Genomic DNA, 57,671 nt, shown 5'->3' on the forward strand with positions numbered 1-57,671 from the left:
GGCGGCGCGAACTGGAACTCGGCGGCGTCGCCGTGCCCGTCGGCATGTTCTCGCGCGCCGAGGCCCTGTCACTGCTGGGCCGGATCCTCGGGGAGCGGCGGGTCGACGACGAGGCCGACGCCGCCGGCGAACTCGTCGGCCACTGCGGACGGCTCCCGCTCGCCGTGGCCGTCGCCGCCCACCGCCTCCGCACCCGCCGGACATGGCGGATGGCCGACCTCGTCGAAAGGCTCGGCGGCCGGGGACTCGGCGAACTCGCCGTCGGCGACCGCTCGGTGGAGCGGGTCCTCGCCCTGTCCTACGAGGCCCTGCCGGAGCGGGAGAGGCGGGTGCTGCGCCTGGTGGGCGCGCAGCCCGTGGAGGACGCCACGGCCGCCTCGGCGGCCGCGCTGTGCGGTCTGGACGTCGCGACGGCCGGCGCGATCCTGCGCTCGCTGGCCGGTGAGCACCTGCTCGGCGAGTTCACGCCCGGCCGCTACCGTCCGCACGACCTCGTCCGGGCTCACATGGCCGCGCTGTCGGCAGCGCACGACCCGCCCGGCGAGCGCGCCGAGGCCGCCGGCCGGCTGCTCGACTGGTACTCGCGCGCCGCCTACGAGATCGCCGGGCGGATGGCGCTCTACCCCGTGCGGCTCGTCGGCCCGCTTCCCGAGACGCCCGTGCCGATCCCGGACACGCCGACCTTCGCCGAGGGCGCGGCCTGGTTCGACGCCGAGTACGCCGACCTCTTCGGCCTCATCCGCTTCGCGGCGGCCACCGGGCGCACCCGCCACGCCGTCCAGCTGCCCTTCCTGATGCGCGTGCACTTCTCCAACCGCGCCCTCGCCGACGACTGGACGGCCGCGATGATGGTCGCCGTCGAGGCGGCGCGCGAGCTGGGCGACCTCGTCGCCGAAGGGCACGCCCACACGCTCCTCGGGCTCGTCAACTCCTCCGCCGGACGGTTGCGCGCCTCCCGCGAGCACGTCACGACGGCCCTGGCGCTGCACCGGCGGGCCGGAGAGGTCGAGGGCGAGGCGGGGGCGACGATGGCGCTCGGCCACCTCGACCGCGCCGAGGGCCGCTACCGCGAGGCCATCGCGCATTACGAGCGCTCGCGGGAGCTGTTCGCCGGTCTCGGCGACCGGCAGTGGGAGATCGCGTCGAGCGGGGCCGCCGGCGAGGCCCTGCACCAGATGGGCCGCACCGACGAGGCGATCGAGGTGCTCAGGACCGCCGCTACCTTGCAGGGTGAGCTGGGGCAGGGCGGTGAGGCCTCGACGCTGACGAACCTCGGTGCCGCCCTGCGCAGCGCGGGTCGCGGCGCCGAGGCCGTGCCCTACCTGGAGCGGGCGCTCGGCGTCTTCCGCGAGCGCGGGGTGCGCAGGGGAGAGGCGGAGGCGCTGACGCAGCTGGCGAAGTGCCGCGCCGACCTCGGCGACCCGCGGGAGGCGGCCGCGCACGCCCGCCGGGCGCTGGAAATCGCCCGGGGCCTGAGCGACCGGGCCCGCGAGGCCGAGGCCGCTCAGATCCTGGAGCGTCTCGGTCAGCCCACCACCCCGGCCTGAGCCGCGCGGTACCTCTCGCGCACCGACGGCACCGGCTCCGTGGGGACGTCGACGGCGTCGACCGGCCAGTCCGGCGGCTCGGCCGCCCCGCTGAGCGCCCACGCCGCCTGCCGGGCCGCGCCCAGCGCCACGTACTCCGCCGCGGTCGGCTTCGTCACCGGCGCGTCGAAGACCGTGCCCGCGATGTGCTGCACGGCGGGGGAGGCCGCCGCACCGCCGATCAGCCGGATCCGCCGCACCGGGACGCCGAGGCCGCGCAGGGCGTCGAGGCCGTCGGCGAGACCGCAGAGCATGCCCTCGACCGCGGCGCGCGCGACGTTGCGCGGCGCCATGTTCGCCCGCGTCAGCCCCGTCAGCGTCCCGGTCGCGTCGGGCAGGTTCGGCGTCCGCTCCCCGTCGAGGTACGGCAGGAAGACGAGTCCGTCGGAGCCGGGCGGCGCGGTGAGCGCGAGCAGGGCGAGGTCGTCGAGGCGCTGGTCGAGCATGGCGGCGGTCGCGGTCAGCACCCGGGCGGCGTTGAGGGTCGCGACCAGCGGCAGGTAGCGGCCGGTGGCGTCGGCGAAACCGGCGACCGTGCCGGTGGCGTCGGCGGTCGGCAACTCCGAGACGGCGTAGACCGTGCCGGAGGTCCCGATGGAGATGACCGCGTCGCCGGGCAGCAGCCCGAGCCCCAGCGCGGCCGAGGCGTTGTCGCCGGTCCCCGCGGCGACCTTGATCCCCTCGGAGGTCTCGCCGACGACCTCGGCCGGCCCGGCGACGCGCGGCACGGTCAGTTCGCGTCCGACGGCGAGTTCGAGCAGGTCGGGGCGCCAGTCCTGAGTGGACGGCGACCAGTAGCCGGTGCCCGAGGCGTCGCCCCGGTCGGTGGTGAACGCGCCGGTCAGCCGCCAGGTGAGCCAGTCGTGGGGCAGCAGGACCGTGCGGGTCCGCTCGGCGTGCCCGGGTTCGCTGCGGGACAGCCAGCGCAGCTTGGTGACGGTGAAGCTGGCGACCGGCACCGAACCGGTCGCCTCGGCCCACCGGTCCGGGCCGCCGAGCTCGTCGATGAGCGCTGCGGCGTCGGGCGCCGAACGGTTGTCGTTCCACAGCAGCGCCGGGCGCACCACGCGCCCGGCGCCGTCGAGGCAGACCATGCCGTGCTGCTGGGCGCCGACGGCCATGGCCTCGACGCCGTCGAGCAGCCCCCGCGACGCCGAGTGGAAGGCGCTCCACCAGACCTCCGGGTCGACCTCCGTGGCGTCGGGATGCGGCGCCGAACCCGAGCGCACCACGGCGCCGGTGGCGGCGTCACAGACGACGACCTTGGTCGACTGCGTGCCGCAGTCGATGCCCGCGACGAGCGTCATCGCACGCCCAGGAGGTGCTCCATGGCGAGCTGGTCGAGGTGCTCGAAGGCCATGCCGCGCCGCGCCTCGGCCTCGACGTCGAGCGTCTCGGCGCGCAGCTCGGCGAGCGACTCGCCCGCGCCGAGGGTCGGCTCGGCCAGCTCCGGAACCCGGGCGGCGGCCAGTGCCTCCACGACCTCCGGGTCGGCGCGGAACGCGGCGGCCTTCTCGGCGAGGATCAGGTAGTTGCGCATGCAGGCCGCGGCGGTGACCCACACGCCGTCCATGTCCTCGGTGCGCGGCGGCTTGTAGTCGAAGTGGCGCGGGCCGGTGTAGCCGCCGCTCTCCAGCGCGTCGACGGTCCAGAAGGCACCGCGCAGGTTGCCGGCGCCGAAGCGCAGGTCCTGGTCGAAGCGCGGGCCGTGCTGGCCGTTGAGGTCGATGTGGAACAGCTTGCCGTGCCACAGGGCCTGGCTGATGCCGTGGGCGAAGTTGAGCCCGGCCATTTCCTCGTGGCCGACCTCGGGGTTCACGCCGACCAGCTCGGAGTCGTCGAGGGACTCGATGAAGGCCAGTGCGTGCCCGATCGTCGGCAGCAGGATGTCGCCGCGCGGCTCGTTCGGCTTGGGTTCGAGCGCGAAGCGCAGGTCGTAGCCCTTGTCGCGGACGTAGCCGGTGAGGACGTTGAGGGCCTCGGCGTAGCGGTCCAGCGCGGCCCGGACGTCCTTGGACGCCCCCGACTCGGCGCCCTCCCGGCCGCCCCACAGCACGTAGGTGGGCGCGCCCAGCTCGGCGGCGAGGTCGATGTTGCGCAGCGTCTTGCGCAGGGCGTGGCGGCGGACCGCGCGGTCGTTGGCGGTGAAGCCGCCGTCCTTGAAGACCGGGTGGGCGAACAGGTTCGTGGTGGCCGTCGAGACGTACATGCCGGTCTCGTCGAGCGCCTTGCGGAAGGCCGCGAGGGTCTTGTCGCGCGACGCATCGTCGGGGACGAGGTCGTCGTCGTGGAAGGAGACGGCGGCCGCGCCGAGTTCGGCGAGCCGGTGGACGGCCTCGATGGGGTCGAGGGGCGGCCGGGAGGCTTCACCGAACATGTCCCGGGCGGGCCAGCCGACCGTCCACAGGCCGAAGGAGAAACGATCGCCGGGAATGGGCTGGCGGGTCATGGACGACTCCTTAGTTTGTGGTCTGAACAAAATAGCCCAAGGGGAGCCGCCGACGGTAGGGGTGGACGGGATAGGGCGACGGTCAGACCTATGACGTGGGCGGTGAAGGGGAGGGCGGGCGGGTGAGCCGGTGGTAACCGACCGCGGCGACCGCCAGACCGGCGCCCCACACGACATAGGAGGTGTCGGCGAGCCAGGTCCCGGCGAGGATGTCGGCCGCCCCGGCGCGGTCCCCGGGTATGAGCCCGAGCGCCGTCGCCGACAGGCTCAGCGTGCCGCTGACGAAGTAGGCGAGGATGAGCACCGCCGCCGCGATCGCCGGGCCCAGCACCAGCCACCGGGGCACCCGCCGGCCGGCGAGCGGCGGGAGCACTCGCGGCCACACGCGGCCCCAGGAATGGACGAGAGCCAAGGGCAGCAGCAGCCCCGCCGCCGCGAAGGGCAGCATCGTCAGGGTTCCCGTCACGGGATCCTCGGCGAAGGTGACCGACGAGGGCCCGGCGTCGAAGCCGACCTGCCAGCAGACCCGCACGACGAACGCGGCCACGACCAGATAGGCGCCCGCCCAGGCCCAGCGCGGCGGGCGTACGAGCGGGGCGTTCCCCGGACGATCCGGCGACACCCGCCGCAGCGCGGCCGCCGTTGAGGACGCGAGGAGGACCGCCCCGGCGAGACAGGCGGCGCGCGCGGCGAAACCCGGCCAGGAGAAGGACATCCCGGCACCGGGAAAGGCCAGGCCGAAGAGGTCGAGCACGACACGGTAGGGCGCGACGGCGAGCAGCACGGCCACGAGCCCGCCGGCAAGCGCGGCCGCGCGCGACGGCCGGCGGTACTGCCACAGACCGGCGGCCGCGCTCACCACGCAGAGTGCGACGGCCGGCCGGCCGGAGAAGGCGCCGAGATCGGCCGCCCCGCCCGGACCGGGTTCACCGCGGAGGGCGAAGAAGGCACGGATCACGCCGTAGACCAGCGCCCACATCAGCAGGAGGGCCGGGATGCGCTTGTTTCTCGTCATGTCCCCACGGTCGCGTGAAAAGGCGCGCGACGCGTCTGCCGGAGGTCTCACGCCCCCGCGACCTTCGGCGTATTTCAGCGGGGTCGGATGAGCCGGTGGTCGTAGGCCCAGATGACCGCCTGGACCCGGTCGCGCAGCCCCAGCTTGGCCAGCACCCGGCCGACGTGCGTCTTGACGGTCCCCTCGGACAGGAACAGGCGGGCGGCGATCTCGGCGTTCGAGGCGCCCGAGGCGAGTTCCAGGAGGACGCCTTGCTCGCGGTCGGTGAGGGGCCCGAGCGGGTCGGCGCCGCCGGGCAGGGCCGGCAGATCCGCCGCGACGTGTTCGAGGAGGCGGCGGGTGGCCGAGGGCGCGATCACCGCGTCTCCGTCGTGGACGTTCCGGACGGCCGTGAGGAGGTCCTCGGGTTCGGCGTCCTTCAGGAGGAAGCCGGACGCGCCCGCGCGCAGTGCCGCGAAGGCGTACTCGTCGAGGTCGTAGGTGGTCAGGACGATCACCCTGGGGGCGTCGGGCCGTGCGAGCACGCCGGCGGTGGCCTCGACACCGTTGACGCGCGGCATGCGCACGTCCATCAGGACCACGTCGCAGGGCGTCCGCTCGATGAGCCGGACGGCCTCGTCGCCGTCGGATGCCTGCCCGCAGACGGTCATGTCCGGTTGTGAACGGATGACCATGGCGATGCCCTCGCGGACGAGAGCCTGATCGTCGACGAGGAAGACGCGGATCACGGGGAGTCACCGTACGGCAGGCGGCCGTGTACGTCGAAGCCCCCGTGAACGTGCGCCGCCTCGACGCTCCCGCCGAGCGCCTGGAAGCGCGAGCGCATGCCCCGGATGCCGCGTCCGGCGGCGGCCGCCCGCGGCCGCGTTCGGTGTGCGGGAACCTGATCGGCGCAGCGGTCCTCGACCAGCACGCTGAGCGCGTCGGCGTCCCATTCGAGGCGGAGGTCCGCCCGTGTTCCGGGAGCGGCGTGCCGCAGTGTGTTCGTCAACGCCTCCTGGGCGAGGCGATAGACGGCGAGCTCGGCGGCCGGGGACAACTCCCTCGGGTCGCCCCGCTCGCCGCTGGTGACAGGCAGACCCGCCGAGCGGGCGCGGTCGACGAGCCCCGCGAGACCGGCGAGCGTGGGCTGCGGCGGTGTCGCCGGGCCGGATCCCGCTCCGGGAGCGTCGAGGACACCGAGAAGGCCGCGGGTGTCGGCGAGCGCGGCCTTGGCCGTACGGGCGATCGTGCCGAGCACCTCGGCGGCGGTCTCCGGCTCGGTCCGTGCGGCGTAGCGGCCGCCGTTGGCCTGGCTGACGATGACCGCCAGGGAATGGGCGACGACGTCGTGCATCTCCCGTGCGATGCGGGCGCGTTCGGACATGGCGGCCGAGTGCGCCCGCTGCTCGGCGTAGGCCAGCTGCGCCCGGCGCCACAGCCCCAGGATCGCCGCCACGGCGAGCAGTCCGGCGAAGGCGGCGAAGACGACGCCGAGCATCGGCAGCGCACCCGACCGGGCCGTCGCCGGGTCAGTCCCAAGCCGCAGGGCCCCGCCCGCCGCGCCCGTGAGCACGACCACGGGAACCGCCAGGGCCAGTGCCCGGGAACCATGGGCGCACGCCGAGTACAGCGCGAAAGGGAACACCAGGGCCGAGGGCAGCGTCACGAACATCCCCGTGGCCCAGACGAGGCAGGCGAAGGCCGCGGCGACCGCGACGAAGGCCGGCCAGGGCCGCGCCCGGCGCCACAGCGCACCGGCGTGCGCGACGGCGAGCGCCGCCACCGAGGCCCCGACCTGCCACGGTCCCGAAGCGCCGATCACGAGCATCACGACCGACGGCACGCCCAGTATCACGGCGAGCAGGGCGGCGACCAGTAGATCGCGATGGTGCGGACGGTCAGGGGAGGCGGACACGGCCCCACTCTAGGAACCCCTCACCCCACCCCCAGCATCGCCGCCGCCGCGCGGCAGCGCTCCGGCGAGCTGAGCACGTCGACGCTGTCGGCCGCCTGGTCGATCGTTCCCGGCAGGCGCCCCACGGCGTCGGCCCGGCTCCCGAGCCGCTCCAACAGCCCCGTGATCTCCGGATCGGTGATCGCCGCGACCAGGGCGCCGGTGAAGCGCTCGCCGCCGACGACCCGGATGTCGCGGGTGTAGTACTGCCGCGCGTTCTCCTCGACCGGCGCGGCCAGCCCCAGCGCGTTCGTCGCCGCGGCCAGGATCTCCCCGGCCTCGCAGAGCGCGGCCTCGCGGGCACGCCAGTCTCCGGCGGCGAGGGCCTCGCCCAGGTGCGGCGTGAGCCGCCCGGCGATCGGCAGCCGCGCGAACGCAGTCCCCAGCCACTTGCTGTACGGCGCCCACCTGCGCTCCACCAGGAACGCCAGCCGCATCAGGTCGCGGGCCAGCCGGGCCGTGACGACCGCGCTGCCGAGGTCGTCGCCGACCGCTCCCGTGCGCCCGACGAACGCCTCCTCCTGCCCGATCCGCAGCCACGCCGAGGCCAGCGCGTATCGCCACACGTCGTCGGGGTACCAGCGCAGGGTCAGACGCCGGGACTCCAGCTCGCCTTCGGGGTCGGCGAAGACCTCGCCGTCGACGAGGCTCACCAGGCGCTGCGTCGGCGAGGTCAGCCAGTCGGTGAGAGTCAGCCCGTCGGCGGGATCGACGCCGAGTTGGGCGCGGAAGTAGCCGGCGACCGTCCCGACCTCGACCTGGTGCCGCGCCGGCCCGCCCCAGTGGGGGTGCCGGACGGGGAGGCCCTCGAACTCGTCGGGGAGGTCTTCGAGCGCCTTCTTCGCCGCCTCGACGGCGTCGTCGGCGACGAAGACCTGGCAGCGCGGCCCGAAGTCGTGGTCGGGAGACACGTCGTCGTCGAAGCCGAGCACCTCCGATCCGGCGCCGAGGAGCGCGGCGGCGTGCGGGATCCCGCTCAGCAGGGGACGGACGGCGGTGGCGTGGAAACGCCGGCAGAGATCACGACCTGGCATGAGATCAGGTTAGGTTCGGCCGCAAGTGGTTTCAGGCGCCGGCGGTGGGCAGCCACACGTCGGCGCGCACACCCGGGCGCTCCGTCCCGGGAGCGGCCTCGCGCAGCGTCACCGTGCCCTTGTGCCTGCCGACCAGCTCCCGCACGATCGGCAGGCCGAGGCCGGTGCCGCCCTTGTCGCGGCTGCGCGCGTCGTCGAGGCGCGCGAAGCGCTCGAACACCCGCTCCCGCTGGTCCTCGGGGATGCCCTCGCCGTCGTCGGCGACGCTGATCCGCACGCCGCGTCCCTCCTTGTGCAGGGAGACCCGCACCTGTGAGGAGGCGTGCCGCACGCCGTTGTCGATGAGGTTCCCGATCGCCCGCCGCAGCCCGTCGACGTCCCCGTCCACCCACAGTGGACTTTCGGCGTCGGCGAAGACCACCGGCACCCGGTAGCCGCTGTACCGCTGCGTGATCGCGGTGAGCATGTCGCCGACGTCGATGCGCTCGGCCTTGCGAAGCAGCCGGTCGGGGTCGTCGGACTTGGCCAGCAGCAGCAGGTCGTCGGTGAGCCGGCCGAGCCGGTCCACATCGGACAGCAGATCGTCGAGCAGGTCCTCGGTCGGCCCGATCCGGGCGGCGACCTCCAGCTCGGTGCGCATGTTCGCCAGCGGACTGCGCAGCTCGTGCGCGGCGTCGGCGACGAACGCGCGCTGCCTCGCCCTGGCGTGTTCGAGCCGGTCGAGCATGCTGTTGAGGGTCACCGCGAGCCGGTGGATCTCGTCGCTGCCCTCCGGGATCGGCAGCCGCTCGGCCCCGCGCACCTCCTCGGCCCCCCGCCGCAGCGACTCCACCGGCCGCAGCGCCATGCCCACCACGTACCAGATCGACATGCCGAGCAGCACCGTCAGCGTGGCGACCAGCACCAGCAGTCCGATCTTGAAGAACTGCACGCTGTGCTGCATCTCGTACAGCGGTACCGCCACCAGCACGGTGTACCCGCTCGTGCTCGCCACGTGGACCCGCAGGTTCCCCGCGTAGGTCGACTGGTCGGCGCGCACCGTCAGCGCCTCCCTGTGCTCAAGCGCGTGCTCGATCTGCTCGGGCCGCAGCACCGGCACCAGCCGGTCGGCGCCGGGCGACACCCGCATGATGCCGCCGTCGGGGCCGAGGACCTGCACGATCGCGGAGTTGCCGACCGGGATCGGGTCCGGCAGGTCCTTGCCTGTCTCGATCAACGCGACGACGTCCTCGGCGGTGTTGTCCGCGCCGGCGTCGGCGGAGTTCAGCAGCGCCGCCTCAAGGACCTTGACCAGCGCGAACCCGCCGATCCCGAGGGTCACCAGCAGCCCGACCATCCCGATGATCACGACCCGGGACCGCAGGGTCAGGCGCTGCTTCCCGTTCATCGCTGCTCGGCCTGGTCCGGGACGAGGCGGTAGCCGGCGCCGCGCACGGTCCGCACGGACCGGCGGTCGAAGGGGTGGTCGATCTTCTTGCGCAGGTACCCGATGTACACCTCGACGACGTTGACGTCGGTGTCCACCGGGGCGCCCCACACGTGGTCGAGGAGCTCGACCTTCGACAGCACCTGGTCGGCATGCCGCATCAGGTACTCCAGCAGCGTGAACTCCCGCGTCGACAGCGCGATCTCGGTGTCCCCGCGCCGCACCCGCTGCGCCGCCGGGTCGAGGCTGAGGTCGCCGACCGTCAGGATCGCCGGGCGCGCCCGCACGCCCCGCCGCAGCAGCGCGCGCAGCCTGGCCAGCAGCACCACGTAGGAGAACGGCTTGGTGAGGTAGTCGTCGGCGCCCAGGTCGAGGCCGTCGGACTGGTCGTACTCGCCGTCCTTGGCCGACAGCATCAGCACCGGCACCCAGTTGTCGTCGGCACGCAGGCGCCGGATCACCTCATAGCCCGACAAACCAGGCAGCATGACGTCGAGGATGACCGCGTCGTACTCGCCGAAGCGCGCCGCCTCAAGGCCGGCCTTGCCGTCGTGCACGACGTCCACGGCGAAGCCGTCGGCGGTCAGCCCCCGTGACAGGGCGGCGGCCATTCGTTCCTCGTCCTCGACCACAAGCAAACGCATGTCACCGACAGTAGGCCGCCACCTGGCAGGAACCTCAGTTCTTCTCAGCACGGTCACAGCGCCCAGGCGCAGGGTTGAGTCAACCGATCGGGGAAGACTGTAGAAGTGGCGACCGCGCTCACGGCCGCGACAGGTCGGCGGCGACGGTTCGAGGGAAGGAATCCAGGGGCGATGAAGAACACTGCGACACTGAGGCGCTGGGCGGTACCGACGGCGATCGGTGCGGTCGTCATCGGCGTGGGCGTCGGCGCGACGCTCGTACAGGCCGGCGACGGCGACTCACTACCTCCCAAGACGGCGGCCCAGCTGCTCACCGATCTGCAGAACGCCGAGATCGGCGGGCTCAGCGGCACGGTCGTCACCACGGCGAGTCTCGGCCTGCCGACCGGGCTCACCGACGGCGGCGGGGCCGAGATGTCCTCGCTGCTCAGCGGCAGCAAGACCATGCGGGTCTGGTACGGCGGCCCGGAGAAGATCCGCGGCGCCATCCTCGGCACGCTCGGCGAGTCCGACTTCATCCGCAACGGCGCCGACGTGTGGACCTGGTCGAGCGAGGAGAACAAGGCCACGCACGCGACCCTGCCCGCCGACTACGCCGACACGGCGATGTGGCCGCCCAAGGCCATCGCCGGTGAGCCGATCACGCCCGACGAGGCCGCCGAGTCGGTCCTCGCCGCCATCAACGGCACGACCGAGGTGACCACCGACGGCACCGCCGAGGTCGCCGGGCGTCCCGCCTACGAGCTCGTGCTCAAGCCGAAGGACGCGGCCTCGACGATCGGCGAGATCCGCCTTGCCGTCGACGGTGAGACGAGCCTGCCGCTGCGCACGCAGGTCTTCGGCGCCGGCCAGTCCGAGGCCGCCTTCGAGATCGCCTTCGCGCGGGTCATCTTCGAGACGCCTCCCGACGAGCACTTCACCTTCACCCCGCCGCAGGGCGTCGAGATGACCGAGATGGGCGAGCAGGACTGGTCGAGCGCCGAGGGCGAGCACCCCGAGGTCGAGGGCGAGCCCAAGGGCCTGGAGGTCATCGGCGAGGGCTGGACGGCCGTCGCGGAGTTCACCTCGGTGGAGCTGGCCGACCTCCTGGCCGGCAAGCAGGTCGAGGGCGCGAGCCCGCAGACCGGTGAGGGGATCAACCGGCTCCTGGAGAGCCTGCCGTCGGTCAGCGGTCCGTGGGGCAGTGGCCGGGTGTTCAGCTCGACGCTGGTGAACGCGCTCATCACCGACGACGGCCGCATCCTGGTCGGCGCGGTCACCACCGACAAGCTCGTCGAGGTGGCCGGCCGGTGACGGACGCGACCACGGTCGCAGCGGCGCGGGAGCCCGGCTCCCGCGCCGTCCGTACGCGGGGGCTGTCCAAGCGCTACGGGAAGGGGACCCTCGCCGTCGACGGCCTCGACCTCGAAGTCCCCTACGGCGCGGTGTTCGGTTTCCTCGGCCCCAACGGCTGCGGCAAGACGACCACGATCCGCATGCTCCTCGGCTTGATCGAGGCCAGCTCGGGAACGGCCGAACTGCTCGGCGAGCCGATGCCGGGCAGCGCCCGCAAGGCGCTCCCGCGCATCGGGGCCCTCGTCGAGGGACCGGCGTTCCACCCCTATCTGTCCGGTGTGGACAACCTGCGGCGGATCGACGCGGTGGACCGGTCCACCGACCCGGCGACGGTCGCCGAACGCATCGAGTCGGCCCTCGACCGTGTGGGCCTGCGCGCGGCGGCCCGCAAACGCTTCCGGGCGTACTCGCTGGGCATGAAGCAGCGCCTGGCGATCGCCGGCGCCCTGCTGCGGCCGCGCGAGCTGCTGATCCTCGACGAGCCGACCAACGGGCTCGACCCGCAGGGCACCCGCGAGGTCCGCTCGCTGATCGGCCAGCTCGCCGCCGACGGTGTCACCGTGCTGCTGTCGACGCACCTGCTCAGTGAGGTGGAGCAGGTGTGCAGCCATGTGGCGGTGATGCACCGGGGCAGGCTGGTCACGCAGTCCTCTCTGGAAGAACTGCGCGCGACGGTGGTCTCCCGCGTACGGGTGGAGACGGCGGCCGTCGAGGACGCCGCGCGTGTGCTCGGCGGTGCGGGCCTGTCCGATGTGGTCGCCGGCGCGGGCGAGGTCACGGCCCTGATCGGCGAGCACCCGCCGGAGAAGCTGGTCGACGCGCTGGTCGCCGAGGGCGTGCCGGTGCGCGGCTTCGGCGTCGTACGGCCCGACCTGGAGGACGTGTTCGTGTCACTGACGGGGGAGGGCTTCGATGTCGGCGGCTGAAGGCGTGTCCACGGTGGACGCGGGCTGGGCGCCGCGGCGCCGGTTCAGCACCCGCTTCCTGCGCTCCGAGATGGGCCTGATCGCCCGCCGGCGCCGCAACCAGGCGGGACTGGCCGTGCTGGCGGTCATTCCGGTCATCATCGCCGTGGTCATGGCCGCGACCAGGCCCGCGCCGGGTTCGGGCCCGCCGCTGTTCACCGCGATGCTCGACAACGGCCTGATCACCGTCCTCGCCGGGCTGAGCATCGAGATGAGCCTGTTCCTGCCGCTGGCGGTATCGATCCTCGCCGGTGACGCGATCGCCGGTGAGGCCAGCACCGGAACCCTGCGCTACCTGCTGACCGTCCCGGCCGGGCGGGTCCGCCTGCTGGCGGTGAAGTTCGGCGGGATCGTCGCCGCGACCTTCGCGGCCGTCGGCGTGATCGCGCTGACGGGCGCCGTCATGGGCGTCGCGCTGTTCGGTACCGGGGACATGGTGACCCTCTCGGGTACGACGCTGCCTTTCGGCGAGGCCCTGGGGCGCGTCGGGATCGCCGTGCTCTACGTCGTCATGTGCCTGGTGGCGGTGGCCGCGATCGGCCTGTTCGTGTCGACGCTGACCGAGCAGCCCATCGGCGCGGCGGTGGCGATGCTGATGTTCATCGTGCTCAGCCAGATCCTCGGGGCGCTCGACGACCTCGACTGGCTGCACCCGTTCCTGATCACCAACTACTGGTCGTCCTGGGCGGACCTGCTGCGCGACCCGCCCGCCTGGGATCAGATGTTGCTCGGCGCGGTGTCGGCGGCGGTCTGGACGGCCTTCGGGCTGTCGGCGGCCTGGGCGCGGCTGACCACGAAGGACATCACGAGTTGAGGGCGCGGCCGGGTGATCCCGGCCGCGCCGCTCGGCTCAGACCCCGGCCGGTACGCGCTCGGGGTCGCCCGCCGGGTCGGGTTCGGGCTCCGGGGGCTTGCGGCGCGTCAGCGCCCGCGCGGAGGCGAGCACGATCCAGATCCCCCACACCGCGAAGGCGATCAGCGCGAGCCACGCCGGCGGCACCGGGATCCACGGCCACATCAGCAGGCTCTTGTCGACGGCGTCGGCGAGGGACAGGACGCCCAGGATCCACGAGAGGGCGCCGAGCCCGCCGCGTCCCGAGCGCCGCCAGGCCGCGCCGAGGCCGATCCAGCCGAGCCCGAGCAGGGTCAGCGCGATCGGCGCGTACAGCGGCACGTCGAGGTAGTGGCCGGAGGTCGCCACGACCGTGCCGACGATGACGCCGACCGTGGAGACGGTCGCGGCCGGGCGAAGCGGCACCCCGAAGACGCGGGCGGTGCCCCGGTAGGAGCGCAGGCCCAGGACCAGCCAGCCGAGCAGCACCGCCGCGATCACGGCGACCGACTTGGCCGCGCTCAGGTGGAACTCGATGCGATCCGACCCCGCCGCCCCGTACCAGTCGCAGCTCGCCGGGACGTTCTTGGCGCGCTGGTCGAACTCCGCGCAGTGCAGCAGCTTCAGCATCTTCGTCGGGTCGCCGACCGCGCGGTTCGTCGACAGCCAGGACCCGCAGGCGGGCAGCGGGATGGGGTCGGAGCCGCTCGAAGAGTCCTGCCAGCAGTTGCCCGAGCCCTGCCCGTCCCACCAGAAGTCGCGGGCGTTGGGCCGCGACTCGCCGGTGGGGGACACGCCGAGGACGTTGTCCTTGTACCAGTTGTCGTGCGAGGTGTCGGCCTGCTTGCCCAGCGCGGTCTCGTTGCGCACGAAGGCCGGCACCCACAGCAGCATGAACGCCGCGGAGTCGTGGCCGTAGACGTGGTTGTTCCGGAACAGGTTGACATTGCCGCCGCCGACGAGCACGCCCGTGCCGACCGGCACGCTCACCGCGGGGCACACCACGCCCTGCTCGTAGCCGCGTTCGGCGTAGGGCTTGGCGCAGGTTCCGTCGGTGACGTAGCCGGTGTAGTTCTGGTTGTTGTCGTGGATGTCGTTGTTCTCGACGAGCGCGTGGTTCTGCGGCAGGCCCGGATGGTCGGGGAACCCGGAGTCGGTGGAGAAGCCGGCGGAGTTCTCGTAGAACTCGTTGTCGTGGGTCCACACCGAGTCGCCGGCGGTACCGGAGTAGCCGAGCATGTTGTGGTGGCTCTTGCAGCCGCGGATCTCGATGGCGTAGCGGCCGACCTCGTGGCCGGAGCCGCTGTTGATGTCGCTCGCCGAGCCCGGGTAGACGCCGGAGTCGCCGTTTCCGTAGGCCTCGCAGTCGTTGTAGAGGCCGTGGTCGGATCCGAAGGTCAGGAAGCCGTACTCGTCGTTCCAGCGGCCGACGACGTCGTCGATGGCGAAGCCGTCGGTGGCGAGGATGTAGACGGCGTTGAAGGTGGTCTTCTGGGCGGTGAAGTTGCGCAGGTAGATGCCGTTGGCCATGTCCCCGCGCAGCGCGTTGAGCTTGCTGTAGCCGGCGTCGAGGACGACGTCGGCGGGGGAGGCGCCGGTGCCCTCGATCTGGAGGTCGCGCTTGCCCATGACCGCGACCAGGTTCTGGTTGTGCGGGCACTGCGCCTGCTGCTCGAAGCTCAGGATCTGGTGGCCCAGCCCTGATATCGGCGCCTGGAGGTTCGCGCACGCGCCGGTCGGCTCGGGACGGCTCGGCAGTTCCTCGTAGAGGCCCGGCAGCACCAGGATGCGCATGCCCGCGGTCTGCACGGCGTCGACGGCGGCCTGCACGTCGCGGTGCCCGGAGGTCTGGCACTCCTCGTACAGGGTCTCGTTGCGGGCCTTGACGTCGGCGGGGAACCCGGCGATACGGGCGGCGAAGTCCGCCGCGTCGTCTTTGCATACGGTCAGGTACGGGCCGTCGGTGCGGTAGACGGGAACACTGCCGCTGCCGTCGGGGAAGGTGATGGGGCGCTCTTCGTGCGCGGCGGCGGGCGCCGGTGGGATCACCAGCGCGGTGAGCAGCGTCGCGAGGACGGCGAGGATTAAGGCGACACCACGTTGTGCTTGGCCTCTGGTCGACATGCGAGAGAGTTTAGGGAAACTCGGCCGCCGTGTGGGTGTTCGTTACCGGCGAGTTTCCCCGGGTTTCAGGCGTCGCGCAGCAGGAGGTTGCCCTCCGGGATGACCATCGAGGGCCGCGCGCTCCCGACGGACTGGCGCAGGCGCAGCGCGCGCTCCTCGTCGACGGCTCGCGTGTAGGCGCGGGCGGTCTCGGCGGCGATGTCGGACCAGCCGAAACGCTCGTGCACCATCGCGCGCGCCGAGGCGGTGATGCGACGGGCGAGGAGCTGGTCGGACAGGACCGTGGAGACCGCCTCGGTCAGCGCGCCGACGTCGGCCGGCGGGAAGGAGAGTCCGGTGACGCCCGACTCGACGATCTCGGCGAGCCCGCCGACGTCGGAGGCGACCACGGGCGTGCCCGCGGCGGCGGCCTCCAGCGCCACCAGCCCGAAGGGCTCGTAGCGGCTCGGCACGACCAGGCAGTCGGCGGCGGCGTAGAGCGCGGGCAGGTCGTGGCCGCCGATGAAGCCGACGAAGTCGACCCCGTCCAAGGCCTTCGCCTTCACCGCGTGGGCCTTGAGGTCCTCGGCGTGTGGGCCGTCGCCGGCGATGACCACGCGCAGCCCCGGGTGACGCTCGCGGAGGGCGGGCACGGCGTCGAGGAGGTCCTGGACGCCCTTCTCGAAGACCAGCCGGCCCGCGTACAGGACCATCGGCCCGTCGGGGGAGTACTTGTCGCGCTGCGCCTTGACGGCGGCCGGCGCGGCGGCGAAGGCGGCGGGGTCGACACCGTTGTGGACGACCTGCGTCTTGGCCGCGGGCAGCTCGAAGAGGCGGCTGACCTCCCAGCGCATGTCCTCCGAGCAGACCAGGACGCGCCGGGCCTCGTAGGTCAGCCACCACTCGATGGAGTGGATGCAGCGGTTGAGCTCGGCCGGGAGCCACCCCCGGTGCCGCCCCGCCTCGGTCGAGTGGATCGTGGCGACCAGCGGCGCGCGCAGGTGGTGCTTGAGCGTGACGGCGGCGTGGTTGACCAGCCAGTCGTGGGCGTGGACCACGTCGTACTCGCCGCCGGCGCCCAGCGCCGCGCGGACCAGTGCGTGGTTGAGCGACATCGTCCAGGCAAGCAGGGTCTCGGTGGTCAGGGTGAGCAGCGGCGGATCCTGCGGGGCGCGGATCACGCGCACGCCGTCGACGACCTCGTCGAGGGCCGCCGGCGACCCGTCGGGGTGCTCGCCGTAGCGCGTCACGACGGTGACCTGGTGGCCTTCGCGGACGAGTGCCGTGGCCAGCGCGTGCACGTGGCGGCCGAGACCGCCGACGAGGACGGGCGGGTACTCCCAGGAGAACACGAGCACCGAGTGCCTGTCGCCGCGCTTCGCCTGGTCAACGCCCCTGCTCATGCTCTAGCTCCTCGTCTCGTGGTCCTGCGGCACCCCGTGGCCCGCGCCGGTTCGGCGGCGGGCGACGGAGGCAATTGTCCGGGCAGGGGCACGCGGGGGTACTGGCGGGTAGGGGGAGAGTGAGGGGCGCGCCCCGACGGTCTCGGCGCGGCTGTTCCAGGCGCGGTGGGCACCGGCGCACGCGCCACGGGTGTGGCCGAGAACTCGGTGACCACCCCCACCGCGCGTGCGGCGGCTACTACTTCCCCCCGTCCTCTTCCTTCTTCTTGAGCCTTCGCGCCAGCTCCGCCAGGAACTCCGGGTCGTCGTCGGGCGCCTTTTGCGTCCGAGTCGACGGAGGCGCCGCCTGCGGGCCGGGGCCCGTCGCCGCGCGCGGGCGTCCGGTCGCGAACCACAGGACCGCGCCGACGACCGGTACCAGCAGGATCGTCAGCGCCCACGCGAACCGCGGCAGATGGCGGGGTCGCCGTTCACCGCCGAGGCAGTCGGCGAGCGCGGAGATGACCAGTACGACGTAAATGATGAAGAGCACGAGCAGCCCGCGGATCATCGGTCGTCACCGCCTTCATCGATGTCGGGGAACTCCACACCGAGTTCACCCCCTGCCAACAGTTTGTCAACCCATTCGTCGATTCGCACACTCACTTCGTCGGTGGTGCCCGTGGCGTCGATATAGGTGAAGGCGGCGGCCTCGGGAAGTTCGCGGTAGGCGCGGTCGAGGGCGCGCAGGCGATCCACCGGCTCCTCGTCGATCCCGCGCACGGCGACGCGCTCGCTGGCCAGCTCGGGTGGCAGGTCGAGGAACAGGGTCAGGGCGGGGCGGGGGACGCCGCGCATGGCCTTGCGGACCCAGGGCTCGACCTCGGGGCAGAGCATGCGGGTGCGGGCGAACTGGCAGTAGCTGTAGCGGTCGGCGACCAGCAGGTCGGCGCGCAGGCTCCAGCTCAGGTTGAGCCTGCGCATGGCCGTTTCGGCGCGCATCGCGGTGCGCGGTCCGAGCAGGGCGATGGAGTCTCCCCGGCCTAGTCTCTTGGCGACGTTGGACAGGACACGGCGTCCGCTGGCGGCGAGGTGGTAGTCGGCGGGAATCCCACGCTCGACGAGCCGGCTGGTGAGCCTGCGCGCCTGCGTGGTCTTTCCGGCGCCATCTATGCCGACGAGAGCGATGACGGCCCCTGGGGGCTGGGAGTCGTCCACCTGTTAAAGGGTAGAGGAAGCGGACGACAGTCTTCGTTACTCGTCGGTAACTTGGCGGGTACCATGTTGTCCGTGACCCGGTGTGTCACTCTCGGCTTGTCCGCGCGAGGATGAGCACTGAACGATCGCTAAGTAGGCAGAATTCAGGAGGTATCCGGCTCGATGAACATCGTTGTCCTGGTCAAGCAGGTACCGGACTCCGGCGCCGAGCGCTCGCTCGCCGGTGACGGGCACACCGTGGACCGTACCGGTGGCACCAACGTCATCAACGAAATGGACGAATACGCCATCGAGGAGGCGCTCCGCCTCAAGGACGAGACCGGCGGACAGGTGACCCTGGTCACCGTCGGACCCGACCAGGCGCTGGAGTCCGTTCGCAAGGCGCTCTCCATGGGACCCGACGCCGCCGTGCACGTCAGCGACGAGGCCGTGGCCGGTTCCGACGCGCTCGCCACCGCGAAGGTCCTCGCCGCCGCTCTCGGCACCCTCGAGTACGACCTGATCCTCTCGGGCGCCGAGTCCACCGACGGCGGCGTGCAGGTCATGCCGCACATGCTCGCCGAACTCCTGGACATCGCCGCCCTCACCGGCGCGCGCAAGGTCACCGTCGACGGCGACGGCCTCCTCGTCGAGCGCCAGACCGAGGACGGCTACGAGGTCGTGCGCGCCTCCGGCAAGGCCATCGTGTCCGTGTGGGACACCATCAACACCCCGCGCTACCCGTCCCTCAAGGGGATCATGGCGGCCAAGCGCAAGCCCGTCACCGCGCTGACGCTCGCCGACCTGGGCGTCTCCGCCGACGAGGTCGGCACCGCCGGTGCCGCCACCAAGGTGCTGTCCGCCGAACCGCGCCCCGTGCGCGGCGCCGGCCAGCGCGTCGAGGACTCCGGGGACGGCGGCGACAAGCTCGTCGAGTACCTGGCCGCCGAGAAGTTCGTGTAGGGGAAGGGAAAGCGATATGGCTGAGGTATTCGTCGTAGTCGACGCCAGCGGTGACACCGTTCGCAAGGTCACCCTCGAAATGCTGACCATGGCCCGTGCCCTCGGTGAGCCCTCCGCGATCGTGCTGGGCGCCCCCGGCACCGCCGGCCCCCTCGTGGAAGCCCTCGGGCAGTACGGCGCGCAGAAGGTCTACGTCGCCGAGCACGCCGACCTTGCCGACTACCTGGTCGCCGGCAAGGCCGAGGTCCTCGCCGGCCTGGTGTCGGAGAAGTCCCCCGCGGCCGTCCTTCTGTCCAGTGGACAGGAGGGCAAGGAGATCGCCGGCCGCCTCGCGGTCAAGCTCGGCAACGGCCTGCTCACCGACGTCACCGGCCTCGACGCCGACGGCACCGCGACGCAGAACGTCTTCGCCGGCTCGTGGATCGTCAAGTCCCAGGTCACCAAGGGCATCCCGCTGGTGACCGTGCGACCCAACTCGCTGACCCCGGAAGCGGCCGCGGCCACTCCCGAACAGGTCGCCGTCGAGGTCGCCGTGTCCGACAAGGCCAAGAAGGTCGCCGTCGTCGAACGCGTCGCCGAGAAGAAGGGCAGCCGCCCCGAACTCACCGAGGCGTCCATCGTCGTCTCCGGCGGACGCGGCGTCGGCAGCGCCGACAACTTCGCGCTCGTCGAGGAACTCGCCGACCTGCTCGGCGGAGCCGTCGGCGCCTCCCGCGCCGCGACCGACGCCGGCTTCTACCCGCACAAGTTCCAGGTCGGCCAGACCGGCTCGACCGTCTCCCCGCAGCTCTACATCGCCCTGGGAATCTCCGGCGCGATCCAGCACCGCGCGGGAATGCAGACCGCCAAGACCATCGTGGCGGTCAACAAGGACGAAGAGGCGCCCATCTTCGAGCTCGCCGACTTCGGCGTCGTCGGGGACCTCTTCAAGGTCGTCCCGCAGGCCGCCGAGGGCATCAAGCAGCGTCGCTGACGGCTTTGATCCACATGCAAGGGGTGCGCTATTGTCGGCGCACCCCTTGTTTTGTAGGGACTCACCAATAAGCATTGGAGGAGTGCCGCATGGCCACTCAGTCCGCAGTGGTCGGCCGACGGGTACTGGCCGACCTCATCCCCGCCTCCGCCAAGGCGACCACCCTCGCCCGCGACGCGGTCCTCGTCCTCGGCGGCGCCGGCCTCGTCGGGCTCTCCGCCCAGGTCGCCGTCGAGATCCCGGCGATCTCCCCGGTCCCCTTCGTGGCCACCACGCTCACCGCCCTCCTCCTCGGCGCCGCCTACGGCCCGGTGCGCGCCGCCCTGACCTTCTCGCTCTACCTCCTGGCGGGCATGGCGGGCGTCCCCTGGTTCACCGACGGGAACTCCGGCACCGGCATCGTCTCCCTCGGCTACGTCATCGGCTTCCTCGCCGCCGGCGTCGTCGTCGGTGAGCTCGCCCGCCGCGGCGGCGACCGCACCCCGCTGCGGACCATCGGCACGATGATCATCGGCAACCTGGTCATCTACGCCTTCGGCGTGCCCTACCTGATCGCCGCCTCCGGCATGGACATCTCCACCGGCCTCTACAAGGGAGCCGCCGTCTTCCTCGTCGGCGACCTCATCAAACTCGCCATCGCCGCCGCGCTCCTGCCCGGCGCGTGGGCCCTGGTGAAGAAGTTCCGCGACGCCTGAGCCCCGGCTCCCGGCGCTGCCGGACCCGCCCCCACGGCATGGCGACAGGCCGTGGGGGCGGGTCCTTCGTCCACATGGGACCGGAAGGTCTAACAAGCGGGTACCACGGGACCGTCACTGCCGGTGTCGACGAAGGCGTCGGACACGTAGTTGCCGTCGGACAGCCGATCCCAGACCGTGCTCGTGTTGTTCCACGGCCCTGTCACCGAATCACCCTGGACATAGCAGGCCAGCGACACGACCTCACCGCTCGGCGCCGACCGCACCACCGCGGCGTTCAGACGCGGCCCGCTGCGGATGTTGACCGTCCCGTTCGGGTTGTACACCGGGGCCTGCACCCCCGTCCCCGGCGAACCCGGCCCGTAGTTGGTCAGACAGCAGTCGGAGTTGTACAGCCTCGTGCTCCCGCGCACCGCGTAGCCCTGATAGGCCTGCGACTGCGCGTACCAGATCCAGCCGCCGATCTCCTTGCCGTTGACGCCCACGGGCGAGTTGCCCTGCCACAGCGACCAGTGCACGTGGTCGCCGTTGGCCCGGCCACCGCAGGGCAGCTGCTCGCCGATCTCACCGATGTAGGCACCGAGGGCCACCTGTGACCCATCGGCGACAGTCGTCTGGTTGTAAGTGTGGTAGTACCCGGTGGTCCACCCGTTGTCGTGCACGACCTTGATGAACGGCGTGCTCGTCCCGCAGAAGCGGTACAGGCGACCCGACTGCGCGGCCCGCACCATGCGGTCCCCACCGTAGAAGTCGATCGAGTTGTAGGGCGTCGACGTGCCGGAGTCGCCGTGCACGCCCCAATGGCGCCAGCTGCCCCCGTTGGCCTTCCACGGCAGCGCCAGACCGGTCGCCGCCAGCGTGGACGCCTCCTGCGGCACCGCCGTCGAGGCCAGCGTCGCGCGCTCGCCGTCGCCCATGAGCTCGGCCGGTGCCTGAGCCGTCGCGCGGGCGAACGCGGGGGTGCCTTCGAGCGCGACCTGCCAGCGGCCGTTGACGCGGTGGCCGAAGAACAGCGCGGTGACCGGGCCGCTGTGGGTGGTCGAGGGGACGCGGAAGGCCGCTCCGCCGAAGACCCAGTCGCCCGAACGCGAGGTCCGGCCGGACTCGACGATCGCCGAGAGGCCGGCGTCGGGGGCGAGCTCGTAGAGGTCGCGGGCCTGCGCGCCCTTCGCCGCCGACATGGCGTCGGTGACCGCCCGGTCGAGGCTCGGGGCGGCGCCGGCGGGGCCGGCGAAGGTGATCGAGGCGGCCAGTGTCGCGAAGGCCAGACCTGCGGTTAAGAGGGGCCGGAGTGTTCGTCTCATGGTGTCGCTCCTGGTGTGGGGCTGGAAGTGATCGAGACGCTAGACCCCGCCGGAACCGCGCACCAGCACAAGAAATTCACCTAAATTGCGATCTTCGCCCCGGCGACCGGACGCGGGCATGGTGAAGGCGTGTGCCCGGCTCGCGGGCACACGCTCCGACGTGACTATGGGCATTCAGCGTCGCGGCCGGGGCGCGCGGCGCCTTGCCTTTTGTTCGTGACCCGGTTACGGGCTAGGACGTGTCCGGTGGGTCCTGGGACCCCCGTGGTGATCCACCGGACAGGCCCTCAGGGCCAGTCCCAGCCGATGCCGATGGCGCCGGGCTGCACATTCGTCTCCACCAGTTGGACGGTGTGCCGCGCGGAGAGCGCCAGGTCGCCGGTCTCGTGCCGGTTCTTGGCCAGTTTCGCCTGGGCGAAGCTGTAGCAACGGGAGGGCAGGGCCGCCGGGTCGAAGCGGACCTGGAGGATGAACTGGTCGACGGGGGCGCGGAAACCCCGGCCGTGGCCGGTCGTCTCGGCGGTCTGGTCGTTGACCTCGTAGCTGAACAGATGGGTCTCGCCTTCGGCGAGATGCTGGCCGAACATCAGCTCGGCGAGCAGGATGGGTCGCTGATCGTGCCGAACCACACGGCCGATCTCGCAGTCGCGCCCCGCCAGGACGCGGACCCGGTCGATCTCGCAGCCCGGGTCTCCCCGATAGGCCGCGACGTAACGGTCGATTCCTCCGCGCCTGGCCCTGACCAGCAGCGCGGTGATGAGTCGTGCCTCCCTGCGTTCGGCGTCGATGTAGACGGTGACCTGTTCGCTCAGGACGTCCACCCGATGTTCCCGGGCCGCGGGGAATTCGTCGCACAGCTCGCGCATGGCCGCCCCGCCGCCGAGTACGACCTCCGGTCGCTCCCGTTCGGCGCGGATGGTCCTCGGACCGCGGGCCCGGCGCGGGCCGAGCAGTGATACCAGCGCGTTCGCCGGCACACCGAGGATCTCCTCGAGTACGCCGACTGCCGCTATCGAGTTGGGTTTCTCGGGTTGGGTTCGGCCGTGCTGCCAGTAACTGAGACTTGTGGTCGATACTCGCAGCCCGCGTTCGGCCAGCCTGTGTTGCAGGCGGTCAAGTCCGAGGCCACGGGCGTCGATGGCGGCCCTGAGGGCCACATGGAACGGTCCGTGTCTTAGTACCTCGGCCAGCGGATGTGTCTGGTCGGTTCGTGTTGCCGTCGCCATGGGCAACATCGTGTCCGTTCGCGGCGGCTAAAGCAATCCCCGCCCGGCGGCCCGGCGCCCCGGTTGGCACCGGCGGCCGAGCGGCTCTCGGTAGGCTGTGCATGCCATGGCCTACCTTGATCACGCCGCCACGACCCCGATGCTCCCCGACGCCCTCGACGCGTACGTGGCGGCAGCCACGCACCTCGGAAACGCCTCCGCCCTGCACGCGGCCGGGCGCGGCGCCCGAAGGCTCGTCGAGGAGGCGCGGGAGTCCGTCGCGGCCGATCTGGGGGCGCGGCCGAGTGAGGTCGTGTTCACCGGCGGTGGCACCGAAAGTGACAACCTCGCAGTTAAGGGCATGTTCTGGGGGCGGCGCGACGCCGATCCGGCCCGGGTGCGGGTGGTGTGCTCCGAGATCGAGCACCACGCCGTCCTCGACGCCGTCGAGTGGCTGGAACGTCACGAAGGGGCCCGGGTGAGCCTGCTCCCGGTGGACTCCGCGGGCCGTATCGATATGGACGTACTTGCCGGTATCCTCGCCGCCCACGGTGAGGAGATCGCGCTCGTCACGGCGATGTGGGCCAACAACGAAGTCGGTACCCTCCAGCCAATCAGTGAAATGTCGGCCGCGAGCGACGAACACGGCATTCCCCTGCATACCGACGCGATCCAGGCGGTCGGACAGGTCCCGGTGAACTTCGCGGAGTCCGGCGCGGCGGCACTGACGGTTACCGGACACAAGCTCGGCGGACCCGCCGGAGTCGGCGTCCTCCTGCTCGGCCGCGACGTCCCGGTGACCCCGCTGCTGCACGGCGGGGGACAGGAGCGCGACGTGCGGTCGGGGACCCTCGACGTGCCCGGGATCGTCTCCTTCGCCGCGGCCGTGCGCGTCGCCGTCGCCGAGCAGGCCGCGACCGCCGAGCGCCTCGCGCGCCTGCGCGACGACCTCATCGCCCGCGTACGCGCGGCCGTGCCCGACGCGATCCTCAACGGCGATCCCGTCGACCGCCTCCCCGGCAACGCGCACCTGTCGTTTCCGGGCTGCGAGGGCGACGCGATCCTCATGCTCCTCGACGCCGCCGGTGTGCAATGCGCCACCGGCTCGGCCTGCAACGCCGGCGTCGCGCAGCCCTCCCACGTGCTCCTCGCGATGGGCGCCGACGCGAAGCTCGCACGCTCGACGCTGCGGTTCAGCCTGGGGCACACCTCGACGCAGGCCGACGTCGACGAACTCATCGCCGCACTGCCCACCGCGGTCGAGCGGGCGAGGGCGGCGTCGGCCACATAGGCGCCCCGCGCGGCCTGGCGTAACCTCGACAGGTGAGTTTGAAGGTTTTGGCCGCCATGTCCGGCGGCGTGGATTCAGCGGTGGCCGCCGCGCGCGCGGTCGAGGCCGGCCACGATGTCACCGGCGTGCACCTGGCCCTGTCGCGCAACCCGCAGACCTACCGGACGGGCGCGCGGGGCTGCTGCACGCTGGAGGACTCCCGCGACGCCCGCCGCGCCGCCGACGTCATCGGCATCCCCTTCTACGTGTGGGACATGGCCGAGCGCTTCCACGAGGACGTGGTCGACGACTTCGTCGCCGAGTACGCCGCCGGCCGCACCCCCAACCCCTGCCTGCGCTGCAACGAGAAGATCAAGTTCGCCGCCGTGCTCGACCGGGCCGTCGCGCTGGGCTTCGACGCGGTCGTCACAGGACACCACGCGCGCATCGAGGACGGTGTGCTGCGCCGGTCGGTGGACATGGGCAAGGACCAGTCGTACGTGCTGGCGGTGCTCAACCGCGAGCAGCTGTCGCGGGCGATCTTCCCGCTCGGCGACATCACCAAGGAGCAGGTCCGCGCCGAGGCCGCCGAGCGCGGCCTGTCGGTGGCCGACAAGCCCGACAGCCACGACATCTGCTTCATCGCCGACGGCGACACCCGCGGCTTCCTCACCGAGCGGATCGGCGCCAAGCCCGGCGACATCGTCGACGGCGATTCCGGCGAGGTCCTCGGTGAGCACAACGGCGCCTTCGCCTACACCGTCGGCCAGCGCCACGGTCTGGGGCTGACACGTCCTGCCGCCGACGGCAAGCCCCGCTACGTGCTGTCGATCACGCCGGTGTCGAACACCGTGACCGTCGGCCCCCGCGAGGCCCTGGAGGTCAGGATCGTGCACGGAGAGCGCCCGGTCTGGACCGATGGCGTGGAGCGGACCGAGCCCGTCGAGTGCGACGTGCAGCTGCGCGCGCACGGCGAGGTCCAGCCCGCGACGCTCGTCGCGTCGGGCGGCACCCTCACCGCCCACCTGCGCAACCCCGCCCGGGGTGTGTCGGCCGGGCAGGCGATGGTCGCCTACCTGCCCGACTCCCGGGGCGACATCGTCCTGGCCAGCGCGACCATCACGGGGGCCGAGCGTGGCTGACCGGCCCGCACTGCCGCCCGGTGCCGCCACCGGCGTCGGCTCCCTCCCGGGGACCGACATCGTCGAGGCCACCCGCGTCGTCCTCGGGGAACTCCCCGACCTCCCGCACCTGCCCGAGCTGCCCGCGCGCGGGCCCGGCGCGGACATGATCGGCCGTTCGGCGGCGCTGCTCGCCGAGTTCCCCGTCGAGCTCTACGCCGGGCGCTGGCAGACCTGCGACCGGCCCGGCCGCGACCTGCGGCAGGCGCTCGACTTCCTCGACCGCGACCTCGACACGCTCACCGAGCAGGCCGACGGCTTCGCCGGCGTGCTGAAGGTCCAGTCGGCCGGTCCCTGGACTCTCGCGGCGAGCGTCCAGCGTCAGACCGGCGGGGCGATCCTCCGCGATCCCGGCGCCGTCCGCGATCTGACGGACTCGCTGACCGAAGGGCTGCGCGAACACCTCGCCGACCTCGCCCGCCGCATCCCCGGCGCGACCCTCATCCTCCAACTCGACGAGCCCTCCCTCCCCGCCGTTCTTGCCGGAGCCGTCCCCACCGAGTCGGGGCTTGCCCGCTACCGGCCGGTGGAAGCGCCCGTCGCCTCGGCGCGGTTGCGCTCACTGGTCGAGGCCATGGCCGTGCCCGTCGTCGTGCACAGCTGCGCGCCCAACGTGCCGGTCGCGCTGCTGGCCGAGACGGGTGCCGCGGGCATCGCGGTCGACATGGCGTTGCTCAACCTCGACAAGGCAGCCGACCTCGACCCCTTCGGTGAAGCGCTCGACGGCGGCATGTGGCTGTTCGCCGGCAGCGACGCCGCCGACCCGGGCGCCGCCGCCCGCCGCCTCTGGCAGCGGCTCGGGCTGACGCCCGCGCGCCTGCCCGAGCAGGTGGTGGTGACGCCGCCGTGCGGGCTGGCGGGCCGGACGCCGGCGGAGGCGCGGCGGGTACTGGACGCGTGCCGGGAGGCGGGGCGGCGGCTGCGGGAGGATCCGGAGGGGTAAGGGGTGTGCGGGGGTGAACACCGGCCGGTGGAGCCGCGTGCCCCACGGCCGTTGCCGTCGCGCGATCCCGGCCGCCGGGCGAAAGCGCACAAAGCTCGCAGAGTCCGACACCGGCTCCGCTGAAGCCGGCCCCGAAGGCTTCGCGTCGCCGATGTTCGCGACCGCGTCGCGCCGGGGTGGAGGGATCCCGCCGCGCCTGGCGTGGTGTCGCGTCCTGAACTTCCCCTGGAGACCGGCGCTGGCGTGTTCGTCTGCCCGCAGGCGGCGAGCGTGCCGCGCTTCGAGTTCGGGTCTGAGCGGCCGGCCGCCGACCGCCGTTTGGGCGAGGATGGTTTTGCAGTCCGGTGCGGGCTGCGTGCACTGGCCGTTCGGCCGAACCGGTGGCCATGCTTCCCAGCGCTCAGGCGGCGGAGACACTTCCCGCTGCGTCGTCCATCCGTCCGTCCCCCGCCCGCCAGTCCCGCCGTCCGTCCCCTCCCGCAGGATGCCGAGGTCGTCGAGGTCCTCGGCATCCTCCAGCGCGGCGGCGTCGATCAAGTGGCGTTCGTATGCGGCGCTGTCACGCGCTCAGCCGCCCCACGCCCGCACCCTGCTCGTCCCCGCGTCCCCCATCCGTCCACTGTGGTCTAGAACCCCTCCGCGGTCACGCCGCCAGCACCACCCCCCGAGGCCGTCGCAACCACACCGGCAGCATGCACGCCACCGCCGCCAGCACGCTCAGCCACGGGAACCAGTCCCCGAGCACGCCGTACACGGTCCACACCCCGCTCGCCGCGACCTCTCCCACCACCGCCCGTTCCTTCCCCTCGGCCACGCTACCGTAGGGGTCGCTGATCGTCGCCAGTCCCTGGCCGGCGGCTCGCACGATGCTCATGCCCTGCTCGATGCCGCGCATGACGGCGCTGCGGCTGTGCAGCCACTCGTCGAAGTCGGCGCCGAAGTCGAGCGCGGGGCCGAGCAGGACGGCGGCGCCGGCGGCGCGGTAGTCGGCGGCCAGCGCCGGGAAGTCGAGGTCCTTGCACACGATCAGTCCCCACTTCGTCCCGGGCACGAAGGCCAGTTCCCCGCCCGGCGTCAGTTCGGGCCCGCCTTGCGGCGCGTCGGTCTCCAGCCCGGGGATCATGTGGTGCTTGCGGTAAATGGTGGGCGCGCCGCCGTCGGCCGGCAGGTACATGGCGACGTTGTAGGTGCGCCCGTCCTGTTCGAGCGCGGCGCCCACGACGAGGTCGATCCCCGACTCGGCGGCGATGCCGCTCCAGGACGCCAGGAAGGCGGCCGACTCGGCCTCGCGCACCCAGAAGAGCTTCTCGGGCAGCACGACGACCTTCGCGCCGCTCGCCGCGACCGGCGCGATCGCCACCCGGTACGCGTCGGTGAGCGCGGCGGCTTCCGGTGCGTCGTAGGGCATCACGGGGTAGGGAGCGGCCAGGGCGAGCGCGGCCATCGTCACCGTCTCGTCCGGTTCGGGGGCCGTGGCCAGGCGGACGGTGCCGTAGCCGAGCGGGAGGGCGAGCAGCACGAGGGCGAAGGTCGCGGTCTTCCGTCGTGTCCGCCGCAGGAGGTTCGGCGCCGACATCGCCGCGATCGCCGCCGGTGCCAGCAGCACGAGGAAGGTCACGCCCCACACGCCGGTCACCGACGCCGTCTGCGCCACCGGCAGCAGGTCGGACTGCGTGTAGGCCAGCGACCAGTAGGCGCCGTGCGGCATGGCGAGGCTGAACAGGAATTCGAGCGTCACCCACACCGCCGGGACCGCGACGGCGGCGAACAGCGGCAGGCCTTTGCGGGCGAGGGTGCGAAAGAGCCACACGGCGAAACCGAACACCAGCGCCGGGCCGACGAAGAGGCCGACCACCAGCGGCACCGGCAGCATGATCTCGCCGGTGTAGTAGCTCCACAGTGGAATCTGCCCGCCGAGCCAGGCGAGTGTCCCCGACAGGAACGCCAGTGGCGCCGGGATCCGGCTCGCCACGAGCAGGACCGGCAGGGGCGCCAGCCAGGTGAGGGCGGCGACGGGCGTCAGTCCGGCGCCGAGTGTCCACAGGACGGCCGAGGCGGTCGCGGCGATCGCGGCCGCGGTGAGCCGCTCAGTCGCGGAGTCCATGGAGGATCCTTTCCAGGCTTTGCCGGCACAGCTCGCGGAACTCCCCGTCGGGCAGGCCGATGCGGCCCCCGAGGTGCAGTCCGATGAGTCCGTGCAGGTGGGAGGTGATGGTGAGGCCGACCAGCCACGGGTCGTCCCGGCGCAGTCGCCCGGCGTCCATCTGGGCCTTCACGGCCGCGACGACGAGGTTGAAGGTGGGGGAGTTCCCGGCGCGCAGTTCCCCGAACTCGCGGGCGCCGGGACGCTGCTCGGTGAACAGGAACGTGTAGACGCGCGGTTCGGCGAGGGCGAAGTCGGTCATGCGCTCCAGCCCCAGGTGGAGGGCCTCGTCGGGAGCGGTCGTGGGCAGGTCCGACCAGCGTTCGGCGAGTTCGGCGAAGTAGCCGTCGGCGAGGTGGGCGAGGAGGGCGTCGCGGCTGGGGTAGTGGCGGTAGACGGCCATCCCGGACAGGCCGATCTTGCCCCCGATGCGCCTCATCGTCACCGCCGTACTGCCTTCCTCGGCGAGCAGTTCCCTTGCGGCGGCGGCGATGCGGCTGGCGGTGTCGGTCATGTTTACAGCGTAAACAGCGAAGCCCGATTCCGCCACCCTAGGGGCCCTCCGGGATCTCCCTTGGGGGTTAAGTCCGGGGTGCGAGGGGGCTTTACCCCACTGTGCGAACGGCGGGATGACAGGAGGCTCATATGCATGACCGCAGCCGTCCTCTCCGCCCTCGCCGGCGCCCTGTGCCTCGCCCTCGGCGCGGCGCTCCAGGAGCGCGTCGTCGTGGAAGCGGCCGACGGCGGGCGCCCGCGGCTCCTGCTCGCACTGGCCCGCGACCGGCGCTGGATCGCCGGTGCGGCCGCCTCGATCGCCGGCGTCGGCCTCCACCTGTTCGCGCTGTCCTCGGCGCCCGTTTCGCTCGTCCAGCCCCTCGGCGTCAGCGGACTGCTCTTCGCCGTCGGCGCCGCCGCGATCCTTGCCCGCAGGCGTGTCCTGGCCGCCGAGATCACCGGCGCGCTGCTGGTCACCCTCGGCCTCGGCGCGCTCGTCCTGGCCATGCCGCACCACACCGGCGCCGAACCCAGCCTCTCGGCGACCACCGCGATCGCCCTGTGCGCCGCGGCCGCCGGAACCGTCCTGCTCGGCCTCGCCTTCGCCGGCCGCCTGCGCCCCACCGGACGCGCCCTGCTCCTGGCGGGAGTCGCCGGTGTGTCATTCGGCGCGGTGTCCGCCTTCGCCCGCGTCCTGGGCTCGGCCGCCAGGCGCGACCCCTCGACGCTCCTCCACTGGCACACCGCCGCCGCGATCGCCCTCGCCGTCCTCGGCGGGCTCGCCGTCCAGCACGCCTACCGCTCCGGGCGCTTCACGCTCGCCTTCGCCACCCTCCTGCTCGCCGACCCCGTCGCCGCCGCCGGGATAGGCCTCGCCTTCCTCGGTGAGCCCTTCCCGTCGGGCCGGCTCGGGCTCGCCGGGCTCCTGTGCTCCGCCGCGCTGATCCTGCCCGGCGTCGTCCTGCTCGCCCGGACCCGGCGCCCCGCCGGCGCCGCGGCACCGCTTCCCCATGGAGAACCTCATGTCGCTGCTCGCTCTTGACACCGTCCTCGACTTCCCCGCCGCCACGGGCGCCGACCGCATGCGCGTCCTCATCGCCACCGACACCTTCATGCCCGACGTCAACGGCGCCGCCTACTTCACCTACCGCCTGGCGGCAGGGCTGGCCGAGCGAGGCCACGACGTCCACGTCGTCTGCCCCTCCGAGCACGGTTCGTCCACAGTGGATTACCGCGACGGGATCACTTTGCACCGTCTGCGATCACGGCGCCTGCCGACTCAGCAGATGCGCTTCACGGTCCCCATCGGCCTGACCGACACCGTCGCCGACGTCATCGACCGCGTCGACCCCGACGTCGTCCACGCGCAGGGCCACTTCATGATCGGCCGCGCCACGATCCGCGCGGCCCGCCGCGCGGGCGTGCCGGTCGTGGCCACCAACCACTTCATGCCCGACAACCTCATGCACCACGTGAAGATCCCCGACCGCCTCCGCGAGCGCGTCGCGGCCCTCGGCTGGCGCGACGCCGCCCGGGTCTTCTCCCGCGCCGACCACGTCACCACGCCCACCGAGATCGCCGCGAGGCTCTTCGCCGACAAGGGCTTCACCGGCCACGTCGAGGCCGTCTCCTGCGGCATCGACCTGCACCGGTTCAGCCCCGGGGACGCCGGCCGCTATACGGATCGACGGTCCGCCCGCCGCCGCCTCTGCCTCCCCGACCGCCCGACGGTCGCCTTCGTCGGCCGCCTCGACGAGGAGAAGCGCCTCCACGAAGCGGTCGAGGCCGTCGCCGCGCTGCGCAGGTCCCATGTGGACGTCCAGCTCGCGCTGACCGGCACGGGCCCCTGCCGCGACGCCCTCGCCGAGCGCGCCGCCGAACTCGGCGTCGCCGAGGACGTCCGCTTCCTCGGATTCGTCCCCGACGCCGACCTCCCGCTGGTCTACACCGCCGCCGACGTCTTCGTCATGCCCGGCGTCGCCGAACTCCAGAGCATCGCCACCCTCGAAGCCATGGCCAGCGGCCTCCCGATCGTCGCCGCCGACGCCGTCGCCCTCCCGCACCTGGTCCGCGACGGCGACAACGGCTTCCTCTACCGGCCCGGCGACGTCACCGAACTCACCGGCCACCTGCGCGCCCTCCTCGGCGACGACCTCGCCCGCCGCCGCATGGGCCACCACAGCCGGTCCATCGCCGCAGGGCACGACCATCAGCGCTCGCTGGCGCGCTTCGAGGAGATCTACGCGGCCCTGGCAGTCAGGGCGACCCGATGACCGCCGGGATGTGGACCGGTGAGAGCCGGACGGTCGCGCGGGTCGGCGTCGTGACCCGCACGCGCCCGGCCGCGAGCCGGATCGACCTGGTGGCCTGGCTTCCCCCGCGTCTGGGCATCGCCGCCTGTTTCGCGGCCATGCTCTGCATGGGCTACCTCCACCTCGTCCCCAGCGACGTCGACGCGCTCAGCCAGCCGGTGAGCAGCTACGTCCGGGTCGGCGGCGGATGGCTGTTCACCATCGGCGTCTCGGCCATGGCGGTGGCCTGCTTCGCGGTCGCCGCCGCCCGGCTCGCGCTGCGCGGGGCCGGGCTCCTGCGGGCGGTCTTCGCCATCGGCGGCGTGGCCTTCCTGGCCGCCGCGGTCTTCCCCACCGACAGCGGCGAGGGCGTCTTGAGCCTCTCGGCGGAGATCCACCGCTGGGCCGCCGGCGTCGGCATGGGCGCGATCCCGGCCGGCGGGCTGCTGCTGGCGCTGGGCCTCGGCGGAGCGAAGGTCTCCAACGTGGCGCGGCGGGTCGTGCCGCTGGTGACCGTCAGCGCGGTGCTGCTCATGATCACCGCGACGGGGACCTTCCTGCCCGACTTCGTGCACAGCGGCGACTGGCGCGGGGTTCCGCAGCGGGCGCTGCTGTTCACCGAGATCACCCTGGTGCTCGTCATCGCGTTCGTGTCCCTGGCGCGGGCCCGCCGCGCCGAGGTCACCCGCTCGTGACACCTAGACTCGCGTCGACCTTGGCGCGCATGTCGGCGGCGGCCTCGGTCTTGGCGGCCTGCTTCGACCCGGCGCTGCCGGTGCCCGTCAGGTCCTCGCCCGTCGAGGACAGCTCCGCCGACACCGAGCACGTGAACACCGGTTCGTGCGGGGAACCGTCCCGCTCGTACGTGAACCGCAACCCGGTCAGCACGCCGAGCTGGGCGTACTCGTTGACGGCCATGACCGGATGCCGGTCGGACGGGACGAGCCGCGTACGGGCCGTCTGGGCGGCCCCCGCGGGCCCGTCCTCGCCGACCATGTCGCTGGAACGGTCGCCGATCCGGGCGAGCAGCGAGACCAGCGCGAGGGCGGCCTGCGACCGCGCGTCCTTCTTGGACGTGGCGGTCCGCGGCGGCGAGTCACGGCGCTCCTCGCCCAGCCGCAGCGAGACCCGCGCGGTGAACCGGGGAACCTGGGCCGTGCCCGTCGGCGCGACGTCCCAGCGGACGTGGTCGTCCGAGATCGGGCCGCCGATGCGGTCCTGCGCGTAGACGCTCAGCCCGGTCACCGCCCGCGACGGCTCCTCGGCGAGCCAGTCGCCCAGCCGCTCCCGCACCGGACGCCACGCGTCCCCGGCGGCGTCGAACAGGACGTGGCACACCTCCCGCAGCGGAAGCCGGTTCCCGTCGAGGCGGCGCACGACCTCCTCGGCGATCCCTTCGCGCGGTTCGGGCTCGGTGACGGCCAGTTTGAGGATCTTGCGGAAGGTCTCGGCGTCCATGACCGCGTAGGCCGCCGTGTCGAGTTGCCGGCGGGTCTCCTTGCGGGCCTCGGCCCGGTACCGCTCGGCGGTGCGCAGCCGCCGCTCGCGGATGGCGGCGTTGACCTCCTCGCCCAGTGCGGCCAGCTCGTCGAAGTCGTATGGCGCGGGCGCCCCGTCGACGGCCGCGAAGAGCATCCGCTGCGTGACCAGGTCGGGGTAGCGGCGCAGGGGAGAGGTCGCGTGCGTGTACGCGGGCAGGTTGAGGGCGTAGTGGCCGGTCACCGTCGGCGCGTAGGTCGCCGGGCGCATCAGCATCGCCAGGCGTTTCTCGACCAGGTCGCGGTTGCCGGAGCTGGCCGCCATCGCGGTCAGGTCTTCGAGGAGTTCGTCGCGCGGCGGGGAGACCGCGGCCGCGCGGTGGTTGCGGAACAGGATCGGCACGTCGTGCTCGGCCGACCAGCGGGCCACCGCCTCGTTGGCCGCGATCATCAGCTCCTGCACGATCACGTACCCGGCGTTGCGCTGCACCCCGCCGAGCCGGACCAGGTTGCCCTCCTCGGTGGTGGCGAAACCCTGCCGCAGGTCGTAGAAGGCCAGCGCGCCGGCCGCGCGTCTGCGCGTCAGCAGCGTCCGCGCCAGGAGGTGCGCCTCCGACAGCATCTCGTGCAGCGGGTCGTGCCGCTCGCGGACCGCCGCGGCGGCCTGCGGGTAGGTCAGCACGCGTCCATCGGCGAGACGCCCCCGGCCGACCTCGCCGGCGTAGGCGACGCCGTCATCGTCGAAGCGGACCGTCACCCGGCAGGTGGGCGTCTCGACACCGGCGCGCAACGTCGCACGCTCCTCGCCGCCGCCGTCGAGCATGGGAATGTGCCCGTCGGGCAGATAGCGGGTGGTGACCTTCCGGCGCGCCGACGCGTCGAGGCCGCTTCCCAAGGGCGCCACCGCGTCCACGTCGGCGATGTGCACGGTCAACCGCCAGCCCCCGCCGTCCCGGTCGACCCACACCGCGTCGTCCCGGTCCACCGTGTCGGGGCCGTCGATCATCACACCGCGCGTCTCATCAGCCACGTGCGCTCTCTCCTACGGGTCGTCGGGCTCGCTCCATTCGCACCATACTGTCTTAGAAGGCGTGGCCATCCGGTCCGCGGTCTGTGATCGCGCGTCGTACGATCGTGCGATGGTCCCTGCCGGTGATGACATTCCCGACGACGACGCGGAGTCCCCGCTGTACGTCGTCAGCGACCTCCACGGTCACCGCGACGAGTTCGTCGCGGCCTTGCGCGAGGCGGGCCTCGTCGACGACGAGGAGCGCTGGAGCGGCGGCGACGCCCGGCTGTGGTGCCTCGGCGACTTCACCGACCGCGGCCCCGACGGCATCGGCGTCATCGAACTCGTGATGGCGCTGTCCGAACAGGCCGCCGAGGCCGGCGGCACCGTCGACGCGCTGCTCGGCAACCACGAGATCCTCCTGCTCGGCGCGCACCTCTTCGGCGAGGAGCGCGTTCCGGGCGAGGACCCGCCCAAGCAGTTCCTGGCCTGGTGGATCCTCAACGGAGGCCGCGACAGCGACGCCGAACGGCTCTCCGACGAGATCGTGGAGTGGCTGCGCACCCGGCACGCGCTGCGGCTTGAGGACGGCTACCTGCTCATGCACACCGACGCGCCGACCTACATCAACTACGGCACGAGCATCGGCGAGATCAACGAGGCCGTGAGCGACGTGCTGGCCGGCGACGACCTGGCGGCCTGGTGGGAGCTCTTCCGGCTGATGACGTCCCGGCGCGCCTTCTACGGCGAGGGCGAGCAGCCGGTGTGGACGGCCCAGATGATGCTGGGCATGCTCGGCGGCGAGCGGATCGTGCACGGGCACAGCACGATCGCCGACCAGTTCGGCGTCGATCCGTCGTCGGTGGACGGTCCGCGGCTCTACTGCCAGGGACTGGCTCTCGCGGTGGACGGCGGGGTCTACCAGGGTGGGCCGTGCGTGCTGGCGCGGCTCGGCGACGAGGGGCCGCTGGCCGACGCGGAGGAGTCGGGAGCCCAGGCGGCCGACTAGGGCGTGTCCCGGAGAAGGCTCAGCGGCCGAGGAGCTGCGAGAGCCGGCCGCCGGCGGTCGCGGTCTCCCGGGGACTCTCGGCGGGAAGTGCCTCGGCCTCGGCGCGGGCGCGCGCGGCCGGGCGTCCCTCCAGCCATGCCGAGACGGCCACGGCGGCGATGACGAGGACGAAGATCCAGCGGGCGGTCCCGCTCACGGCGAGGGCGTAGCCGCCCGCGCCGACGGCCGCGAGCGTGCCCGAGACCATGAGGGCGGCCGCCCAGCCGGGCGTGTGGTGGCGATGATGTGTGCGCATACCCTGTCAACGACCCGACAGCCGCTTCGTCACTTTGCAACTGCAGGAATCACCCGAACCGGGTAGCGGGGGTGTATTCCCAGGTCAGGGCAACTATCAAGAACGGTCAATTCCCCGCAAATCGGTATTGATCTCGGTAATCGACTGCAGACGCATTTCGCCTCGATCAGAGATTGAACGTCACCGAATCGCGTGCTGATCGTTGCGTCTGGTGAGGGACCGGTGTAGACAAAACTTTGAAAGGTGGAAAAAAGCAATAGGTTCGTCATCTTCGCCCGATCCGGTGGGACCACGGCGACAGCGACGAAGCGGTATTGATCAACGCCCCGACCGTACGGCACAGGACCGCGACCGTACCCATGCCACGCCGTGCGAACCCGGGGCGCGCCGCATCACACCGAATCCCGTCTTAATGATTAAGACAGCTTCGTCCTTGGTGGGGGTCGACGTGACAGAGGAACTTCCCATTGGCCGACGGGTCGCCTATTGGCGACAGCGACGGACCATGTCCCAACAGGTGTTCGCCGACCGAATCGGCAAGTCGAAAAGCTGGGTGGACAAGATCGAACGCGGAGTCCGCCGCCTCGACAAGTTCTCCGTCCTGCACGACATAGCCGACGTGCTCCAAGTGGACGTGCAACTGCTCCTGGGCCGAGACCCCGAGCGAAGCCCGGACACCGCCAACTGTGTCGATCAGGTGGAGGTCGAGGACATCAGGCAGGCGCTGGAGCGCTACGAACGACTCGGCACGCTCTTCGAGGCGGCGCCGATCGAGCCCATTCCGCTCGACGACCTCGCCAAGTCGGTCAACCACGCCTGGATGACCTTCGAGTCGGCGAACTACGCCGCCCTGGCCCGATCCCTGATCAACCTGCTGAAACTCGGTCCGGCCGTCGAGGAGGAGTCCGACGAGCGGGACCGGCCCAAGGCCGCCAACCTGCTCAGCCAGGTCTACCAGATCGCCTCCTCGGTCCTGCGCAAACTCGGTGAGCCCCAGCTCGCCTGGCTCGCCGCCGACCGCGCCATCAGCGCCGCTCAGCGCGGCGACGACCCGCTGCTCATCGGCACCGCCACGACCCGGGTCGCCAACGCCCTGCGCTCGCTCGGCCGGTCCCGGGCCGCCCTCGACCTCAACGTCCAGGTCGCCCAGAAGATCCTCTCGCAGGGTGGACCGCACCCGAGCGACGCGACCTACAGCGTGCACGGCGCCCTGCTGCTCCAGGGCTCGATGGCCGCCGCACACTGCGGCGACCTCCCGACCGCCCGCGAACTGCTGCGCTCGGCCGACCAGATCGCCGCGCGGGTCGGCGAGGGCCACAACCATTACCGGACCTCCTTCGGGCCCACGAACGTCGCGCTGCACCGCGCGGCCGCCGCCGTCGAACTCGGCGAGGGCCGGATGGCCATCAACACCCACATCAGCATCGACCCCGAGGCCTTCCAGCGCCTCGTCCCCGAACGCCGCGCCCACCACTACCTCGACGTGGCCCGCGGGTACAACCAGGTCGGCAACCTCGCCGAGGCCGGGCGGCTCCTCGTCGAGGCCAGCCGGATCGCACCGCTCGAAATCCGCTGCCGTCCCATCGCCCACCAGGTCATCAGTGACGTCCTGCGCCGCAGCCGCGGCGCCGCGCCGGCCCTGCTGATCTCGATGGCCGAGGAACTGAGGCTGGCCGCATGACCACCGGTGAGCCCGGGCGAAAACCGCCCGGGCCCCCGGTCCTCCACCTCCTCGTGTGCGGTTCCCCCCTCGCCCGCGACGCGCACAAGCTCGTCCGCTCCGCGCTCTCCGAGGGGTGGGACGTGTGGGCGGTCGCCAGTCCCGACGGCGCGAAGTTCCTCGACATACCCGCCGTCGAGTCGATCACCGGCCACGCCGTGCGCACCCGCTACCGGCACCCCTCGGAGTCGGGCGACCTGCCCCTCGCCGACGTCGTCGCCGTGGTCCCGGCCAGCTGCAACACCGTCAACAAGTGGGCCGCGGGGATCTGCGACACCCTCGTCCTCGGCCTGCTCGCCGAGTCACTCGGCAGGGGCCTGCCCATCGTCGCGGCGCCCTACACGAACTGGGCGCACGCGGCCCACCCCGCCTTCGCCGAGAGCGTCGCGAAGCTGCGCGAATGGGGCGTCTGCGTCCTCTACGGCGACGACTTCTACCGCTTCCACGAGCCCGGCCGCGGCTACCTGACGCAGCATCTGTTCCCCTGGCAGCGCGTGTGGGAGGAGGTCGCTTCGCGACGCGCGGTAACGTGCCCGCCGTGACCGTTACCGTCGCCGAAATCGCCGCCGCGCTCGACGCGCGCTACCCGCCGGAGACGGCCGAGTCCTGGGACCGCGTCGGTCTCGTGCTGGGCCGCCCCGAACGCACCGTCCAGCGTGCCCTGCTGGTCGTCGACTGCGTCCCCGAGACGATCGCCGAGGCCATCGCCGCCGACGCGCAACTGATCATCGCCCACCACCCGCTCCTCCTGCGCGGAGTGTCGTCGGTCGCACCGACGAACCACAAGGGCCGCGCCGTGCACGACCTCATCGAGGCCGGCATCGCCCTGTACGTCGCCCACACCAACGCCGACATCGCCGACCCGGGCGTGTCCGACGCCCTCGCCCAGCGCCTGGAGCTCACCGGCCTGCGCCCCCTCCACCCCAGCGCACCCGGAGCGAGCACCGGCGTCGGCCGCGTCGGCAACCTGCACGGTGTGATGACCCTCGCCGAGTTCACCGCTCACGCCGCCGACCGCCTCCCCGAGACGGTGTGGGGGGTGCGAGCCGCCGGAGACCCGGACCGTACGGTGATTACCGTGGCGGTGTCGGGCGGTGCGGGAGACTCGTACCTGGCCGACGCCACCGCGGCCGGCGCCGACGTGTACCTCACCAGCGACCTGCGCCACCACCCGGCGAGCGAACACCTCGCCGACCATGGACCGGCGCTCGTCGACGCGGCACACTGGGCTACTGAACGACCCTGGCTCGACCTCGTCGCCGACGCGCTGCGCACCGACCTCGGCCTCGACACGATCGTGTCGGACGTGGTCACCGACCCGTGGACCCTCCACGCGTCCAGGTCGGGGCTGCCGCGGTGACACCCGCCGAGACCCGCACGACGACCACGGCCGCGCCGGCGACGGCAAAGCCCGCCCACAGCGAACGACACGCCACCCGCGACCGAGGAGCTAAGGACAATTGAAGGCCGACCCGAAGGAACAGCGACGGCTGCTTGACCTGCAGCTCACCGACACCACCCTCAACCAGCTCGACCACCGCCGCCGCAACCTTCCCGAGCACGCCGAGATCGCCCGTCTCGACGCCGAGGCGCGCACCGCCGTCGACGAGCACGCACAGGCCGAGGCCGCCGTCGGCGACATCGACCGCGACATCGCCCGGCAGGAACGCGAGATCGACCAGGTCCGCCAGCGCGCCGCCCGCGACCAGTCCCGCCTCGACGCCGGCACCGGAACGGCCAAGGACCTCGCCAACCTCCAGCACGAACTCGGCAGCCTCGCCCGCCGCCAGTCCGAACTCGAGGACGTCGAACTCGAACTCATGGAGCGCCGGGAGACCGCGCAGGCCGCCGTCGACGCCCTCACCGCCCGCCTCGAAGAGGTCAACTCCGTCCGCGCCGCCGCGACCGAGCGCCGCGACAAGGCTCTTGAGGAGATCGGCAACGAGGAGGCCCTGGCCAAGGGCGCCCGCGAGAAGCAGGTCGGCGAGCTCTCCGACGCCCTGCTCGCCCTCTACGACAAGATCCGCCGCCAGTCGCCGATCGCCGCCGCGCCCATTCGCGGACGCCGCTGCGGCGCGTGCCGCATCGAGCTGTCCGCCGGCGAGGTCGACCGGGTCCAGAAAGCTCCCCGCGACGAGGTCCTGCGCTGCGAGGAGTGCCGGTCGATCATGGTGCGCACCGAGGAGTCCGGTCTGTGAAGGTGATCGTCGAAGCCGACGGCGGATCCCGCGGCAACCCCGGCCCGGCCGGGTACGGGGCCGTCGTCCTCGACGCCGACGGTGAGGTCCTCATCGACCGGCAGGGCGCGCTCGGGGTGACCACGAACAACGTCGCCGAGTACGAGGGCCTGATCGCCGGCCTGCGGGCCGCCGCCGAGATCGGCGCGACCGAGGTCGACGTGCGGATGGACTCCAAGCTCGTCGTGGAGCAGATGAGCGGCAACTGGAAGATCAAGCACCCCAACCTCAAGCCCCTGGCCGTCAAGGCCGGCGAACTCGCCGAGGGCTTCGAGGCGATCACCTACCAGTGGATCCCCCGCGCGGCCAACACCCGCGCCGACGCCCTGGCCAACGAGGCCATGGACGCCGCGCGCCGATGAGCGGGGACGCGCCCAGTCTCGGCGGAGTCGGCTTGTCCGGCGCCGCCGAGCGGCTCTACCGGGCGCTCCTCGCCGACCCCCTCGCGACACCCGCCGCGCTCGCGGCGGCCGCGGCGGTCGAGTCGGCCGACTACCCGGCCCTGCTCGCCGAGCTGAGCGGGCGGGGCCTGACCGCCCGCACCGACGGCCGGCTCGTCGCCGTGGATCCGCGCATCGGGCTCGGCGCGCTGGTCCGCGAACGCCAGTCGAACCTCGACCTGGCGACACAGGCCATCACCGGCCTCGTCGCGGCCTTCACCGAAGGGCAGCTGCGCGCCGACCCCTCGCGCCTGGCCGAAGTCGTCGACGGACCCGAGCGCGTCGCGGCGGCCATGGCCTCCATCGTCGCCGAGGCCGCGACCGAGGTCGCGGTCTTCGACGCACCGCCCTATGTGGACAAGAAGACCTCGAAGCGCGCCGAGACCTCCCTGCTCGACCGGGGCGTGCGCAGCCGCGCCATCTACGCCGTCGCCGCGCTGGAGGTCCCCGGCTACTACGACGCCGTGCAGGCCATGATCGCCGCCGGGGAGATGGCGCGGGTCGTGCCGACGGTGCCGCTCAAACTCGTCGTCGTCGACGGACGGCGCGCCCTCCTGCCGCTGGCCATTCACGACGGAGTCGTCCGCAGCGCCATCCTCGTCCACCCCTCGGCGCTGGCCGAGGCGCTCGCGGCGCTGTTCGAGTCGGTGTGGGACACCGGCCTGCCGATCCCCGGTGAGCTGGAGGAGGTCGCCGAGCCTCTCGACGCCGAGGAGCGCGAACTGCTGCGGCTGCTCAACGCGGGGGTCAAGGACGAGGCGATCGCGCGCCGCCTTGGCGTGAGCCCGCGGACGCTGAGCCGCCGGGTCACGCGCCTGCTGGAGCGGCTGGGCTCGGCGACGAGGTTCCAGGCCGGGCTGCAGGCCGCGCGCAGGGGCTGGTTGTTAGGGGTGGGCCCGTGCGAGCACGGGCCCACCGCCGTCACTTCGCGCCGCTGCCGACCTTCTCGAAGGCCGCGCCCGACTCGACGTCGAGGTAGGTCGTCGCCTTGTTCTTGAGCCAGAACACGTAGACCACCAGCGAGATCGCGATCGCGACGGTCACGTAGACGATGAACAACGGGACGTGCCCCTCGGCCTTGGCCGCCTGGTAGATCAGCGGTGCGGTACCGCCGAAGGCGGAGTTGGCCAGCGCGTACCCGAGGCCGACGCCGAGCGCGCGGATGGAGGCCGGGAACTGCTCGGCCTTGACCAGCGCGTTGATCGAGGTGTAGCCGGTCAGGATGATGTATCCGATGGCCAGCAGGCCGAAGGTCGCCAGCGGGTTCGTCGTCTTCGGCAGGTAGGTGATCAGGAAGTACGTGTAGATCACGCCGCCGACGCCGAAGAAGACCAGCAGTGGTTTGCGGCCGACCTTGTCGCTGATCCACCCGCCGACCGGCTGGAGGCACATGAGGAAGATCAGGCCGATCAGGTTGATCCAGGTCGCCGAGACCGCGCCGTCGGCGTAGGTGCTCTTCACGATGGCCGGGGCGTTGACGCTGTAGGTGTAGAACGCGACCGTCCCGCCGAGGGTGATGAGGAAGACCAGCAGCAGTGGACGCCAGTACGAGACGAACAGCTCCCGCATCGAGCCGGAGTCGCGGTCGGCTCCCGACTTGGTGGCCGCCAGGTGCTCGGCGGACAGCGACTCGTCCATGGACTTGCGCAGCCACATCACGACCAGCGCCGCCAGGCCGCCGATGGCGAAGGGGATCCGCCAGGCCCAGGACTTGATCTCGTCGGCGTCGAGGAACACGAACATGATCAGCAGGGTCAGCTGGGCGAGGACGTGCCCGCCGACCAGCGTGACGTACTGGAAGGACGAGAAGAATCCGCGCCGGTCGCGCGTGGCGGCCTCGGACATGTAGGTCGCCGAGGTGCCGTACTCGCCGCCGGTGGCGAAGCCCTGCACCAGCCTGGCCAGGATCAGCACCACCGCCGCGAACACGCCGATCGTCCCCCTGGTCGGCATGATCGCGATCAGGAAGGAGCAGCCGGCCATCAGCGACACGCTGAACAGCAGCGCGGAGCGCCTGCCGTGCCGGTCGGCCCAGCGCCCGAAGAACCACGAGCCGACCGGGCGCATCAGGAAGGTCACCGCGAAGATCGCGTAGACGTAGATCGTGGAGTTCTCGTCGTCCTCGGCGAAGAACTGGTGCTCGAAGTAGGTGACGAAAACGGTGTAGACGTAGACGTCGTACCACTCGACGAGGTTGCCCGCCGAGCCCCGCAAGGTGTTGAGGATCGCGCGCCGGGTGTCGGTGGCCGCCGACAGCGGTGACGACGAGGGCTGCGGGGACTTGCTCACGGCGTCTGCCATCGGTGTACCTCCGGTATGAGATCGCCCAGTATGTTACGCATCCTCGCCTCCATGGCAAGGCTTGATCAACGGGCGACCGGAACCCGGCGGGTCGGAAAGCGGCGCCCGACCCGGCGGGCGCCGCTTCTTCGACCTGGGGTGTTAAGGCGCCGAGCAGGTGAACCCGGACGGGGTCTGGGTATTACCGTTCGGTCTGGTCGCCTGGAACCCGAAGGCCGTGCCCGCACCCGGGGCCAGGCCGCCGTTGTAGCCCATGTTCGTGGCGGTGATCGTTCCCGAGGTACCCGACAGGGTCGCGTTCCATGCGCCCGAGATCGTGTGCCCGGCGGGCAGCGTGAACGTGACCCGCCATCCGCTGACCGCGGCCGTCCCGGTGTTGGTCACCGCGACCGGCTGCACCACGTATCCGTTTCCCCACTGGTTCTGCACCGTCGCGACCGCCGAGCAGCCGCCCGGGGTGCCCGTGCCCGACGTCGTGCCGGTCACGGTGCCCGAAGGCGCCGACGTGCCCGAGGCGTTCGACGCGGTGACCCGGAAGCAGTAGGCCGTGTTCGCGGCCAGACCGCCACTGGTGAACACCGAAGCCGTGCTCGTGCCGACCTGGGTGAAGGTGCTCCCGGTCGCACAGGCGCCCGGCGCCCGCTGCACCTGGTACTGCGTCGCCGAGGCGGAACCCGTCCACGACAACGACACCGAGGCCGAGGTCGTACCCGTGACGGTCACCGCCGTCGGAGCCGACGGCGCCGTGCCCGTCGCACCGCACCCGGTGAAGACCGTCGCGCACTTGGACGTCGCCTGCACACCGTTGGCGCCGGTGAACACGCGCTGGCCCCACGTCGTCAACTGGGCCGGGTCGAACGCGACCGTCTGGTCGAGGTACGGCTCGCTGTTACCGCTGTAGGACCACGCCATCCAGCCGATCCCGCGGGCCTGGGCCTCGGCCATGATCGTGTCCTCGTCGACGTTCTGGCCCTGGTGCTCGTGCCCGAACTCGCCGACGATCAGCGGCAGGCCCATCTGCGCGAAGGCGTCGAAGTACCCGGTGATCGACGCCGGCGTTCCGTAGACCTGGTACATGTGGACCGAGAAGAGCGTGTTGCGCAGCGAGTCGGCCGCCCAGACGGCCGGCGCGTTGTCGCGCATGATGTTCGCCCAGTCCTGGCCCCAGCTCGGCGCGTCGACGACGAGCGTGTGGGTGAACCCGAGCGTGCGCATGCGCTGCACCGCGCCCGTTGTCGCGGCCGTCCACTGGCCGGGGTTGGTGTTGCCGATCGGCTCGTTGCCGATGTTGATCAGTACGTAGGCCTCCTGACCGATCAGGACGTCGCGGATGCTGTTCCAGTACGTGACGGCCTGGTCGAGGGTGGCGGCCGCGGCGTCCTCGCCGTAGCCGGTGGTGTCGTGCACCTCCAGCACGCAGACCAGCTTGTTCGCCTTGCAGGTGCTGATCACGTTCGCCACGTCGGAGGCGGGACTGGGTCCCCAGCGCTGACCGCTGCCCAGCACCACGCGAACGGTGTTGGCGCCCAGGCCGGCGATCTCGGCATAGGAGTCGGCCTCGCCCTGGTACCAGACGTGCGGGTGGCTGGTGCCGCGCATGACGAAGGCGTTGCCGTTGGCGTCGAGCAGGTTGCGGCCGCTGATGTGGAAGCCGGTCGCCATGGGTGCGGCCGCGGCCGAGGGCTCCGCCTGGGACGGCGTCGTGGGAGTGAGGACGAGCAGCGAAACGACGAGCGAGAGCAAGGCGCCCAGGGTCGTTAATCGGTGCGTCATTGTTGATCCACCTTGGATGTCGGGTGGGGGTGGTTGGGGCACCCCTGCGGATGGGGTACGGGTCGGGTGAGGAGCCGGCTCCCGGTGACTCCTCGCTCGGTCCCGCGAGAACAGGGTGGCACTTAATCGGTTAAGTGGCAAGGGTTCGCCGACACCGCCTTGACCGGCCGCTCAAGGTTGGCTCAAGGTTCGCGCCCTGCCGGCTACTTACCGTGGGCACGCCGCGGTGTCTGCCGCGGTGAGAGCCCGGCATGCGCTTGCCACGCGTGCCCGCCCACGAGTGAGGCCCACATGATCCGCCCGCTTACCCGCGTCACCACCGCCTTCCTGGCGGTGGCGGCGATGACGGCCGCGTTCGCCGCGCCCGTCCACGCCGAGGACGAACCACCCGACGGCGAGCTTCCACCCCTCGCCTGCCCCTCCTTTCCCGGCGAGCCCTCCGCCGAAGACGAGTTCGAGGCCTACCGGCTCGCGCTCGCGTGCGGTGTCGACGTCGAAGTCCTCTCCCTGCGCGACATCGACCGCCAGGTGTTCGCCACGACCGCCGGAACCCTCGACGCGCAGATCGCCGTCGAGCCGTACCAGGTGCGCAACGCCGAAGGCGCCTGGACGCCGATCGACCCGACCCTCGTGCCGCGTCCCGACGGATCGGCCGCCGCGGCGGCGACCGTGATCGGCGTGTCGACCAGTGCCGGCGGCGACGCGCCCTTCGTCACCGCGACCGACCCCGGCGGCGGCGTGCTGTCGCTGCGCTGGCCCAAGGGCCCGCTGCCCGCGCCCGTCGTCAGCGGCTCGGTGGCGACTTACCCGAACGTGCTGCCCGACATCGACCTCGCCGTGCAGGCCGAGTCGGTCGGCTTCTCCTGGCTGCTGATCGTCAAGACGGAGGAAGCCAGGGCGAACCCCGAACTGGCGACCATCGAGGTCGGCATCGAGACCGTCGGCCTGACGGTCGTCGAGGACCCCGAGTCGAGCCGGATCGAGGTCCTCGACGCCGAGGGGAGCGTCATCTTCGAGGCCGGCCAGGGCATCATGTGGGACTCCTCGACCGCGGCTGAGCCCGCCGGGTTCGCCGCGACCGCCGAAGAGCCCGCCTCCGACCCCGGCCGCATCGGGGACGTCGACGTCCAGCACACCGGCACCGGCATCACGCTGGTCCCCGACACGGCGATGCTCGCCGACCCGGACCTGACCTTCCCGCTCTACATCGACCCGCCGTTCACCTCGACGCGCAAGGCGTGGGCGAACGTCCTGCAGAGCAAGTCGGGCACGGGCTGGACCGGCGACAGCAGCTGGCCCCGCTCGGGTGGCATGCGCGTCGGACTCGACACCTGGAGCACCTGCGGCAGCGGCTGCGGCCTGTGGCGTTCGGCGATCACGCTCAACATCGGCGCCCTGAAGGGCAAGTACATCGCCTCGGCGAGCGTGAACATGCTCCAGACCCACATGGGCGGTTGCGACGACCGCTACCTCCAGCTGTGGCGGACGGGCGCGATCTCCAACGGCACCTCCTGGAACGGCGTCGACTGGCTCTACGGGGAGCAACTGCAGTCCAAGCTCGTCCCGTCGTCGAACCAGACGGGCTGCTCGGGCAAGGACAACGAGTGGGTCGAGTTCGACGGGGGAGAGGTCAAGAAGCGCGTCCAGTCGGCCGCCGACCAGCGCCACTCCACCATCTCCTTCGGTCTGCGCTCGTCCAATGAGGACACCCGCGACGCCTGGCGCCGGATCAAGACCGACACGGTGAAGCTGCACGTCACGTACTACATCTACCCGCCGCAGCCGGACCGGTTGACCGTCGACGGGACCAGCTGCAAGTCGACCCTGGCGAGCGCGCCCTGGATCGGCGAGCGCTACCCGACCTTCTCGGGACGGGCGCGTTCGTCGGAGGACGAGTCGGTCTACATGCGCCTGCGGGTGCACAAGGCGAACGCGGCGACGAACCTGTTCTGGTACCGCACACCCGATCCGGTGGCTCCCTACACGACGGTCACGAAGACGTCCACCACCGCGCTGGCCGACGGCGAGTACCGCTGGCAGGCCAGGAGCGACGCGCGCCAGACCGACGCGGTGAACTCCGGGTACACCGGTTACTGCTACTTCAAGGTCGATGCGACCAAGCCGACGGTTCCGGTGGTGACGGGCCCGCCGGGGGCCGTCACAGCGGGCACGAACGTCTCGATCGACGTCTCCGGCACCGATCCGGTGGTCGGCGGGTTCAGCTCGGGCGTCGACCGCTTCGAGTACTCCTGGAACAGCGACGACTTCGGCCAGACGGTGACCTCGACCGGCTCGGCGACGATCACCCGATCGGCGATCACGGCGGGCCGGCACGTCCTGTACGTGCGGACCGTCGACAAGGCGGGCAACAAGTCGAACCACAGGGTGTTCACCTTCTTCGCCGGTCGTGACGTCCCCGCCACGCCCATGGGCATGTGGCGCTTCGACGGCGACGCCTACGACGACACCGGGCACGGCCACGACCTGTCGGTCTTCAACGGAACCGCCGCCTACGGCTCCGACGGATCCGGTCGCGCCAACGCTGCTCTCGCACTCGCCGGTTCGGGGTGCCTGTCCAGTGCCCGTGTGCCGATCCGCACCGACGCGGCCTTCACCGTGGCGCTGTCGGTCCGGCTCGACTCGGCGACCGGCTACACCAAGGTGCTCACCCAGGGCGGTGACCTGCACTCCGCCTATCAGATCCAGCACGACGCGGCCACGAACAAGTGGACCTTCTCGCTGCTGACGGATCCTGGCGCGGAGTTCGCGTGGAAGAGCCTGAGCGTCGCCAACCCCGTGGCATACGGGCAGTGGCTGCACATCGCCGGCAGCTTCGACCCCGAGACCGGCCTGCAGCGCATGTTCTTCAACGGCGCCCTGGTCGCCGAGCAGACGGTCGCCTTCACGGCGTGGAACGCCACGAAGACCTTCACCGTCGGCTGCCTGCGCAACCCCTCGGGCTCCAGCGGCCATTACCTGAACGGCGCGGTCGACAACGTCGGCGTCTGGCAGGGCCTGGCCACCTCCGCGCAGCTGCTCAGCGCGAAGAGCGAGTTGCCGGCCGCCGCCGAGGTGGCGCGCTGGGAACTGCGCGACGGTGGAGCCGACTCGTCGCGGTACGGGCGCGGCCTGACGCTTCCGGCCTCGGCCGAGCGGGGCTTCGACCCCTTCGGCCGTCCCGACGGGGCGCTCGTCCTCGACGGCCAGTCGTGCGCGAAGACCGGTGGCGCGATCGTTCCGGCCGGCGGTGCCTTCGCCGTCAGCGCCTGGGTGAAGCCCACCGCCGTCGGAGGCGGCAGGTACCAGGCGGTGCTGTCCCAGACGGACGCGGCGGGCAACGGCCTCGTCCTGGCCATCGATGAGAACGGTGCGTGGGAGTTCGGTGCGCTGAGCACCGCCGGACCGGCGTCGGCTCCGGCGTTCGGGCCCATGTCCGTGACCCTCGACCGGCCGGTGGCGGGGAAGTGGCAGCACATGGCCCTCGCCTACGACGGCGTCGGATCGTGGACTCTGTACGTCAACGGCCGTGAGCAGACCTTCGGCCGGACCGGCAGCCCCGGCAAGGCCGCGGGGCCGTTCGCCATCGGCTGCCTGAACAACGCCCACCACTTCGGCGGGATGCTCCATGACGTCCGCGTCATGCGCGGCGACCTGAGTGAGACCGGGATGCCCGGCCTGGGCATCGTCCCCGCCGAACTCGCCTCCTACTGGTCCCTCGCGGGCAGCGGAGCCGATGAGTCCGGCAACGGCCGCGACCTGGCCTTCACCGGCGGGCTCCTGCCCACCGATGGCTGGTGGGCCAACCCGGACGGCGCCGCCCACTTCACCGGCACCAACAGCGCCGCGACCTCCGTGCCGGTCGTCAACACCGACGAGTCCTTCACCGTCGGCGCGTGGGTCAAACTCGACTCGATCGCCGAGAACTCGACCTTCGTGTCGGGCGCCGGGGTGAACAACACCGCCTTCCGCCTGCGGCTCAACGCCACCAGCAAGCTCTTCGAGTTCGCGATGGTCTCCAAGGACGCCGCCGACACCGAGGGCGCGGTGATCACCGCCGCCAAGGGCGGGCCGACGGTGGCCACCGGTATCTGGTACTTCGTGGTCGGGTCCTTCGACCTGCGCACCAAAGCGCTTCGCCTGTACGTCAACGGCTCCGAAGTCGCCAAGGGCACCGGTCCGTCGAGCCCCTGGAAGGCCACCGGTCCGCTGGTGATCGGCGCGGCCGGAAAGGCCGTCGGCCGCTGGCAGTACACGCAGGGCAACATCGACGACGTCGTCGTCTGGCAGGGCACGGTCTCGGCCCGGTCGATCGCCAACATGTACGGCACCGACACCACGGCGGGGAGTTAGCCATGCGCCGACCCAAGGCCAAGGCCGGTGCCGTCACCGCCTCGATGGTCCTCTCCATGCTGGTGCTGTCGTCGTCGGCGGTCGCCGACTTCGACCGCAACCCGCAGCCCTACTCCTCCACCCAGGTCGAGACCGTCGCCGGTGCCGACTCCGCCTTCCAGGACGCCGCGGCGGACTGGAGCGGCGGGGCGGCCGACGCGGCGGGCGACGCCGAGGACGGCGACTGGGCCGCAACGGACCTCGCCGCCGCGGGCTCCTGGTCCCAGGGCGGTTCCTCGGGGGCCTTCAGCTACTCCTACGACATGCGCGTCCCACCGGCGTCCGGACCGGTGCCCGAGCTCGGGCTGTCCTACTCCTCGGCCGAACACGACGGGCGCACCTCGGGCACCAACAACCAGGCGTCCACAGTGGGCGACGGCTGGTCGTACTCGACCAGCTTCATCGAGCGCACCTACACGTCGTGCTCGGAGGACGAGGACGGCAATCAGGGCGACGACGAGACCGGGGACCGCTGCTGGGACGGCGATTCACCGTCCATCACGGTCTCCCTCGACGGTGTGAGCACCTCGCTGGTGCTCGATGACACGACGGGCAAGTGGCGCGCCGCCTCCGACGACAACTGGCGGGTGGCCTACTCGGGTGCGAAGGCGAGCGCGAGCGGCGCGACCACCGAGCAGTGGACCATCACGACGACCGACGGGACCGTCCATCATTTCGGCGCCGTCGCGAGCTCGCGATGGACGGTGCCGGTGTTCGGCAACCATTCGGGCGAGGCATGCTTCACGTCGGGTGACTTCAAGGGATCCCGCTGCGACCAGGCCTATCGCTGGATGCTCGACAAGTCCGTCGACGTGCACGGGAACTTCTCCCGCTTCACCTACCAGACCGAGAACGGGCGTTACGCGCCCGCGGTCGACTCCGACACGCAGGCGAGTTTCGTCCGCGAGGGCTGGCTCCAGCGGATCGAGTACGGGCTGCGGACCGGGGCGAGCACGATCACGACCGCCAAGGTCGAGTTCACCATGGCCGACCGCTGCCTCTCCGACTGCCGCGAGTCCAATGGGGACCCGAAGAAGTCGAAGTGGCCGGACACGCCCTGGGACCTGGCGTGCAAGTCCGGGACGACCTGCGAGCAGTACTCGCCGGCGTTCTTCTCCAGCAAGCGCCTCGTCGGCGTGAGCACCTACGTAGGTGCGGCCGGTGCGTACTCCCTCGTGGACTCGTGGGCCTTGACGCACAAGTTCAAGGACTACGGCGACGAGGACCAGGTCGTGCTGTGGCTGGCCTCGGTCAAGCACACCGGCCATGTCGGCGGCACCGCGACGACGCCGCCGATGGAGTTCGGCGGCACCTTCCTGCCCAACCGCGTCGACACCGGCGAGTCCTTCCCGGGGAACTGGCGTCCGCGCCTGACCTCGATCAAGAACGAGTCCGGTGGCGTCACGACGATCAACTACACCGAACCCGAGTGCGGGCCCGGGAACATGCCCGCCAGTGCGCACCAGAACGACCGCAGGTGCTTCCCGTCGCGCTACACGCCCGAGGGTCTGTACGAGCCGGTCGACGTGTACTTCCACAAGTACGTCGTGCGCTCGGTCGCCGAGTCGGACGCCACGGGCGCCGGCGAGACGGTGTGGCGTTTCTACGACTACTCCACGACCGGCGGCGGCACGAGCGCGCTGTGGGCCTGGAACGACGCCGAGTTCGTCGAGAAGAAGGACCGCGACTGGAACCAGTGGCGAGGCTACGCCCAGGTCGTCACGCGGACCGGTGATCCCGCCGATCCCCTGCCGCAGTTGCAGTCCCGCGCCCGCTTCTACCGGGGCATGGACGGCGACAAGTTGCCCGACAGTGCGAAACGGTCGGTGTCCGTGACCGACGCGGCGGGCAACACCGCGACGGATCACCGGGCCCTGGCCGGATCGGAGTTCGAGACGGCGTCCTTCGACGGCACGACGCTGATCGGGACGGAGACGAGTTGGTACTGGACGTCACGGACCGCCAAGCGCACCTATGAAGGCGGATTCATCGAGGCGTGGCTGACCGGTGAGCGCCGGACCGACACGCGCACCCTGCTCGCGCCCTCGGTGTGGCGGACCACGCGGACCGAGACCTCCTATGACGTTTACGGACGCGTCGAAAAGGTCGACTCGCACGGCGACATCGCCAAGACCGGCGACGAACAGTGCGCCCGCACGTCATACGCGGACAACACCTCGGCGTGGCTGCTCGCGTCGGTGGCCACCATGGAATCGGTCTCGGTCGGCTGCTCGGCGACCGTGTCGCGTCCGGCGGACGTGATCGGCTCGGTCCGCGCGTACTACGACGGGAACGCCTCGCTCACCGCCGCCCCCACCCACGGGCTCATGACGCGCTCGGAGGCACTGGAACACTGGGACGCAGGTGCGGTCTGGGCGACGATCGGCAAGTCCACGTTCGACGGCCTCGGCCGTCAGCGGACCGCGACCGACGCGCTCGACAACACGACCACGACCGCCTACACGCCCACCAACGGCGGGCCGGTCACGTCGACGGTCACCACCAACCCCCTCGGGCACGCCACGACGACGCGACTGGCGCCGGCGTGGGGAGCGACCACTGAGACGGTGGCGCCGAACGCGCGGCGCACGGTCGTCGCCCACGACGCGCTCGGACGCCGGACCGCGGTCTGGCTGCCGGGACGGGATCCGGCGAGCGAGGGGGCGAACCTGAAGTTCGCCTACAACGTCTCGCAGACGGCGCCGACCACCGTCACCACCGAGAAGATGATCCACGACGGCTCTTACCTGACGTCGGTCACGCTGTACGACTCCCTGCTGCGGGAACGCCAGACGCAGGCGAGGACCTACGGCGGCCGGCTCATCACCCAGACGGTCTACGACTCCTACGGCCGCGCCCGGTACGACTCGGGAGCGGTGTACAACAACGAGTCCGGGCCCACCGGGACGCTGGTGCGGATCAGCCGCAACAACGACGTGGCGCGAACCGAACTGACCTACGACACCGCAGGCCGTGTCACCGACGAGATCTTCGTCGTCAAGGGCGAGGAGAAGTGGCGCACTTCGTACCGCTTCGGCGGCGACGCCGCCAACTGGAAGACGACGACGATCCCGCCGCAGGGCGGGACGGCGACGTCGACCATGGACGACGCCCTGGGACGCACTGTCGAGCTGCGGCAGTACCACGACCGCGGAGCCACGGGCGCGTTCGACACCACCGCCTACGCCTACGCCGGCAACGGGCAGCTCGACAGTGTCACCGACCCGGCGGGCAACACGTGGGGCTACGAGTACGACCTGCGCGGCCGGCGCTCGGCCCTGCACGACCCCGACACCGGGACCTCCACGACGTCCTACAACGCCGCCGGACAGGTCACGGCCACGACCGACGGGAACGGTGAGAACCTGGCCTACGAGTACGACGCGCTCGGCCGGCCGACGAAGGTGAAGTCGGGCGCCGAACTGCTCATCGAGCGCAAGTACGACGGCGCCGAGTACGGCGTCGGCATGCCCTTCACCTCGACCCGATGGGTCGACGGGCAGGCGTGGACGACCGAGACCCGCAAGTACACGCCCGAAGGACGGCCGTCCCAGAAGTACACGCACCTGCCGGCCGCCGCGGGCGCGCTCGCCGGGTCGTACTGGGAGTCGATCACCTACAACGAGGACGGCAGCCCGCGCACCTACGGCGCGAAGGCCGCCGGAAGCCTTGGCACGGAGGTCATGACCCAGTCCTACGACGAGATGGGCAAGCCCGGACGGCTCACCTCGTGGGCCCCCGACATCAAGCTCGGCCAGGTCTATGTGGACGAGGCCGTGTACTCGCCGTACGGGCAGCTGCTCCAGCGGACGCTCGGCGACCCCGAGGACGTCGGCGGCACCAGGGGCCAGGTGTGGCAGACGTGGATGTACGAGGAAGGGACCGGAAGGCTCGCGGAGTACTACCTGGACAAGGACACCGCCGGCGAGTGGGACGGCGCGAACTACGGTGTCGCGGCGCTGGCCTACCGCTACGACCAGTCCGGGAACCTGCTGTCCATCAAGGACCAGCCGGTGCACACCTCGCAGTCGCTGGATCCGGAGACGCAGTGCTTCCGCTACGACCGCCTCCAGCGGCTCACCGACGCGTGGTCGCAGGCCGGCGCGTCGGCGGAGTGCGCGGTGACGCCGACCGCCGCGGCCGTCGGCGGACCGGGCGCCTACTGGTCGTCGTACGACTACGACCTGGTCGGCAACCGAACCGGTGAGACGAAGTGGACGCCGAGCGGGCCGGTCGAGAAGACCTACACCTACGACGAGGAGGCCGACGCGGGGCCGCACGAGCTGACCGAGGTCAGTGGTGGCGGCGCGTCGACGGCTTTCAGTTACGACAAGGCCGGGTTCACCACCGGGATCGACCGCGGCGGCGAGGTGGACGTGCTCGATTGGGCGCCCACCGGGCGGCTGGAGTCGATCGAGTCGGTGGAGGGGACCTCGACGTTCTTCGACAACGCCGACGGGCAGCGGCTGCTGCGCGCCGACGCCGACGGGGACCTGACGGCCTGGGTCGCCGGGTACGAACTGAAGTACACCAAGGCGACCGGGAAGGTCGAGGCGACGAGGTACTACAAGCACGGCAGTGATGTGGTCGGGGTCCGCAACGGGCTCGGGGACATCAAGTGGATCGCGGGTGACCACCACGGGACGAACCAGTGGGTGGTCAACGGGGACACGCTGACGGTGACCGTTCAGCGGCGGGATCCCTTCGGGAACGTGCGCGGTGCGGCGGCGGTGACGTGGCCGGACGAGCGAGGGTTCGTCGGTGGGATCGAGAACGAGGATGTCGGACTGACGACGGTCGGGGCGCGGGAGTACGACGCGTTGACCGGGCGGTTCATGTCGGCGGATCCGATCATGGACCTGACGGATCCGCAGCAGTTGAACGGGTACGCGTACGGGAACAACGCGCCGACGGTGCTGTCGGACGCGAGCGGGTTGAAGAGCCTGAAGAAGGCTTCGCGCGGAGGGCCGAGCTCGAAGGGGAAGGATCTGAAGAAGAAGCCGAAGAAGCCGAAGAGCAACGGCAGGAAGGGCGGTGGCGGCGACGGTTCGGCGGGCCGGGGCACGGGCGCGGGCAACGAGAAAGGCAATGATCCCGGCGGCTCCGAGCGTCAGAGGCATCGGCCCGGCCCGACCTACAACCCTGCTGGTCGAGGCTTCGTGGCGGCTCCCCCTGACCCTGAGGAAAACGAGTACCGCGAGTGCGGCATCTTCGACACGGTCTGCCAGATGCAGTTGGCGATGGACATGGCCAACTCCCTCACCGGCGACGCCGGCGAGGCCTACAACCAGGGCCAGTCCCGCATCTTGGGCGAGTACGTCGAGACGTGGACGGAGATGACCGGAGGTTCGTGCGAGAAGATGAGCGGGCTCAACGTGTGCGAGGGAGGCATGGTGCCGCGCGGCGGCAGCGGGACGATCTACGGTGACACGTTCATCTCCGAGCACACCCTGGACGACGTGCGCGGAAACTCCGGCCTGATCGACCACGAGACCTATCACCGCGACGAGCAGTGGGAGGAGTACGGCTTGGGCTTCGGCCTTCTGTACGCGGGTTCGCTGATCTCCGACGATCTGATGAACATTGGCGACCATGCCTGCAACAGGTATGAGGCGGCCGCGGAGGATTCCACGGTGAAAAACGCCCAAGGCGAGGGCGGGGGCGGTTACCCCCCCTGCTGACCGAGGTGGCCGGCGGCGCTTGTGCGTCGCCGGCCGCTTGGGGGTGACCTCGCCTCGCCTCGCCTCGCCTCGCCTCGGCGGGGCGGGGCTGTTCTTGCGCTGGGTTCGGCTGGTTCGGTGTGATCTGCCCCGCGTCAGGCCGGCTGGGTGGCTCCGCCCCCAGCACCCCCGCTGGGAGGCTTCGCCCCCAGACCCCCACCAAGGACTCCGTCCCTGGACCCTGCTGGGGCTCCGCCCCAGACCCCCACCAAGGACTCCGTCCCTGGACCCTGCTGGGGCTCCGCCCCAGACCCCGCCAGGAACTCCGTCCCTGGACCCTGGTCTGCGCTTGGGGTCGGCGTTCTGGGCTTTCCTTGGCCTTGCCTTTCCTTGTCCTGTGGGGTGTCTACCTTCGGCCAATGGCGTGTGCTCGCCACGTCCGACTCTGTTCACACGTGTTGATCTCCCATAGCGTCTCTCCCGCACCCGTCCCCACCGGTGCACCACCCCTTGCCCACCGAAGGCCTGTGCCCCCACGGGTCGAGGAGAGACTGTGACAACCCCAAGCAACCGGCGGCGGCGTGTCATCGCCGTGGCGGCCGTCGCCGTGTTCGCGGCCACGGCGGCCGGGGCCGCGCCCTTCGCGGCGCCGCCCGCGAACGCCGCCGACAAGATCGACGCCTCCGTGCGCGCCGACCTCGCCGAGGACGGAACGGCCACGTTCTACCTCCGCATCGACGACGGCGCCGACCTCGCCGCCGCCACCGGGTCCGCGGCCACCGACGACGAGCGCGCCCGCTCGACATTCGACGCCCTCCACGCCCACGCCGACCGGACACAGGCCGGCCTCCGCACGATCCTCGACGAGGCGGGCGCGACCTACGAGACCTTCTGGATCGCCAACACGATCAAGGCGACCGGCGATGAAAGACTCGTCGACGCTCTCGCCGAGCGCCCCGAGGTCACCAAGGTCCGCTCCGAGAAGGCCTTGACCCTCGCCGAACCCGTCGCCGCCCAGGACGCCGAAGCCGCCGACGGCACTCCCCAGTGGGGACTCGACATGATCGGCGCCCCACGGGTGTGGGACGAGTTCGCCACCCGCGGGCAGGGCGTCGTCATCGCCAACATCGACAGCGGCGTGCAGTACGACCACCCCTCGCTCGTCGGGTCCTACCGCGGCAACAACGGCGACGGCACCTTCAGTCACGACTACAACTGGTTCGATCCCACCGGCACCTGCGCCACCGCGCCCTGCGACAACAACGGCCACGGCACGCACACGATGGGCACCATGGTCGGCGCCGACGGCTACGGCGTCGCACCCGGCGCCACCTGGATCGCGGCGAAGGGCTGCGAGGCCCGCTCCTGCACCGAGACCTCGCTCCTGCGCGCGGGCGAGTGGATCCTGGCCCCCACCGACGTCAACGGCGAAAACCCCCGCCCGGACCTCGCCCCCGACATCGTCAACAACTCCTGGGGCGGCGGCCGGGGCGACACCTGGTACTCCGAGATCATCGAGTCCTGGCGCGCGGCCGGGATCTTCCCCGCCTTCGCCGCCGGCAACTACGGCAACGGGGTCTGCGGGACCGTCGACTCGCCCGGTGACAACGCCGCCGCGTACACCGTCGGCGCCGTCGACTCCACCGGCACGGTCGCCGGCTTCTCCGGCCTGGGCCCCTCCGGCATCGCCGAGGGGAAACCCGACATCACCGCCCCCGGCGTCGACGTCGTGTCCACCATGCCCGGCGGCAAGTACCAGGCACTCTCCGGCACGTCCATGGCCACGCCTCACGTGGCCGGAGCCGTCGCCCTGCTGTGGTCGGCGGCGCCCGCGCTCGCCGGTGACATCGAGGGCACCTCCGCGGCGCTCGGACTCGCCGCAGCCGACAAGGAGGACCTGCGCTGCGGTGGCGACGCCGCCCGCAACGGCGTCTACGGCGAAGGCGTCCTCGACGTCTACCAAGCCGTTCTCGACGCCCCGCGCGGCAACGCCGGCCACCTGACCGGCACCGTCACCGACGCCGCCACGGGCGAGCCCCTGGCGAAGACGGGCATCACCGCCACCGGAACGCAGACGCGCTCCACGCTCACCGACGCCGAAGGCCACTATCGGCTGCGGCTGGTCGGCGGCGCCTACACCGTCGGCGCCGCGCTCTACGGCTACCAGTCGGCCACATCCACCGTGGACGTCGCTGCGGGCGGCGAGCACGTCGTCGACCTCACCCTGACGCCGGCCGCGACGCACAAGGTCGCCGGCACCGTCTCCGACCCGCAGGGCCGCCGCGTGCCGGGCGCGAGCGTCCACATCGACGGCGCCCCGATCGACGCGCTGACCACGACCGCCGACGGCTCCTTCGCCTTCCCGAAGGTCGCCGAGGGCGCCTACCAGATCACCGTCGTCCCCGCCGAACCCGCGCTGTGCCTCGGACCGCTGCACGGCGACCTCGTCGTCGACGGCGACGAGAGCGTCGCGCTGACCCTCCCGTACCGGACCGACGCGTTCGGATGGCACTGCGAACAGGCGCGCCCGGCGTGGATCGACGGCCGCCAGACCGTCGCGATCGCCGGTGACGAGGACGCCGTGACCATCGGCCTCCCGTTCCCCGTGACGCTCTACAACGGCACCTACGACCAGATCGCCGTCACCACCAACGGCCTCCTCAACGTCGAGGCGCCCCGCCTCGGCGACTACGCCAACACGCCCCTCGGCGACGGCTTCAAGCCCAGCGGCGTCATCGCGCCCTTCTGGGACGACCTGATCGTCGACGACCGCGCCGGCGTCCGCACCGCCGTCACCGGCAGCGCCGGGCAGCGCCTGTTCGCCGTCGAATGGCACGACGTCCGCCTCGCCGACCAGCCGACGGCGCGGGTGAGCTTCGAGGTCGTCTTCGCCGAGACCGGCGGCTTCACCTTCCAGTACCGCGGCCTGTCCGGCGACCTCGAACGCGGCGCCTCGGCGACCGTCGGCATCGAGGACACCAGCGGCGGCATCGCCCGCCAGTACTCGTTCGAGCTGCCCGTTCTGCGCGACGGCGTCGCCATCAGGTTCGGGAAGTAGGAGAGACATGACCACCAGCAGCAGAAAACGCGTGGTGCCGCTCCTGGCCGCCACCGCCGTCCTGGCGCTCGGCCTTTCGGCATCGGCCTACGCCGACCCCGTCGCGCCCACCACCGCACCGACGGCCGGGCTCAGCGCCGAACAGCGCGCCGACATCGAGTACCGCCTGTCCAACCTCGCCGCCACCGAACCGGTCGGCGAGACCGCCACCGCCACCGACGCCTCGACCACCGCCGGCGACGCGCTCGCCTTCACCGAGAAGGCGTCGCTGGAAAGCGACAGCGGCCTCGGCGCCCTCGCGCCGCTCGGCGGCACGCGCGGCGGTCAGGTCCTCGTCAACACCTACGGCACTCTCACGCGCCTCGACGCCGACCAGGACGTCGTCTGGCGGCGCACCCCGAGCACCCTGTGGCCGGAGTGGAACCTCAAGCCGCTGCGGCCCTGGGATCGCGGCGTGCCCGCCTTCCGCGTCGCGGTCGGCCTGTCGGCGACCGGGTCCACCGGCGACTACATCGACCGGGGTTACGCGGCCGGCGATCTCAACGGCGACGGCGTCGACGAGGTCGCCTTCATCTCCTATGTCGGCGAGAACCCGTCCTACGCGGTCAAGTTCCCCGACACGACGATGACGCAGGCGAGCTTCGTCGACGTCCTCGACGGCCGTACCGGCACGACCCTCTGGCAGCACCGCTACGCCGGCGCCCGCATGGTCCACATCGCCGACGGCACCCTGATCGTGGCCGACCAGCCCTCGGGCAACCGGACCGCGCCGGCCGACGCCGTCGCCCGGACCTACGCCTACACCTTCGCCGTCACCGGTGAGACCCTCACCGCGACCGACGCCTGGACCGTCGACACCGGTCTGCGCACGCCCGCGTGGAACGTGCTCGAACCGGCCGGCGAGGGCCGCGTCGCCCTGGCCTGGAGCGAGCCCG

43 protein-coding genes and 1 pseudogene (2 of these 44 only partly in view) are annotated in these 57,671 nt (G+C 71.7%); 24 read left to right on the forward strand and 20 right to left on the reverse strand.

The features are described 5' to 3' along the window. On the forward strand, window positions 1-1,547 hold the 3' portion of the coding sequence (locus AB0I28_RS10805; RefSeq protein ID WP_357491838.1) for a BTAD domain-containing putative transcriptional regulator. It extends 1,231 nt beyond the left edge of the window; only the last 1,547 of its 2,778 coding nucleotides appear in the window; its start codon lies off the left edge, out of view; the stop codon is at window positions 1,545-1,547. Here the strand turns inward: AB0I28_RS10805 and xylB are convergent. The 8 genes from xylB to AB0I28_RS10845 all read right to left on the reverse strand — a co-directional run bounded on the left by xylB (window position 1,526) and on the right by AB0I28_RS10845 (window position 10,090). Continuing rightward, entirely contained in the window at window positions 1,526-2,893 is a 1,368-nt protein-coding gene (xylB, locus tag AB0I28_RS10810) for a xylulokinase (protein ID WP_357491840.1), read from the reverse strand. The two genes, AB0I28_RS10805 and xylB, sit on opposite strands and share 22 nt — an antisense overlap. Next, entirely contained in the window at window positions 2,890-4,035 is a 1,146-nt protein-coding gene (gene xylA / locus AB0I28_RS10815) for a xylose isomerase (protein ID WP_357491842.1), read from the reverse strand. The genes xylB and xylA overlap by 4 nt, the downstream gene beginning before the upstream one ends. An 88-nt stretch (window positions 4,036-4,123) precedes the next feature. Beyond that, window positions 4,124-5,050, reverse strand: coding sequence for a hypothetical protein (locus tag AB0I28_RS10820; protein WP_357491844.1), 927 nt, complete (start codon window positions 5,048-5,050; stop codon window positions 4,124-4,126). A gap of 74 nt (window positions 5,051-5,124) precedes the next feature. Further along, window positions 5,125-5,778, reverse strand: coding sequence for a response regulator transcription factor (locus tag AB0I28_RS10825; protein WP_357491846.1), 654 nt, complete (start codon window positions 5,776-5,778; stop codon window positions 5,125-5,127). After that, window positions 5,775-6,947, reverse strand: coding sequence for a histidine kinase (locus AB0I28_RS10830; protein ID WP_357491848.1), 1,173 nt, complete (start codon window positions 6,945-6,947; stop codon window positions 5,775-5,777). Before AB0I28_RS10830 ends, AB0I28_RS10825 begins: the two co-directional genes overlap by 4 nt. 20 nt (window positions 6,948-6,967) lie before the next feature. Continuing rightward, window positions 6,968-8,020, reverse strand: coding sequence for a DUF4037 domain-containing protein (locus tag AB0I28_RS10835; protein ID WP_357491850.1), 1,053 nt, complete (start codon window positions 8,018-8,020; stop codon window positions 6,968-6,970). A 31-nt stretch (window positions 8,021-8,051) separates the two neighbouring features. Continuing rightward, complete coding sequence (locus AB0I28_RS10840) at window positions 8,052-9,407, reverse strand: HAMP domain-containing sensor histidine kinase (protein ID WP_357491852.1); 1,356 nt, start codon at window positions 9,405-9,407, stop codon at window positions 8,052-8,054. Beyond that, a complete protein-coding gene (locus AB0I28_RS10845; RefSeq protein WP_357491854.1) occupies window positions 9,404-10,090 on the reverse strand; it encodes a response regulator transcription factor in 687 nt (228 codons plus the stop codon). Before AB0I28_RS10845 ends, AB0I28_RS10840 begins: the two co-directional genes overlap by 4 nt. 171 nt (window positions 10,091-10,261) lie before the next feature. On the opposite strand from AB0I28_RS10845, the gene AB0I28_RS10850 reads away from it, so the two are divergent. Genes AB0I28_RS10850 through AB0I28_RS10860 form a run of 3 tightly spaced genes read left to right on the forward strand, consistent with a single transcriptional unit; the run spans window position 10,262 to window position 13,204 of the window. Beyond that, window positions 10,262-11,383, forward strand: coding sequence for a hypothetical protein (locus tag AB0I28_RS10850; RefSeq protein WP_357491856.1), 1,122 nt, complete (start codon window positions 10,262-10,264; stop codon window positions 11,381-11,383). Then, window positions 11,380-12,351: an ABC transporter ATP-binding protein gene (locus tag AB0I28_RS10855; protein ID WP_357491858.1), complete on the forward strand. Its 972-nt coding sequence runs from the start codon at window positions 11,380-11,382 to the stop codon at window positions 12,349-12,351. The genes AB0I28_RS10850 and AB0I28_RS10855 overlap by 4 nt, the downstream gene beginning before the upstream one ends. Then, the gene (locus tag AB0I28_RS10860; protein ID WP_357491860.1) at window positions 12,338-13,204 is read left to right on the forward strand and encodes an ABC transporter permease subunit; all 867 of its coding nucleotides are present in this window, start codon (window positions 12,338-12,340) and stop codon (window positions 13,202-13,204) included. Before AB0I28_RS10855 ends, AB0I28_RS10860 begins: the two co-directional genes overlap by 14 nt. Window positions 13,205-13,240: 36 nt before the next feature. Here the strand turns inward: AB0I28_RS10860 and AB0I28_RS10865 are convergent, their stop codons facing one another. The 4 genes from AB0I28_RS10865 to AB0I28_RS10880 all read right to left on the reverse strand — a co-directional run bounded on the left by AB0I28_RS10865 (window position 13,241) and on the right by AB0I28_RS10880 (window position 17,925). Further along, window positions 13,241-15,346 (reverse strand): right-handed parallel beta-helix repeat-containing protein, encoded by a 2,106-nt coding sequence (locus tag AB0I28_RS10865; protein WP_357491862.1) that lies wholly within the window; start codon window positions 15,344-15,346, stop codon window positions 13,241-13,243. 65 nt (window positions 15,347-15,411) lie between these two features. Further along, window positions 15,412-16,728: a glycosyltransferase family 4 protein gene (locus AB0I28_RS10870; protein WP_357491863.1), complete on the reverse strand. Its 1,317-nt coding sequence runs from the start codon at window positions 16,726-16,728 to the stop codon at window positions 15,412-15,414. A 238-nt stretch (window positions 16,729-16,966) separates the two neighbouring features. Further along, window positions 16,967-17,278 (reverse strand): PLD nuclease N-terminal domain-containing protein, encoded by a 312-nt coding sequence (locus tag AB0I28_RS10875; protein ID WP_357491865.1) that lies wholly within the window; start codon window positions 17,276-17,278, stop codon window positions 16,967-16,969. Beyond that, window positions 17,275-17,925, reverse strand: coding sequence for a thymidylate kinase (locus AB0I28_RS10880; protein WP_357491867.1), 651 nt, complete (start codon window positions 17,923-17,925; stop codon window positions 17,275-17,277). The genes AB0I28_RS10875 and AB0I28_RS10880 overlap by 4 nt, the downstream gene beginning before the upstream one ends. Window positions 17,926-18,087: 162 nt before the next feature. Between AB0I28_RS10880 and AB0I28_RS10885 the strand changes: the two genes are divergently transcribed. The 3 genes from AB0I28_RS10885 to AB0I28_RS10895 all read left to right on the forward strand — a co-directional run bounded on the left by AB0I28_RS10885 (window position 18,088) and on the right by AB0I28_RS10895 (window position 20,535). Continuing rightward, window positions 18,088-18,867: an electron transfer flavoprotein subunit beta/FixA family protein gene (locus AB0I28_RS10885; RefSeq protein ID WP_357491869.1), complete on the forward strand. Its 780-nt coding sequence runs from the start codon at window positions 18,088-18,090 to the stop codon at window positions 18,865-18,867. A 16-nt stretch (window positions 18,868-18,883) separates the two neighbouring features. Continuing rightward, on the forward strand, window positions 18,884-19,840 hold the full coding sequence (locus AB0I28_RS10890; protein ID WP_357491870.1) for an electron transfer flavoprotein subunit alpha/FixB family protein: 957 nt from the start codon (window positions 18,884-18,886) through the stop codon (window positions 19,838-19,840). Window positions 19,841-19,929: 89 nt separating this feature from the next. Next, the gene (locus tag AB0I28_RS10895) at window positions 19,930-20,535 is read left to right on the forward strand and encodes a biotin transporter BioY (RefSeq protein ID WP_357491872.1); all 606 of its coding nucleotides are present in this window, start codon (window positions 19,930-19,932) and stop codon (window positions 20,533-20,535) included. Between the two features lie 89 nt (window positions 20,536-20,624). Here AB0I28_RS10895 and AB0I28_RS10900 read toward each other — a convergent pair whose 3' ends face one another. Together AB0I28_RS10900 and AB0I28_RS10905 are read right to left on the reverse strand one after the other, a co-directional pair. Then, window positions 20,625-21,839 carry a peptidoglycan DD-metalloendopeptidase family protein gene (locus AB0I28_RS10900; protein WP_357491874.1) on the reverse strand — a complete coding sequence of 405 codons (1,215 nt, stop codon included), beginning with the start codon at window positions 21,837-21,839 and terminating at the stop codon, window positions 20,625-20,627. A 287-nt stretch (window positions 21,840-22,126) separates the two neighbouring features. After that, on the reverse strand, window positions 22,127-22,816 hold the full coding sequence (locus AB0I28_RS10905) for a hypothetical protein (protein WP_357491876.1): 690 nt from the start codon (window positions 22,814-22,816) through the stop codon (window positions 22,127-22,129). 355 nt (window positions 22,817-23,171) lie between these two features. Between AB0I28_RS10905 and AB0I28_RS10910 the strand changes: the two genes are divergently transcribed. Genes AB0I28_RS10910 through AB0I28_RS10920 form a run of 3 tightly spaced genes read left to right on the forward strand, consistent with a single transcriptional unit; the run spans window position 23,172 to window position 26,438 of the window. After that, on the forward strand, window positions 23,172-24,335 hold the full coding sequence (locus AB0I28_RS10910; RefSeq protein WP_357491878.1) for a cysteine desulfurase family protein: 1,164 nt from the start codon (window positions 23,172-23,174) through the stop codon (window positions 24,333-24,335). Window positions 24,336-24,373: 38 nt separating this feature from the next. Continuing rightward, window positions 24,374-25,456 carry a tRNA 2-thiouridine(34) synthase MnmA gene (gene mnmA, locus AB0I28_RS10915; protein WP_357491990.1) on the forward strand — a complete coding sequence of 361 codons (1,083 nt, stop codon included), beginning with the start codon at window positions 24,374-24,376 and terminating at the stop codon, window positions 25,454-25,456. Beyond that, a complete protein-coding gene (locus tag AB0I28_RS10920) occupies window positions 25,449-26,438 on the forward strand; it encodes a methionine synthase (RefSeq protein WP_357491880.1) in 990 nt (329 codons plus the stop codon). Before mnmA ends, AB0I28_RS10920 begins: the two co-directional genes overlap by 8 nt. Before the next feature lie 643 nt (window positions 26,439-27,081). On the opposite strand, the gene AB0I28_RS10925 is transcribed toward AB0I28_RS10920, so the two are convergent. Continuing rightward, window positions 27,082-28,542: a nitrilase-related carbon-nitrogen hydrolase gene (locus tag AB0I28_RS10925; protein WP_357491881.1), complete on the reverse strand. Its 1,461-nt coding sequence runs from the start codon at window positions 28,540-28,542 to the stop codon at window positions 27,082-27,084. Then, entirely contained in the window at window positions 28,526-29,095 is a 570-nt protein-coding gene (locus AB0I28_RS10930) for a TetR/AcrR family transcriptional regulator (RefSeq protein WP_357491883.1), read from the reverse strand. Before AB0I28_RS10930 ends, AB0I28_RS10925 begins: the two co-directional genes overlap by 17 nt. A 135-nt stretch (window positions 29,096-29,230) precedes the next feature. Here AB0I28_RS10930 and AB0I28_RS10935 point away from each other — a divergent pair, with 135 nt between their 5' ends. The 3 genes from AB0I28_RS10935 to AB0I28_RS10945 are packed head-to-tail and all read left to right on the forward strand — an operon-like array spanning window position 29,231 to window position 32,062. Next, window positions 29,231-30,118, forward strand: a complete 888-nt coding sequence (locus tag AB0I28_RS10935) for a DMT family transporter (protein ID WP_357491885.1) — start codon at window positions 29,231-29,233, stop codon at window positions 30,116-30,118. Next, window positions 30,099-31,349 (forward strand): glycosyltransferase, encoded by a 1,251-nt coding sequence (locus tag AB0I28_RS10940; protein WP_357491887.1) that lies wholly within the window; start codon window positions 30,099-30,101, stop codon window positions 31,347-31,349. Before AB0I28_RS10935 ends, AB0I28_RS10940 begins: the two co-directional genes overlap by 20 nt. Then, entirely contained in the window at window positions 31,346-32,062 is a 717-nt protein-coding gene (locus tag AB0I28_RS10945) for a DUF998 domain-containing protein (RefSeq protein WP_357491889.1), read from the forward strand. Before AB0I28_RS10940 ends, AB0I28_RS10945 begins: the two co-directional genes overlap by 4 nt. Here the strand turns inward: AB0I28_RS10945 and AB0I28_RS10950 are convergent. After that, complete coding sequence (locus AB0I28_RS10950) at window positions 32,049-33,875, reverse strand: RNB domain-containing ribonuclease (RefSeq protein WP_357491891.1); 1,827 nt, start codon at window positions 33,873-33,875, stop codon at window positions 32,049-32,051. The two genes, AB0I28_RS10945 and AB0I28_RS10950, sit on opposite strands and share 14 nt — an antisense overlap. 109 nt (window positions 33,876-33,984) lie before the next feature. On the opposite strand from AB0I28_RS10950, the gene AB0I28_RS10955 reads away from it, so the two are divergent. After that, a complete protein-coding gene (locus AB0I28_RS10955; protein ID WP_357491893.1) occupies window positions 33,985-34,863 on the forward strand; it encodes a metallophosphoesterase in 879 nt (292 codons plus the stop codon). Window positions 34,864-34,882: 19 nt separating this feature from the next. Here the strand turns inward: AB0I28_RS10955 and AB0I28_RS10960 are convergent, their stop codons facing one another. After that, complete coding sequence (locus AB0I28_RS10960) at window positions 34,883-35,158, reverse strand: hypothetical protein (protein WP_357491895.1); 276 nt, start codon at window positions 35,156-35,158, stop codon at window positions 34,883-34,885. 412 nt (window positions 35,159-35,570) lie between these two features. Here AB0I28_RS10960 and AB0I28_RS10965 point away from each other — a divergent pair, with 412 nt between their 5' ends. The 6 genes and pseudogenes from AB0I28_RS10965 (at window position 35,571) to AB0I28_RS10990 (ending at window position 40,553) form a co-directional block, all read left to right on the forward strand. Continuing rightward, window positions 35,571-36,839, forward strand: coding sequence for a helix-turn-helix domain-containing protein (locus tag AB0I28_RS10965; protein WP_357491897.1), 1,269 nt, complete (start codon window positions 35,571-35,573; stop codon window positions 36,837-36,839). Next, window positions 36,836-37,420 (forward strand): flavoprotein, encoded by a 585-nt coding sequence (locus tag AB0I28_RS10970; RefSeq protein ID WP_357491899.1) that lies wholly within the window; start codon window positions 36,836-36,838, stop codon window positions 37,418-37,420. The genes AB0I28_RS10965 and AB0I28_RS10970 overlap by 4 nt, the downstream gene beginning before the upstream one ends. A 17-nt stretch (window positions 37,421-37,437) precedes the next feature. Continuing rightward, window positions 37,438-38,238 (forward strand): Nif3-like dinuclear metal center hexameric protein, encoded by an 801-nt coding sequence (locus AB0I28_RS10975; protein ID WP_357491992.1) that lies wholly within the window; start codon window positions 37,438-37,440, stop codon window positions 38,236-38,238. Window positions 38,239-38,338: 100 nt separating this feature from the next. Next, complete coding sequence (locus AB0I28_RS10980; RefSeq protein ID WP_357491901.1) at window positions 38,339-39,076, forward strand: C4-type zinc ribbon domain-containing protein; 738 nt, start codon at window positions 38,339-38,341, stop codon at window positions 39,074-39,076. Next, window positions 39,073-39,468: pseudogene (locus AB0I28_RS10985) on the forward strand (reverse transcriptase-like protein); the annotation flags it as partial. The gene AB0I28_RS10980 and the pseudogene AB0I28_RS10985, both read left to right, overlap by 4 nt. Before the next feature lie 5 nt (window positions 39,469-39,473). After that, window positions 39,474-40,553, forward strand: coding sequence for a helix-turn-helix transcriptional regulator (locus AB0I28_RS10990; RefSeq protein WP_357491903.1), 1,080 nt, complete (start codon window positions 39,474-39,476; stop codon window positions 40,551-40,553). Here AB0I28_RS10990 and AB0I28_RS10995 read toward each other — a convergent pair. Together AB0I28_RS10995 and AB0I28_RS11000 are read right to left on the reverse strand one after the other, a co-directional pair. Beyond that, the gene (locus AB0I28_RS10995) at window positions 40,477-41,856 is read right to left on the reverse strand and encodes an MFS transporter (RefSeq protein ID WP_357491905.1); all 1,380 of its coding nucleotides are present in this window, start codon (window positions 41,854-41,856) and stop codon (window positions 40,477-40,479) included. The two genes, AB0I28_RS10990 and AB0I28_RS10995, sit on opposite strands and share 77 nt — an antisense overlap. Window positions 41,857-41,997: 141 nt before the next feature. After that, window positions 41,998-43,629, reverse strand: coding sequence for a cellulase family glycosylhydrolase (locus tag AB0I28_RS11000; protein ID WP_357491907.1), 1,632 nt, complete (start codon window positions 43,627-43,629; stop codon window positions 41,998-42,000). 291 nt (window positions 43,630-43,920) lie between these two features. On the opposite strand from AB0I28_RS11000, the gene AB0I28_RS11005 reads away from it, so the two are divergent. The 4 genes from AB0I28_RS11005 to AB0I28_RS11020 all read left to right on the forward strand — a co-directional run. Continuing rightward, a complete protein-coding gene (locus AB0I28_RS11005; protein WP_357491909.1) occupies window positions 43,921-47,979 on the forward strand; it encodes a LamG-like jellyroll fold domain-containing protein in 4,059 nt (1,352 codons plus the stop codon). Window positions 47,980-47,981: 2 nt separating this feature from the next. After that, window positions 47,982-53,699 carry an RHS repeat-associated core domain-containing protein gene (locus AB0I28_RS11010; protein WP_357491911.1) on the forward strand — a complete coding sequence of 1,906 codons (5,718 nt, stop codon included), beginning with the start codon at window positions 47,982-47,984 and terminating at the stop codon, window positions 53,697-53,699. A 532-nt stretch (window positions 53,700-54,231) separates the two neighbouring features. Then, on the forward strand, window positions 54,232-56,736 hold the full coding sequence (locus AB0I28_RS11015; RefSeq protein WP_357491913.1) for a S8 family serine peptidase: 2,505 nt from the start codon (window positions 54,232-54,234) through the stop codon (window positions 56,734-56,736). Between the two features lie 7 nt (window positions 56,737-56,743). Further along, window positions 56,744-57,671, forward strand: partial view of a hypothetical protein gene (locus tag AB0I28_RS11020; RefSeq protein ID WP_357491915.1) — the start only. 1,865 nt of this gene lie beyond the right edge of the window; the window shows 928 of its 2,793 coding nt (coding positions 1-928); the start codon lies at window positions 56,744-56,746; its stop codon lies off the right edge, out of view.

Origin of the sequence: Phytomonospora sp. NPDC050363 (genome assembly GCF_040655735.1) — a bacterium.
GTDB lineage: Bacteria > Actinomycetota > Actinomycetes > Mycobacteriales > Micromonosporaceae > Phytomonospora.

Bases quoted from the DNA above. Each gene is read 5' to 3' on its own strand.
- xylB (WP_357491840.1), bottom strand. From the start codon at position 2,893: ATGACGCTCGTCGCGGGCATCGACTGCGGCACGCAGTCGACCAAGGTC.
- xylA (WP_357491842.1), bottom strand. From the start codon at position 4,035: ATGACCCGCCAGCCCATTCCCGGCGATCGTTTCTCCTTCGGCCTGTGG.
- AB0I28_RS10820 (WP_357491844.1), bottom strand. From the start codon at position 5,050: ATGACGAGAAACAAGCGCATCCCGGCCCTCCTGCTGATGTGGGCGCTG.
- AB0I28_RS10835 (WP_357491850.1), bottom strand. From the start codon at position 8,020: ATGCCAGGTCGTGATCTCTGCCGGCGTTTCCACGCCACCGCCGTCCGT.
- AB0I28_RS10840 (WP_357491852.1), bottom strand. From the start codon at position 9,407: ATGAACGGGAAGCAGCGCCTGACCCTGCGGTCCCGGGTCGTGATCATC.
- AB0I28_RS10845 (WP_357491854.1), bottom strand. From the start codon at position 10,090: ATGCGTTTGCTTGTGGTCGAGGACGAGGAACGAATGGCCGCCGCCCTG.
- AB0I28_RS10850 (WP_357491856.1), top strand. From the start codon at position 10,262: ATGAAGAACACTGCGACACTGAGGCGCTGGGCGGTACCGACGGCGATC.
- AB0I28_RS10860 (WP_357491860.1), top strand. From the start codon at position 12,338: ATGTCGGCGGCTGAAGGCGTGTCCACGGTGGACGCGGGCTGGGCGCCG.
- AB0I28_RS10865 (WP_357491862.1), bottom strand. From the start codon at position 15,346: ATGTCGACCAGAGGCCAAGCACAACGTGGTGTCGCCTTAATCCTCGCC.
- AB0I28_RS10870 (WP_357491863.1), bottom strand. From the start codon at position 16,728: ATGAGCAGGGGCGTTGACCAGGCGAAGCGCGGCGACAGGCACTCGGTG.
- AB0I28_RS10875 (WP_357491865.1), bottom strand. From the start codon at position 17,278: ATGATCCGCGGGCTGCTCGTGCTCTTCATCATTTACGTCGTACTGGTC.
- AB0I28_RS10885 (WP_357491869.1), top strand. From the start codon at position 18,088: ATGAACATCGTTGTCCTGGTCAAGCAGGTACCGGACTCCGGCGCCGAG.
- AB0I28_RS10890 (WP_357491870.1), top strand. From the start codon at position 18,884: ATGGCTGAGGTATTCGTCGTAGTCGACGCCAGCGGTGACACCGTTCGC.
- AB0I28_RS10895 (WP_357491872.1), top strand. From the start codon at position 19,930: ATGGCCACTCAGTCCGCAGTGGTCGGCCGACGGGTACTGGCCGACCTC.
- AB0I28_RS10900 (WP_357491874.1), bottom strand. From the start codon at position 21,839: ATGAGACGAACACTCCGGCCCCTCTTAACCGCAGGTCTGGCCTTCGCG.
- AB0I28_RS10910 (WP_357491878.1), top strand. From the start codon at position 23,172: ATGGCCTACCTTGATCACGCCGCCACGACCCCGATGCTCCCCGACGCC.
- AB0I28_RS10925 (WP_357491881.1), bottom strand. From the start codon at position 28,542: ATGGACTCCGCGACTGAGCGGCTCACCGCGGCCGCGATCGCCGCGACC.
- AB0I28_RS10930 (WP_357491883.1), bottom strand. From the start codon at position 29,095: ATGACCGACACCGCCAGCCGCATCGCCGCCGCCGCAAGGGAACTGCTC.
- AB0I28_RS10935 (WP_357491885.1), top strand. From the start codon at position 29,231: ATGACCGCAGCCGTCCTCTCCGCCCTCGCCGGCGCCCTGTGCCTCGCC.
- AB0I28_RS10940 (WP_357491887.1), top strand. From the start codon at position 30,099: ATGTCGCTGCTCGCTCTTGACACCGTCCTCGACTTCCCCGCCGCCACG.
- AB0I28_RS10945 (WP_357491889.1), top strand. From the start codon at position 31,346: ATGACCGCCGGGATGTGGACCGGTGAGAGCCGGACGGTCGCGCGGGTC.
- AB0I28_RS10955 (WP_357491893.1), top strand. From the start codon at position 33,985: ATGGTCCCTGCCGGTGATGACATTCCCGACGACGACGCGGAGTCCCCG.
- AB0I28_RS10960 (WP_357491895.1), bottom strand. From the start codon at position 35,158: ATGCGCACACATCATCGCCACCACACGCCCGGCTGGGCGGCCGCCCTC.
- AB0I28_RS10965 (WP_357491897.1), top strand. From the start codon at position 35,571: ATGATTAAGACAGCTTCGTCCTTGGTGGGGGTCGACGTGACAGAGGAA.
- AB0I28_RS10970 (WP_357491899.1), top strand. From the start codon at position 36,836: ATGACCACCGGTGAGCCCGGGCGAAAACCGCCCGGGCCCCCGGTCCTC.
- AB0I28_RS10990 (WP_357491903.1), top strand. From the start codon at position 39,474: ATGAGCGGGGACGCGCCCAGTCTCGGCGGAGTCGGCTTGTCCGGCGCC.
- AB0I28_RS10995 (WP_357491905.1), bottom strand. From the start codon at position 41,856: ATGGCAGACGCCGTGAGCAAGTCCCCGCAGCCCTCGTCGTCACCGCTG.
- AB0I28_RS11000 (WP_357491907.1), bottom strand. From the start codon at position 43,629: ATGACGCACCGATTAACGACCCTGGGCGCCTTGCTCTCGCTCGTCGTT.
- AB0I28_RS11005 (WP_357491909.1), top strand. From the start codon at position 43,921: ATGATCCGCCCGCTTACCCGCGTCACCACCGCCTTCCTGGCGGTGGCG.
- AB0I28_RS11010 (WP_357491911.1), top strand. From the start codon at position 47,982: ATGCGCCGACCCAAGGCCAAGGCCGGTGCCGTCACCGCCTCGATGGTC.